The sequence below is a fragment of the Sphingobacterium sp. UBA5670 genome, assembly GCF_002420705.1.
Lineage (GTDB): Bacteria > Bacteroidota > Bacteroidia > Sphingobacteriales > Sphingobacteriaceae > Sphingobacterium.
In genome coordinates, this window is record NZ_DIIM01000033.1 from 62,276 (window position 1) to 111,208 (window position 48,933).

The window sequence follows — 48,933 nt, forward strand, 5'->3', positions numbered from 1 at the left end:
AATTACCCTGCTTTTCTATTTTAACCAGAGTGTTATCTTTATCTGTTTTCCAAATACCTAATACGTTATCTTGAGCAGATACATTTAGTGTAAATAGCACAAATATTATAATGATCAAATTTTTCATTCTAATAAAATTTTAATGTTATTGATATTTGAAAGGCTTGAATTTTATTTTTAATCCTTAAATATTGCACATTCAAATCCTTTCTCCTTTACTACTTTAATGATCTTGCGGGCATATATAACCTCGTTGTGGGATTCAATGCGAAGAATTCTATCACAATCTTCTATATCCACATTGACTATAAACTGCGGAAAAACTGTATTTAATGCATTTATAACAAACTCTACGTCCTTGACACATTCGATATTTGTTGCAAATATTCTTACCCTACGCATTTTGATTTTGGTTGATAATAGTACATGTTTATTTAGTTTTTGTCCACTCCACGGTTTTGCTTATAAATGCCAATGAAACAGCTATTTTCAGAGTCTTATCGGTAGCCTGAAAAGTACCGTTGAACCATTGATCCCTGCTGACTACATATATCTTGCCTTTCAATTTTCCCTTCTCTTCTTTTAGATCTTTTATGACCAATGTTCCTGGCTTCGATTCCTTGTCATCAGAGGAGATAACTTTACCGATGAATACATTCTGCTGTTTTTCGATTTTAACTAAGGTATTATCCTTGTCAGTCTTCCAGATGCCCGATAGATTGTCCTGAGCCGAAACACTTAGTGTTGTGATACTCAAGAATGCTATAAATAATATCTTTCTCATTATAAACTATTTAAAACTTATCTAATACAAATTTGGAGTTGATAAAACATATGAAAAAATTAAAGCGATGAACGTAAAGAAGTTTGCGATAAAGTAAGTTTCGGTGTTATACAAATCTATTTTAGTCCAAATCGTTTAATAATGTCATCCATGTATGTATTACCTATCGAAACCTCCCTGTCCGATAGGAATATGGTTTTATTGCGGATGTGTTCAATTCTATGTTGTGGGATAATGGCAGAACGGTTAACTCTTATAAAATCATTTTCAGGTAACTTCTCGGAAATCTCTTTCATCGTCATCCGTGCAACTACCGTTTTGCGACCTTTAATAAATATTTTTATATAATCAGCCATTCCCTCAATGAAAAGCACATCGGCTAATGGAATTTGTACCAGACTGAAATCGGCACGGATAAAAATATTTTTGTCTCCCTGTTCGTCGGTACGGTTTATGAAGTTTAAATATTCATTTGCTTTATTTACTGCCTGCTGAAAGCGTTTCAGGTTTATTGGCTTCAATAAATACTCTATGGCATTTAACTCGTAGCTTACTGCGGCATATTCGCTGAATGCCGTTGTAAAAATGACCATTGTATTTTGCTTCAGCGCTTTCACCAATGCTATTCCTGTCAGCCCGGGCATGTGGATATCGACAAACAGAAGGTCTGCTGGATATTTCCTAAGATGCTTTAATGCCTCATTGGGCTGAGTAAAGGTTTTTTGCAGGTCGATAAAATCAACCTTTTTGCAAAAGGATTCAATTACTGTCAAAGCAAGAGGCTCATCATCTATGGCAATGGCTTTTATCATAATAGATTCATATGTAATGAAACCAAAAAGTCCCTTTCAGTTTCGTTAATGGATAATAAGTGTCTCAACGGATATAGCAATTGTAATCGATGTTTTGTATTTTCGATGCCAAGACCACTATGCTCTGATGTTTCTTTTTGTAGTTCCACCTTGCGATTGCTTACAACAAGATGAAGTTCGCTTTCTTTCATTGACAGCTCAATGCGTATTTGGCTTCGCTGTTCTGCGTTTACACCATGTTTAAAAGCGTTTTCAATAAATGGTATTAACAGCATTGGTGCAATCTGGTATTCCGAAAAATCCCCTTTATATTCATATTCCAATTTCACCCTTTTATCAAGCCTCACTTTCTGCAATTCAATATAATTGTCTATGTAGTTAACTTCATCTTCCAACGAAACAAGGTCTTTTTGTGTATCTCTCATGGTGTAGCGCATCATTTCAGAAAGTTTGTCCACCATATCAGCAGTTTGGGGCGAAGTATTGATAGCGGTTGCATAGATATTGTTCAGCGTGTTAAACAAAAAATGTGGATTTATCTGTGATTTAAGTGAGGCTATTTGTGCCGAAAACTTTTCTTCTTCAGTTTCTTTCAAACGACTGTTGACTGCCAGTAATGTTGAAGTCACAATGGCTACTATAAGCATCAGCAAACCATTAACCTTTATGATGGGCTTAATTGATTCTATAATCGGATAGTCTTCAGCTATTTTATGTATGTTCAGATCGGTAACCTTAAATATCAGTCCGGACAAGAGAGAGTTACATCCTATCGCAACTGCCAAAAGAATAAAATAAAGCCCGTATTTTTTTGTAAACAGGTATTTGGGTATGAGAATAAAATAATTGATATAGAAAATGGAAATCAATATTGTACTTAGCACAAAAATAGGTACTAACGATATTATACTACTGGACGGAAGAACCGTCTGGTAAACCTGCTGAGTTGATAGGAACGGCGCAAGCATGAGTAAGCACCAACCTATAACGTGAATTGATATGGTAAAAAATCTGTTCTTCACTTTTTTAAAATTTACTTTACAAAACAAAGCAGACTTACAGGCATATTCAAATAATTGCGATGTAATCGCTGAATATGTCGAAATAATATCAGATCGTACTAATCTTCCCATTGCTATTCCAGTCCTTTTTTATCAGGGTTCCAAAACGGTTTTGTCTTTATCTGCTTTGAGTTCCAATTCAATTCATTTTTGAAATAACGGTTAAGTGTCACACAAACTCTACTATCCCCGCCAATATAAACCATCTTTTTCCCAGTCATTTTAGGCACTATCTTTTCAATAATCCCAATAATTTCATCGACAGGATTTTCGGGTAATTCGTAAAAATTTAAAGGCATCGATTCATTTATGTCTGCATACAGCTCATCTTTATGTGAACTGTAAACAATGCTTTCAATCTGCTTACTTTGGGGCAAGTTTCTTTGAATGATATACAGGTGTGAAAGTGCCGATAAATCTCCTACGAAAAGATAACTGTCCGCTGTATCATCTAATATAAAAGTGCCCTTTTTCCAGTTATATCGTACAATATCTCCCTCTTTGCATTCTGCTATCCATTTCGCACCCACGCCTTTACTATGAGTAGCAACGGCTAAATCCATTGTGCCGTCGATTTTATCAATATTCCATACCGAATAACTACGCACTGAGTTATGCAACGAAAGTTTGTCATCTTCAAAGCCCACACCAACACGCAAAAAATAACCTGGAATAAAATCCGTAGTCTTAATATTTTCTCCTTTAATTTTTATCCTGTATGCATTCTCTGAAATGCGTTGTTTAAGGATGATCGTATTTTCCTTAAAAAGATTTTTCAAAACATTTTTAATAAATCCCATTGTTTCTGATTTTTAGTTAGTTTTTCTATAATTCCAAATGGCAAGACCATTTAATACCACTGCAAACAGTGCGAGATATCCCAATTCATCCGCGACCTCTGATAATCCGCTTCCTTTTAAAACGATTAGCCTTACTACCTTAACAAAATGCGTAACTGGTGTAAAATTTGAAACTGCTTTTGCCCAATCAGCCATACTATCTACACTCGTAAACATACCACTCATCATCATGAAGATCATCATGAAGAAAAAGGTGATAAACATCGCTTGCACCTGTGTATCTGCAAACGTGGATATGAGCAGTCCCAAGCCCAGAACTGCGACTAAATACACCGCAGCGAATAAATAAAGAAGCAGAAAGCTACCTTGCGGGACTATGCCGTAAACAACAAACATCACTATTAGCCCTATAGTAAATACGGTAATTCCCAAAACCCAAAATGGTATGAGCTTACCAAGAATAAACTGCCATTTTTGAATAGGTGTAACATTTATCTGTTCGATAGTACCGATTTCTTTCTCCTTTACGATGTTCAATGCTGTCATATTACCGCCGATCATGGTGAGCAAAAGCACCAAAATACCCGGAACGATATAATATTTGTATTCTGCCCTCGGATTATACCAATTGGTACTCGCGACCGTAATTTTTGCTGCGGGTTCTAACGTCGTTCCATTGGGTAGTTTTATATTGACATCGAGATTATTATTGAAGTCGGTTAATACAGATTGTAGATAAGCGCCTCCTATGGAGGCTTTTGTACCGTTTATGGCATCGACAGAAAGGTTTATTTTCTGGCTGCCTTCACGTACAAGGTTCTTCTCAAATCCCGATGGTATTTCAAGTACCAGATCTGCCTTACCGTATTCTATCATTTTCAAGCCATCTTTATATGATTTGGGACTACCCACCATTTGAAAATAGCCAGAGGATAAAATCTTATGCTCTAATTGCTGTGAATATTGGCTATGGTCGTGGTCTATATAAGCGATATTGACGTTCTTTACCTCAAAGTTCGCTGCAAATGGCATAATGATAAGTTGCAGGGTCGGCATCATGAATATCATTCTGATGATAGTAGGGTCCCTGAATATTTGCCGAAACTCTTTTTGAAGTAAGAAGATTAATTTTTTCATTGTAACCTGATTTTAAAGTTTCTTAAAGCGAGGATTAGTAACCCTGATGTCATACCTAAAAGCACAAGGGTTTCTTTCCATACATAGCTAAAGCCAAGCCCTTTCAGCATAACCGCTTTAATAATGTCGTAGTAATACTTTGAGGGTACTATATTGGAAACCCATTGAAATATTTTTGGCATATTTTCCAATGGAAACATAAATCCTGTAAGTAGCATGGTTGGCAACATCATACTTATCATAGACAACAACATTGCCGATTGCTGTGTATTGGTAACATTAGAGATCAGCAGACCCAACGATAGGCAGGTGATGATAAACAAGATACTTTCTGCAAAAATCAGAAGCAGGCTTCCTCGTATTTCCACATCAAGTACAAATACTGCCAGTAACAGGATAATAATGAAATCAATAAGTGATAAAACGAGATAAGGAACCGCTTTTGCTATCAAAACCAAAATAGGTTTAAATGGAGATACCAATAGAATCTCCATTGTTCCTAATTCTTTTTCCTTAACAACTGCAACAGATGTAAGTGTGGTACTGACAATCATAAATACCAGTGCAATCACACCGGGAATAAAATTCAATGAACCATTTTGTTCTTCGTTATACAACTGTCTTACTTCAGGTATTATCTGATAGCGGAGGCTGGTCGTTGGATTAAGCTGCTTCTGATAATCGCCGATGATGGAATTGACATAATTGACTACAGTAGTAGCGGTATTCGGGTCTGCGGCATCGGCTATAACCTGTACTTTAGCTCCCTCATGCTTAAAGATATCGGAACCAAAACCTGCTGGAAATAAGATTGCGCATTTTATTTCCCCTGTTTTAAAACGTTTTTCTATCTCATTATAATTAAGTGCCGGATCTTTCACCATAAAGTAGGAACTGGAATTTATCTTTGCGATAATCTGCTCGGATTGTATATCATGTGCATTGTCCAATACAGCGACACTGATGTTTTTTACTTCACTATTCAGAGCAAAACCAAATAGGAGTACCTGCGTAATAGGCATCCCAAAAAGTATGAGTAGTGTACGCCTATCACGGAATACGTGGTAAAATTCTTTTCGTATGAAAGCTATTAACTGTTTCATTTCTTTATTTTTTGCGGTTTGCTAATTCATTTATTTTTTGTCTTTAATGGGCTTTTTATTTAATAAAACCGGAAGAAACTTGGTTTGAACATGAGACCAACCCTTAACATATTTGTACTCTCTCTGTAATCAATCAAACTCTCGGAATAGCCCTGATACCATTGGAGCGTCCAATATAAATTCCTTCTTGGGGATGGTCTGAAACTGATAGTTGTCATCAAGCTTCCTTTGGTGTTCCATTCAGCCGATTTTCTTCCTATAATATCTAAAACCAGTTTTTCTTTTTTGATATCCCATGTAAATTGCCATTCTGCAAGTCCATTATATTTTAAAAGGTCTGGATTATCTTTAAGCCCGAAAGGTATTACCAGTTTTAAAGACGCCCTGATACGTGAAGAAAAGTGGTGTGAGTAATTGATCCCGATGTAGTTCCAGCTTCTCGAATAGATACTGTCCCTGCCGTTAGATTCGTGTTCTATGCTCAACATCAGCATTGACCTAACTTTATCATCTTTATAAATTGGCTTCGCCAGCATAAGCCCAGGGTTGTAGTTTGTTTCTGTAAACGGGCTTGATGCCTGATAAACATCCCAAAATGATTTTTGGGTGTAAGTCAGATAGAGGTATGATCCTGCAAACACAGGTTTGTTTTGTAACCGCTGTTTGAAACTAAACTGGAATTTTATATCTGAATTATATTTTGATGGCTCTTCACCCAATGCCGTTCCGGTAATAAAATAATTGTCTTTATAAATCGAAAATGCAGGCGAGTTAGCTAAAATATATTCCGTACTGTCTCTGCTCATGCCAGATTGTGCATATAAGGAAGCAGGAAATAGTAAAATGCAGGAAATAACCAAGAAACACCATTTCAATTTTGATTGAATGGTAAAGTTTAAATGATTTTGCTTTATCTTATCCATGCTTTCCAAAGGTTCTGTTCTAATCAGATGTACGTTTTGCTCCTCTTGCCAACTGGTAAAAGACTTCATCCATTGTATCGGTATTGTATTGAGTTTTAAGATTGGTAGGTGTGTCCAATGCTTCAACACGACCATCTACCATTACGCTGATACGGTTACAGTATTCCGCTTCGTCCATATAGTGTGTGGTTACAAATACCGTAATACCATTTGCCGCAGCGGCGTAGATCATGTCCCAAAATTGTCTTCTGGTTAATGGATCAACTCCACCTGTCGGCTCATCCAAAAAGACGATTTGTGGACGGTGGAAAATTGCAACTGAAAATGCCAATTTTTGTTTCCAGCCCAAGGGCAGTTCGCCGACCAGTTTTTTTGCTTCTTTTTCCAGACCCAATGTGGTCACCAACTCATTGCTTCGTGTTTTTATTTCTGGTCTTGAAACGCCATAAATACCACCATAGAACTCAATATTTTCCAAAATGGTCAAATTATCGTACAGGGAGAATTTCTGGCTCATGTAGCCGATATTTTTTTTTATATTTTCCTGTTGCTTATATACATCAAAGCCTGCTACGGTAGCTTCTCCCGACGTTGGATAGGATAATCCGCACAGAATACGCATTGCTGTTGTTTTTCCTGCTCCGTTAGCTCCCAAAAAGCCAAAGATTTCCCCTCTTTCAACATCGAACGAAATACTGTCAACAGCCTTGAAATCACCAAATTGTTTGGTCAAGTCTTTACAAATAATTGCTTTATCTTCCATTGGTTTAATTTTTTACAGCTTCACTATCATTATGCTCATTCATCAACCTGATAAAGCTGTCTTCGATAGTGGGGGTAGTTAATTTTATTTCCAGTCCGCTCGGATTATATTTATCTGCAATATCCGCCACACTCCCAGTCTCTTTGTCATCCGATTTTAAGGTCAGGTGCAAGTATTCGCCAAAGGCATAACAGCTTTCAATTTCCCCGTCAGTACGCAGGTTTTCCAAGAGTTTATAAATATTTTTCGCTTTGGCAGCAAACAACGGTTTGGGAAACCTCTGTACTATATTGTCAGGTGTATCAATGGACATAATACTGCCGTTCTGTATCAATGCTATTCGGTCGCAAAGCGTCGCCTCATCCATATAGGGTGTGGATACGACAATGGTAATACCTTGCTGTTTCAGCTTGTTGAGCATTTCCCAAAATTCTTTCCGTGAAACTACATCGACACCTGTTGTTGGCTCGTCCAGAAACAAAACTTCCGGTTTGTGTATCAGTGCACAGCATAAAGCCAGCTTTTGTTTCATTCCACCAGACAGTTTTCCAGCCCTACGATTACTAAAAGGCTTGATCTGCTCGTAAATATCTTTAATCAGTTCATAATTCTTCTCGATGGTGGTATTGAATACCGTTGCGAAAAAAGACAGATTTTCGTGTACTGTCAAATCCTGATACAGGGAAAATCGACCAGGCATATAGCCTACTATGTCACGTATCTTTACATAATCTTTCACTACGTCAAAACCCTCAACGGTGGCTGATCCGCTATCAGCAAGCAGAAGTGTGGTAAGAATGCGGAACAAGGATGTTTTGCCTGCGCCATCAGGACCGATCAAACCAAACAGCTCACCCTTTTTAACATCAAAAGAAACATCGTTGACTGCCTTTATCTCTGAATAGGTTTTGACAATATTCTTAACGCTAACTGAACTCATAGTTTTAGTGTTTAGTCCAAAGAACTTCTCCGTACATACCTATTTTTATGTACCCATCATTTTTTACACGAACTTTCATTGCGTAAACGAGGTTAGCTCTTTCGTCTTTGGTTTGAATGGTTTTAGGTGAAAACTCGGATTTGTCAGAAATCCAGAATATTGTTCCGGCATATTCCTTATATCCCTCTTTGCCGTCGTCAATCCTGACCGTTACTTGCTGCCCAACCTTTATTTGTGGAAGCTGTGTGCCAGTTATGTAAGCTCTTAAGTCGAGGATGTCGGTATTGGCTATTTTATATAATGGTTTGCCTACTACCTGCATTTCTCCCTGCAAAGCATAGTTTGTAAGTACTGTACCCGAAATAGGGTTGATGATCTGACCTTTATTTATTTGCTCCTGAAGCTGTGCGGCCGCTTTCTCCATCGGAGCTTTTTCACTAAGAATACTGCGGTTTTGAGTATTGGTATTATAGGTGTTTAGCTTTATCTGCTGCTCTGTTACTGCAATTTGTTTTCTCAACTGGTCTATTGAAGAGTTGATGTCATCCAATTGTTTGCGTGTAGCAGCATCAGCTTTTACAAGATTTTCAGTACGGTTTCTTTCTCTTATCTGTTGTTCCAGTTGTGATTTTTGCACATCGAGTTGACGGCGCACCAATTCCGCCTGATCATTGGGTGCAACCGTTTTTTCGCTCAAAGCGGCTATACTGGCTTCCGTCTGCTGTTTTTGTAGTTCTGTTATCTTTACATCAATCTGTCCAACATTATCTCCGCTTTCTAATTTGTTGCCCTCTTTTACGCTGTAAGAGAGCAATACACCATTTTGCTGTGCTGATACGATTACTTCATCCGCTTCAAAGTTTCCAGAAGCATCGAAATCATTTTTTTGTGTACAAGCATTCAGAAGTAGTGCGCTCGAAAGAATTACGATAAATTTTTTCATTGTTTTTGTTTATTAAGATTAATTGCCTGTTATAAATTTTTGATTGTATTTAGCCTGTAAAAGCTGTACTTCGTGTAATATCTTGTTCTGTCGAGTAAGATGTTCGGCATTTAGCTTTTGAATATATTCGTGTGTGGTGATTACCCCGTTGTTCAACTGTGCTTCGGCAGATTTTGTAACAGACGTTCTTAGTACAATAGCTTCTTCGTCCTTACGGATTAGTTCGATATATTTTTTTACATTTTCGTCCTGCTGTGCTAAATCAAGCCTTGTATTAAACAGAAAGGTTTCCTTGTCTGCATCTACAGATTGTTGATTGAGTGCCAAAGTATTTTTTCTATTTGAAAGTGTATAAAGACTGCCCAATGACCAGTTTAATCTTATTCCGGTCATATACCAACCGCCAAATTCGTTTTCAATGATATTCAGTGTAGGTCTTCCATATCCTCCCTGGAAAAAGGCGCTTAACTGCGGAAGATAGCTTGACCTTAAATCTTTTTTCTGTACTTCAAAAACAGACTTTTGTAGTTCAAATGCTTTTAGCTCCGGTCTATTTATAGAAGTGTTCAGGAACTCCGTCCGCGGAATTTCCAACTGTGTCGCGTTTCCTATTTCCCTGCCGATAAACATAGACAGCATTTTCAAAAATGCGGTGCGGTTGGATTGATATTCTGTTCCAGCCATTTCTATATTTACTATCTCTGCTTTTAGTTCATCAACATTGCTTTTGAAAGCAACTCCGTTTTCAAATGCGGCTTCGGTTTTCTGTATTTGTGTTTGTAGGTTAGCTTTATTTATTTCATTCTGTTTTAGCTGTGCATCCATTAATAATACAGAGAAGAAAATGTTATTGATACGACTGTTGATAGCGTACAGGTTCGCTTCAAGATTTTGTTCCTGTAATTCTTTATTGGCTTTAATGAGTTCCTTTTGGCTGGCATTGCTGCCCCCATCGTATAGGAGCTGGTTAATTTCTCCCTGTATTTTGTACTGGTCTTTACTAAGTGAGGGAAGTTCAATACCGCCAGGCAAAGCACCTATTGCATCCCCAAAGCCGACTGTTTCGGATTGGTAAGTAGCCTGACCGGAAATATTTAATTGTGGCAGGAACTTTTTGTTTACGTTCTTTAAGTCGTAATCACTTGTTTCGGCAATAAGATCCATCTTTTTTATAGCTGGATAGTTAGCCTTCGCCATTTGATAGCATTCCTCTATTGTGAGTGACTGTGCATTTACCGAGCCTATGGCAAAAATCAAAAAAACGGTAATCAGAAATGTTTTATTAATCATCTTTTTTATTTTTATATTTTAATCATTTGATTAATTTATGGACAAAAAAAATTACTTCGCCTCCATCATAACTTTTAGCCAGATAGGTATAAGTTTTTTTCTTTCTTCCATTGCTTTATTAAATTCCGATGTGGGAACACCGCTCACTTCCAATAACATGGGTTTTGCAATGAACGGGAAAACGATTAATCCTATCAGGTTCATCATGAAATGAATTGGATGTCTCTCTACAATCTTTCCTTGTTTGTGAGCTTCCTGATATTGCTTAAAAAAAACGGAATTGATTATTGTTTGTCCCATAGGGAATTTTGCTTTCAATCCTGCGGGATTACTACGGATTTCAGTAACCAGAAAGGTAGGTATCTCTGACTCTTCAAGTAAAAGGTCTATATATCTGCTGGCAATTTTAACTAATTTTTCTTCTAATGTAGTATTCTCCTCATTAACCACTGTTTGGATACTATTCACGAATCTAGTGAGAGTTTCAATCATAATGATCTCAAACAATTTGGCTTTACTCCGAAAATAGTAATTAAGCAACGCTAAATTAATACCTGCCTCCTCCGCAATATCTCGGGTACGGGTAGCAGCAAAGCCCTTTTTGAAAAACACGACACGGGCAGCTTCCTTAATTTTTTCCTCGGTGGAGATATCCGTTCTCTTGGGTTCTTTACTTACAGTCATTTTATTTCTAAATATTTCTAATGCAAATATAGACACTATTCTGTGATTTAACCAAACAATTTAATCTTTTGATTAAATTGTTTGGTTAAAATAGCCTTTACAAGTTATGTTTGTTGAACCAAATGCTGCAAATTTGGGTCGTTCTTGATACGCTCCATTTCTTTTTCAACAATGTGAACGATGTCCGATTTTATCTGACGGTAATTGCCTTCAATTTCCTGCTTCATATTATCCACTCCGTTTTCATCTACAAAAGATAAGATTTGAGGGATTTTCTGGTAAACTTTGGTTTCGGCAGCGACCTTTTCATTATCTACTACGATTTCAGCGTGAAAGATTTTCTTTTCGATACGTTCATCAAAATTATCTGAAACAGATCCGACAAACATACCCTGCGTAAGTGTTGAAATTTTGGAAGCCGGAATTAGGCTATCTAACTGGGTAGAGATAGAAGTTGATTTATCATTACGGTTGATAGTCATACTTTGGCGTTTCTGCAACACTTTTCCGAAGCGTTCAGAAAGGGTTTTTGCCGTATCGCCAACTACCTGACCACTGAAAATATTACCAACGGTATTTTGGATAACCTTGCTTTCTTTATCGCCATAGTCACGGATTAACTGCGAAAAGTCCTGAAAGCCCAAGCAAACCGCCACCTTGTTACTTCTCGCAGTAGCAATAAGATTGTCTAATCCTCTGAAATATATCGTCGGCAGCTCATCTATGATAACCGAGCTTTTAAGCTGTCCTTTTTTATTTATTAATTTGACAATTCGAGAATTGTATAAACCCAATGCTGCCGAATAAATATTTTGTCTGTCAGGGTTATTACCAACACAAAGGATTTTAGGTTCTTTGGGGTTGTTGATGTCTAATGAAAAATCATCGCCCGTCATTACCCAATACAACTGTGGACTAATCATTCTTGACAATGGGATTTTAGCTGATGCAATCTGCCCTTGTAATTGGTCTTGTGCTCCGCCGAGCCAAGCATCCATAAACGGAGATAAATAGTTTTCCAAATCGGGATACGAAGTTAAAACAGTGAATACGTCTGCGTATTTCTTATTCAGTAATTCGATAGCGTGAGGAAAGGTACAGTACTTGCCATTGTCGTATATTTTCAGGTACCAGATTATGGCTGCCAATAATATAATTGGACTTTCCACAAAAAAATCCCCTTGCTTCTGTATCCAACTTCTATTAAGGTTTAGCATAATGGTATAGGCGGCTTCGTAAGCATCTGAAATATCCGTCATAAAGTCGGGATTGAGCGGATTGCAACGATGGCTCTTGCGTGGGTCATCAAAATTTATCACATAAAATTTTGGCTGTACTTTATATTTATCTCCGTTCTTCAGTAAATGGTTATAGGCAATTGTAGAAAGGTCATCAAACTTAAAATCGTAGATATACATTGAGAAACCTTTCTCAATCTGTTGTTTGATGTAATTGTTTACAATAGCATAGGATTTTCCCGAACCGGGAGTTCCCAATACAATCGTTGCCCGAAAAGGATTGACAATATTTATCCAGCCGTTATTCCATTTGTTCTTATAATAAAATTTGGTAGGCAGGTTAACAGAGTATTCATTCTCCATCAGCTTAGTTTCCTGCTGAAAGCTCTCGTTTTCGTTGTTGAAAACGTCATCCATTAGATTGTTGCGTAGCAAACGGCTCATCCAAACCCCTGCAACCATTAAAGCAATATAACCTAAACTTGTGGTAAGGATATAAAGAAATGTAGCTGTGTTCAGTGGTAGCTTTAATAGTGGAAAATTCAGAAAGAAAAGGACAAAGCCGATAGTTAAAGCTGCGTATATTTTACCCCAAGTAATCTTTTCATCCTTAACGCCTTTTGTTCCTAAACAGCTTAAAGCAAGTAAAACCAAAGCAAAAACCTTGGTATAAAGCGTATGTTCAAACAAGCCAGCCGTTCTGTTGAAATTCCCTAAAATTTTGTTGATGATTTCCAATGTCCAGCCACGATGTATAAAGAACCCGTAACAAAACCAATAGAGGTGCATCAATACTATAATGATGCTTACTGCCCGCATAAAAGCCATTATCTTGGCTAAACCTCTTAAATCGTCTTCTCCCTGCATTTTTATAAATTTTAAATGTTCGGGCGTTAATTTATGAGCTATATAGTATGACTATGAGATTGTGGCAGTCAAAGGCAGTGTTTGACAGTGTTTGGCTTAGCTTGATAAAAAATATTAGCTAATTACGGAAACCCGTAGAATGCGATTTAAAAAAAATGTAATTTTATATGAATTAAAATTATATAGCTATGCCTGAATTTGACGAGAATGATTTAGTTAATACAGACTACGAAAACACCACCACTTCTGGGGATGATCCAAAATACACAGCATCTAGGGACCGCATTCGCGTGAACAAAAGAGAGCGTTATGAAGTGATACACTTTTGTAATGAATTTATGAAAGAGCACAATTTAAAAAACAAATCAAGTTTTCAAAAAATCGAAAAAATTATTAGGTTACCAGAAGCAAGTGGCATTGTAATGCGTAATGAACTCAACAAGTTTGTTGTCGATAATTGGAAGAAAAACTAATGATTATTACCTTATAACTGGAGCTGTTCTTTAACAGTTACGAACAGCTCTGGATATAATTTTATTTTCTAATTTTTCTTTTCTTCTTCATTTTGTTGGCAAAATCCTGTTCCTCGTAATCCTCGCCTTGTGCTTCAGGAATAAGCAAACCTCCAAAGGCTTCAATCAAGCCGTCGTCTTTTTTATCGGTATTGCCAATGTCAAACATAGGGTGCGGCTTCTCGGCTGGTAAATCCTCCGCGTCCTTTGAACGGGAGATTTTCTCCTTTGCTTCATCAGGGATTTTGATGTCAGGCTTAATGTTGTTATTCCAGTAATCATTAAAGGTATTTGCAGAAAGTTCCTTTGCTAATCGAGAACCGTTCCAAACCGATTTGGAATTGTGGTCGATAAAGGTCATACCATAAATACGCCCTGCATCATTTCTCCGTACAACCACATTTATACCCTGTGCGGATAGCTGTTTTTTAAAACTCAATTCGTCTGCCGTAGTTTGCAGGGCGATGGTAACTGCTGCCTTCAAAGTCTGTTTGGTCGGATGGTCTTTTAAAACCTCTTTGCATTTCGCAAAATGCAATTCCAAAGCTGGTAGTCCCGCATTTTTTCCAAACAGAGAAGCCTTAAACGGATGCCCGGTTCTTTCGTCTTTCTCATTTAATGGAATGTACAGTAAACCCTGCCGCATTTTTCCCTGCAATTCGCCTTCTACTTTCTCGGTAGTGATATTGAAAAGAGAAAGCAAGGCATTATATTCTCCCAAAGACTGGTATTTATAGTAGCTGGGTAAGTGCCGAACTACGGAAGCAATCTGACTTTTTACGTCGCCTGCCCTATAATCCACAGGTTTAAAAACCTTATCGTTCTGTTGACGTTCTTTCTTCGTAGCTGGTATAAGATTGTACCGCTTTTCGAGTTCACGGCAAATATTCATCGACTGTATTTTCTCGAATTTATCCGAAATCTTTTTGCCGTTTTCATCCACACAAACCGATACAATATGAATATGAGAACGGTCGATGTCCGTATGTTTGAATACGACAAAAGGCTGTTCTCCGTAACCCATTTCACGCATATACTGCTGTACCATTTCCCTATATTTATCATCACTCACATTGTCCTTTGGGTCGGGATTGAGCGAAATATGCAACGTATGTTTCTCTGTATTGAGGTTCGCCAACAGGTATGGAGCAAAAGATTGTGTCAATTGTGCAACAGAATATTGCCCGCTTGCTGTTTCAATAATCTTATTGGTAAACAGGATTTGTCCGTTTTCTTTCTCCATCTTCAGGTTATTGTACGCCAATGCACCATATAGATTTGCACTTCTTCCAATTTTAGCTATCATTTTTCGCCCTGTTTTTTCAGATAGTTTTCTTCAAATTCTGCTGTTAGCTCAATGACTTTTTGGAACAATTGCACCATTTCCAATGTCTGTTTTTCCAATTTGAAAAGGAAAGCAGCAGCTTTTTTCTCCGAAAAATTCCTGTATAGCATCTTTACAATTTGGTTGTAATTCACACCTACGGAACGGAATTGGGTATGAAAAGAAGTCAGCCGCATATAATAATCAACCGTTCCTTTGTCAATCTGAACCGATTTCATTTCATTTCCGAATAGCTGTGAAATGATAAATTTTGCTTTATTGGGCATTCCTGATGCTTCAAAAAGCGATAATATTTTTGCATTTTCCTTGTCTGTAAGACGGAAAACGTGGCGGTGGGTGCTGGGATTAAGCTTTGGCTTGCGACCGCCCTTGTTTCGTTTGCTGTTACTGTTATCATTCATCACTGATCCATTTTTAATCCATACGAAAAGCCGACTTCGGAGGTCTTTTTCAGCCCCTGCAAGGGCAAGTTGTTTTGAGGCACTAAACTCGGTTTCGAGTGCCCCAAAACACAACTTGCCGTGTTCCGGTGAACACAAAAATCCGCCCTGCGGGACGGATTGAATGTAACAGGGAAAAACGGCTTGTTGCCGTTCCCGTTACCCCTTGATATGTCAAAAGTCTTTTGCATAAATCCGTTAATAAAAATCACAATACAAAGTAAGCCCTTCTTTCCGAAAGCATTGTGCAGTACCACAGTGCCAAATGCTGCCTCTGAACGCCAAACACTGCCATAGCTGTATAATCGAATGAAATTGATTGGTTCTTTGCCTTTGAATGATGGCAGGAAGACAGGCTGCCCGTACTTCAGGAAGAGCAGACAGCACGCATTCAAGATGGCAGGCTTGCCTGATTGCAAGAAAGCAAGACGGCAGGAATGCAAGAAAGCGTGACGCCTGCTATCCAACTATCCGGCTCGCCTGATGGATGGACTGATAAACGGAATGAAAGAATGACGGCAAGCTTGCTTGACAAGATACCTGAATGAATGCAGGGCTGCTGTACTGCAAGGGAGCAGGTAATCAGTATATCCCACAGGCAATCCTGATAGCTTTCGTGAATGAAAGCGTGAAATCAGAACGGCTTGCCGGAACGCCTGCAATACTGAAAACAAGATTATGTACACTTTAAATTTTTAAAATATGGACACAAAAAAGAAACCTCTGTTTATCGCCTTTTCTTCTCAAAAAGGCGGAGTTGGCAAAAGCACATTTACCACGCTTGTTGCAAGTACGATGCACTATCGTTTGGGCTACAACGTCGCCGTGTTTGATGCGGATTTTCCGCAGCATAGTTTAATGAAAATGAAAGCCCGTGATTTGGCAATGGTAATGGAAAATGAGGCTTTGAAAAAACTGGCTTACAAGCAATTTACCACCATCAACAAAAAAGCCTATTCGATAACACAGCATAAAGCAGATAGCGTATTGGATGCTGCACACGAATATGTAACGGCTTCTGCTGTTCTGGTCGATGTGGTATTCTTCGACCTGCCCGGAACTGTGAACACGCCCGGCATTCTGAAAGCGTTGGCAGGAATGCACCACATTTTTACGCCCATTACCGCAGACCGTGTAATAATGGAAAGTACACTCATTTTCACGCAGCTTTTGCAGGATGTGATTATGAAAAAAGGCGAAACGTCCATAGAAACCATTAACCTGTTTTGGAACCAGGTGGATGGTAGGGAAAGCACACCCTTATATGACGTGTATAATCAGCTTATAGCACAACTGGGGTTAAGCCTGATGCAAAGCCAAGTGAAGAATAGCACCCGCTTTCGTAAAGAAAGCGAAGCGGACAGCAAAACGGTTTTTCGTTCTACCGTAATGCCTCCTGATGAACGGCTGATGAAAGCCTGCCAGTTGGATTTGTTCATCAATGAGTTTTTAAAAATCATTCAATTATAGCCTTATGGAGAAAGATAATAAAAGAAAAGTCACGCCAGAAATTAACGAAGAATTGATGATGAACCTGATGGTTGACGGCATTAAAAAAGACGGCATACAGCTTCCTCCCGAACCGCCTGAAGAGCCGGAAAAGGAAGCTGCAAAAGAAGAGGCAAAGCAGGAAGATTTGTTGCCGGGCAAACCAGTACAAAGAGAACGGAGCCGTAGCAAGAAAAATATTGACGGCAGTTACGGGGAACATTTTTTGAGAACCCACTCTATGACAAAACGGGGGGATAAAAGCATTTATATCCGTCAGGAGTATCACGAACGGTTATCCCGTATTATTCAGGTCATTGGTAAAGATGAGATACCGCTGTATGCTTACCTCGACAATATACTGGAACATCATTTTGAAATGTTTGAGAAAGCAATCACAGATGATTTCAACGAAAAGTTTAAACCCATTTTTTAAAGCGTTTGATTATGGAAATAGTAATTGTGATTTGCCTGCTGATAGTCATTGCCCTGCTTGTGCAGGACAAGATTGTCATTCATAAAAGGTCGCAGCAGAATCCGATGCAGCAGGAAAAAGTGAACCCAAACCTGCCCGATATTATGGGGCAACCCAAGCCCGTAAAAAGCCATTCAGTGCTAAACACTGCCAATAAAAGCCAAATAACGGAACCGGAGATAAACCCTGATAATTTAGACATCGAATACGACGAGAACGAAAACGTCGGTATGCAAATTCCGCAGGAAGAACTGGACGAAGTTTTCAGCAGTATGCCTGATTGGGAAGAAGAGGAAGAGGAATGGAACAGGTACGGAATATCCGGTGGCGATGACAGTCTTGCCCAAGGGGTTACCTACGACGAACTAAGCTCCATAGGGGCATTGCTCCAAAAAGAAAATTTGGAACAGGCTCAAAAGGAAACAGCGGTAGCCATAGTTCAGAAATTACAGGGAACTGAATTATTCAGCCTACTGGAAAATTCCATAGAAGGTGCATCCCGAAAAATTGCCGAGCTTTTGGATAGCACACTTTCAACTGAAAGCGACGACAGTTCTTCCACCTTGCGGAAAAGTGATTTGAGTGATTTTGACATTGGGGAGTTTGTGTAAGCAAACTCCCTTTTTTTTTGGTTTAGGCTTCTTAAGTTCAATTGCCAGCGCTCAAGTGATGAAATCTGGGTATTGATATGGGAGCTTACTCAGTTTACGGCGGTGTGAAAGTAGGGTGGGAAAATGTATCTCAAATAAGTAGTAATGTTAATGTAGGATTCGATATACCTTACGCTTCTGGTATAAGAGGGCAACTTATACAAGTTGTGATAAAATTAGATAAGATTTCGAATAATAGAATCGATTTAGATATTTCTCCGATAGCTGGTGATGCAATACAAGGAGAAGATTTTACATTATCAGATTCTCACTTAGTTTTCGAGCCTGGGGAAAATTCTAAGACTTTAACTGTACATCTGAAAGGAATTTCAGAGTTTGATGAGCTAATCGCTTTTAAAATTGTAAATAGCTCTAATGCAAAAGTGGGGCCTCGTAATCTATTTGTAGTGAATATAGCTAATTAATGCATTCTTTGAAATGGTTTCTTTGATTTGTTCATATGTTTCACAAGTGCAGTTTCAATCAGATTTTTATCCATATTTAAGAAATGAGAAAGTGATTTGTAATCTTTCTGAAAATTTTAGTAATGAAGTGTGTAAAGTTGATGTTAAGGTTACAAGAAAAGGTAATTCATTAATTCTTCAGAATCTAATCTTATGAATAAAGAAGAATTGTTATGATTTCGTTTTCGGACAGATAATTGGTAACAGCGCAAAGCTAAAAAGGGACAAAGTACACTCTTATCAATCTTTATAGATTTATAGTCTAAAGGTTCATTATTTCGGATTAATGGAAAGTTTTACAAAATTATATATATCCATGTCAATATTTAAAATTATTTTTTTCGGTCTCGTGTTAATTTTACCGCTCTGTTTGAAAGCTGAGGACGGTAGTAAATTGTGGTTACGTTACAACCCAGTTTCTTCTGAAGATGTAAAATCAAGGAATATTAGATTAATATCTTCGGCAGACGAAATATCTAATGTGGCTAAAGAAGAGCTCGAAGCATATTGGGGAAAGCAGTCTATAGAGTTGAAGTTAGATAAAAGTCAGAAGCGTCTGAAAGATGGTTTCATTATTCAAGGCGATGCCAGTAAAATACAGCTTACAGCTTACAGTTCAGTGGGTTTATTATATGGGGCTTATAGATTGTTGGAGTTACAACATTTAAAGGAAAATTTACAAACCTTAAATATTGTTGAAATACCAAGTTTTGATATACGGACACTAAATCATTGGGATAATCTTGACGGTACGGTAGAGAGGGGGTATGCAGGACGGTCATTATGGCAATGGGAAGATTTGCCAGGCAAGTTATCACCTAAGTATGAACAATATGCGAGAGCAAATGCTTCTATTGGAATCAACGCTACGGTTCTAAATAATGTAAACGCTTCATCAAAAATATTAGCATCAGATTATATTTTAAAGGTTAAAGCTTTAGCTAAAATATTTCGAAAATATGGTATTAAAGTCTATTTAACGGCTAATTTCGCATCACCAAAGACTTTAGGAGGTTTGGTGGATTCCGATCCACTGAGAAAGGAAGTAAAAGAGTGGTGGAAATCAAAAGTTAAAGAAATATATACAGAGATTCCAGACTTTGGAGGTTTTTTGGTTAAAGCGAATTCGGAAGGTGAGCCTGGGCCCCAAGATTATGGTCGTTCACATGCGGATGGAGCTAATATGCTAGCTGATGTCTTAAAACCTTATGGAGGTGTAGTGATGTGGAGAGCATTTGTATATAATCCGAAGGCTGATGATAGAGCAAAGCAGGCATACGACGAGTTTTTACCTCTGGATGGTAAGTTTAGAGATAATGTAATAATTCAAATAAAGAATGGCCCAATTGATTTTCAACCCAGAGAGCCATTTAGTCCACTATTTGGAGCAATGAGGAATACCTCCCAAATGTTAGAGTTTCAAATTACTCAAGAATATTTAGGTCAGTCAAACCACTTAGTATTCTTAGCCCCACTTTTTAAGGAAACATTAGACAGTGATACATATGCCTATGGAGTCGGTACAACTGTAGCAAAGATTACGAGTGGAACTTTTCGAGATAACAAAAAAAGTGCTATCTCTGCTGTCGCTAATATCGGACTTGATCCTAATTGGACTGGTCACGATTTTGCCCAAGCGAATTGGTATGCGTTTGGTAAGTTAGCATGGAATCATCAATTATCTTCCAAACAAATAGCAGAGGAATGGTTAAAATTAACTTTTTCAAATGAGGTAGACTTTGTTAAACCAATCACTGACATGATGATAAGTTCTCGAGAAACTGTTGTTAATTATATGATGCCTCTTGGACTACATCATATTTTTGCTGAAATCCACCATTATGGACCTGCACCATGGTATGAAGTGCCTGAAAGAGTTGACTGGAGATCGACTTATTACCATCAAGCAGATTCTTTAGGGATCGGTTTTGATCGTACTATCAAAGGAACTAATGCTGTTTCTCAATATTTTCCGCCTTTGGACAGTATATATAATGATGTTAAATCCTGTCCTGAATCATATTTATTATGGTTTCATCACATCCCGTGGGATTTTAAAATGAGAAATGGTGAAAATTTTTGGAATTCGTTGTGTTATAAATATTATTCTGGCGTCAAGGAAGTTAGGGAATTTCAGAAAACATGGGATAAAATCGAAGCATATGTTGATCCTGAAAGGTTTCGATTTATTCAATCTAAACTTAAAGTCCAAGCCTTAGATGCAGTTTGGTGGAAAGACGCCTGTTTGCTATACTTCCAGACATTTTCTAAAATGCCTATACCTTATGAACTAGATCGACCTGTTCATAATCTGGAAGACCTTAAAAATATAAAATTAGATATGAAACACCATAATTAAGATGAATTTGAGTTAAAACTATTGTTGTTTATTCATATTTCCTGTTGGCAAAGCGCTTGAATCCATGAATCAAGCGCTTTTATTATTTTTCCTAAGCTATGATTTTAATCAAGTCCCGGTATAATGGGACGGTTTACTGGATAAGGAAGTGAACTAATGGATTCTAAAAAAGCAAGTATTGCATCACGCTCAGCGACACTGAGCTGTAAGGGCTTTAAATGGACTGATGTCTCTGGAAAGAGTGGATCGTCCTTTTGATGTTCTTTTCTTTTGGGATGTGGCATACCATTATTGTATGTATTTATAAGACCACTAAGGTCTTGAAACATGCCATTGTGTAGCCAGGGACCTGTTCTGGTGACATTCCGTAGGCTTGGGGTTTTAAATTTTCCGACATCCTCATTTCTTTTGCTGTAGTTGTATAATCCCATGTCTTCTTTTTGTTCACCATACAAGGTAAATCCGATATTGTGAAATTCCTGATCGGTAAAAAGTGGTCCGCTGTGACAGTTTATGCAGCGAGCTTTGGTTCGGAAAAGATGTAAGCCGTGTATTTGCTTGTCTGTAAGCGCCAAGCGATCTCCTAGCATGAATTTATCGAAAGCGGTACGAGAGGTTTTGATGGACCTTTCGAAGGTAGCGATAGCATGGACAAGCTGATCGAGATCCGGACTATGCGTACCAAAAGCAGCCATAAAATAGGTTTTGTATGCATCTATTTTATGCATCTTTTGTGGTAATGTAGCTAGATCGGTATTCATCTCTTTGGGGTTAGATAATGATCCTTTCGTCTGTTCCTCCAATGAGCCGGCCCGACCATCCCAAAATAGCCTTTTGTTCGCCCAAGAGAACGCTACGCTGGGTGTATTTCTAGCACCCTGACGATGATTATGCCCTATTGCACGAATACGCCTATCTGTCCAATGCATGTCTGGATCGTGGCAGCTCGAGCAAGAAATTTGCATAGATCCACTTAACCTTGGATCAAAAAAGAGCATCTTTCCGAGATTGATTAATGCGCGTGAACTTGGGTCATTAGTTTGTAAAGGAACTTGTGGTAATGGACCTAATTCCTGAAATTTAATACCACTGTCAATACTTGCTTTGGGCCATTTGTCGCTGGACTGCTGGTACAATCTACGGAGAGCAGCAAGATCTTCGTCTTGCTGCTGAATAAAACCGAGTAATATGGGGATTAGAAGGATAGAACATACCCTAACCCTAAAGCTATATTTCTTATAATTCACGATTTGAAATAATTTCAGTGTCAATTTCCCAATTGTCTTTTAGGTATTTTTTTACGAGTGCATATTTTTTGGCTATTAGGCCCGATGTATCAAAAGCTGTCGTCAGATAACTTGCTTTAAATTGAATTTCATTATACCGTAACGCATAATAGATAAAAGCCAGAAAATCCATGTCTACTGTATAGGAACGCTGATACTCCAAAAATCCCAATCCTTTATACGCTGTCGCCGAATTGCCAGTTGCGTTGAATAATGCTGTAAAGCTACTTGGAATACTGATCTTTTGACGGCTAAGTGCCTGCGTGAAAAAAGTACGGTGCAAATCCGCTTGTATATCTTTTTTCTTACTGCTGTTCAGTGTTTTTAAAGTGGAGTTTACGTAGCTAAAAGTGACGTGATTGATGCCGGAATAGAGACCGATATTGGTAGTCAATGTGTCATAACCCGTAGGTTTTGCCGTATTCACAGTGAGCTGATAGATACCCGCTGAAAGTAAGATCTTGTACGGCATTAGTTGCTGTAGCCGATCTTTGGAATAGTCTGAGAGAAATGCTTTTTGGATAAAAGTAAAAGCATCCATTACAGCAGCTGGTTCGCCTTCCTTAGCCATGTAAGGCAATCTGCTCGTTCCATTCCAACGAAAGTCATTTTCTGAAAAACGGTAGAGTATATAACTATTATAGTCTTTCTGAAATTGTACAAACAAGTCATCGTACGCGGCATTACCCTGAGGTAAGGTGTAAAATTCATTTGACGGCGACGCCACGGGAGTTTCCTCTTTTTTGCAGGCATTTAGGCTGACAATAAGCGTACAGAGTCCGATAAGATAGTAGTATGTTTTCATGTTTTTTAAGGATTAGATGCTGCTCCAACGCGAGGGCTTGCGAGTTGATTTTGGCGAATCGCCGGATTGTTTATCAGAACATTGTCCGGAATCGGTAATACATAAGCTGGATCTTTCGCTTCAAGCGTATAGATTGTTGCGGTGGGTTCGTACCAGATATGTTTTAGCTCCGGCATCCCATAACGGCGTAGATCAAACCAGCGCAGGTCTTCAAAACTCAGTTCACGACGCCGTTCTGCCCTGCAGAATTCCAGTGCTTCTACTGGATCGCTGAAGTTGACGTCCTTATAATTACTTTCCGAAAACCTATTCTTACGAATTGTATTTAAATCGTTGTTAGCTTGTGCTAAGCCATTGCCCTGTCCTGCCTGAGTTTGTAATATATAAGCCTCTGCACGGTTGAGGTAAGCTTCCGAAGTGCGCCATGATTTGCCTGGTGCGGATCGGCTGGCCCATTTCATGGCATTGTAAAGATATCGCCCTGTCGTCTTTTTAACATAGGTATTCCAGCGAAGATCTTTATCAGTGTACATATTTGCTAAAGATTCAGACATTGTAAACATGGTCGTATTGGTGGCTAGATCACCAGGTTGAACTTCGGTTGTGATACCCGATATCCAGAGTGTTTCAGGATTTTTTGTGCTAACAATGACATTGTTTGTTGTAGCTTCAACCGTAAAGCTGTTTAGATTGAGCAGTGTTGCATTTTTTTCCAGTACTGCGTTTGCATGACTGATCACAGCATCCCATCGATCCATGTGCAAGTTGACTCTCGAAGCCAAGAGATGGGCTGCCGGCAAACTTATGCGGAACAGGCCACCACCTATATCAGCTGTTTTCAACAGGCTAATCCCATTTTCTAAATCAAGTAATATTTGGTCATAAACCTGTTTTACAGTATGTCTTGCAATCCCTGCATCCTGTAGGTCTGGACTTAATATGAGCGGGACACCGAGCTCTGTTTCAGGTGATTTTGTCTTATCGTTATAAGGCCATCCGTATAGATTAACCAACTGGAAGTAATAGTAGGCACGCAATACGTAAGCCTGCGCTTTCAGGTATTCCTTGTCAGTTATTGATCCGGTTGAGACATCGGCATACTTTAAGGCAATATTGCAACCCAGGATTCTGTTGTAATACGAAGCCCAAGGGTTTGCCCCCGATGTATTGTCGCCATTGAGGTAAGCCGAATAGTAATCAGGTTGCCAGGTGAAGCTCCAGCGATAAGATAGTGTACGCGCCGAAGTTGAGGTACGAGGCGCAATACCATCCACATCATCGTCCATAAGCGTGGTCAGGGTATTAAGCGGAGGATCTCCGACACTTGCTCCCGAAAGTAAGGGGTAGCCACTGCCCATGAGCAGTTCGTTAAATTCTTTGGTTGTTGTTGGTACTAGCTCGTCCTGGGAAGTTTCTTCCAGAAATTTTTTGCAAGAGCCCATAAGCAGCAGGCAGCTTGCCAGTGTAAGTGTGATATAGCCTGTTTTCATATTTTTAACTATTTAAATGCCTACTTTGAGGATGAAATTGTAACTCGGTGTAATGGGTTGGGCGATACTGCCTGTATTGGCTTGTTCGGGATCCTGTGATTGCCATACTTTGCTTTTCAGGATAAAAGGATTGTATACCTGAAACCCAACTTGCAGTTGTTGTAGTTTCCACTTTTGTACAAGTTGAGGATTGAACAGGTAATTAAATCCGATATGTCTAACACGCCAAAAACTGGCATTGGCTACGCGTAGATCCGATTGATTATACATATCGTATAGACTGACGTAGGTCCCTGCTGCAGTGGGAAGTGGCACGCTACTGACCGCAAAGTCATTGACCTTGATAAATGCGGGTTTATCCGTTATTGTCTCATCACCCGGTTTTCGCCAACGCTCTGAAAGTTCATTGCTGAGGTTCTGATCTGGAGCAGGCACATATTGTGTACTTTTGTACAGGTTGTTCAACCGCTTGTGCTGTCCCAGATTAAATGCCGATGATCCTTCTATGCTCATGTTTTTATAACGGAAGCTCATGTTGAATCCACCCGTCACCATCGGATCTTTACGTCCTGAACGAACCAAAAATTCGAAAAGAAGGAGGTCATTTTCAACTTTATTTGTATTGATACGATCTATTAAAGGCAAGCCTTGCGTAGGATCCAGTCCAACAAATTTGTACGAATAGAAAGTTCCTGCCGATTCACCATCAACAAAGGTATTTCCAGTAAGATAATCTGCATAAGTATTTAGTGCGCCGGCATTGTAGACATGATTGCTATTGCGCGCGATGTTGGCCGAAATTGTCCAGGAGATATCTTTCTTTGCGATAGGGGTCGCATGTAATGCTATTTCGAAACCTTCATTTTTGAGTTTTGCTCCATTTTTGTAAGCATGGGCGACGCCATATTCCAGCGCTGTGGGTACCTGAAAGATGATATCTTTGCCTGTCTTATTATAATAATCCAATGATAGTCCAAAGCGATTTTTTACAAAAGAAAAGTCCAATCCGATATTGCTGCTTGCCGTTTTCTCCCATCGAAGATCAGGATAGGGCAGGCTGCTGATATTAAGGATATATTGACCCGATACAGGGTCGACAATTTTATCCCCATAAGCTGCTACGAGTTCGGGGCCAATTTGCTGTACCACATTTCCCTGATGGCCGTAAGAAGCACGTATACTGAGATCACTGAGCCAATCGATAGATTGAAAAAGGTTTTCTTCATGAATAGCCCATCGGCCTGCTACACTCCATACCGGTAGAAATCGATTGTTCGTATACTGTCCAAAGCGGTTAGACGCGTCGGTGCGTACGTTGGCATTGAGGATATATCTGCGGTCGTAGCTATAAGCAAATGTACCGAAAACTGATAAGTTGTTGGATAGGTTATCGCGAAGTGCGGCATCATGTTTAGTCAGTGAAGATCCATAGGTTGCACCTGCCAAACTTGTACTCGTCGAACTAGCATTGTATTCGTAAGAGATGCTTTTCCCTCTTTTTGGGAAGTAGCCCCACTCTTTAGCTGAAAAACCGTCATATTGATTGGATCTTACTTCCATACCGACCATCGCATTGATCAGATGTTTACCCGAATAACCCAGTTGTTTCTTGTATTGTAATGTATTCCGTAAAGTGTAATTAAAGTTGTTGAGATCATTATAGTAGAGCAGTCCGCCGTACGGGAGCTTTGAGGCTAACTCATTTGTGCTTCCCGGAGCCACCGATCCATAGTCATAGCCACGGATCAACGCAATGGAATAGCTTTCCTCGCCGGCATAACGCGCACTTTTAGTATTTGCGAATCCGATGGCCGCTAAAGCTGTATAACGGAGGGCCGGTGTAAAATCCCAGTTGAGCTCCAGTTGAGCATTGACCTGCTTGACATTGGCTTCATTACCGCTATTGCTCAGTTCATTTAAAATGTTGTAATTTAATAATGAAAGTCCTTGGTATTCACTCGCAGGAGAGTAGCGAGTAGGATAGTTCTCGTTAATGTCAAGTGTTCTACTTGTGTTCAGTGCATAATCAAATGGATTGACGCCATAATACCCGGTTGTTTTGCGGCTCGAAAAATTCATTCGGCTATGAAGCGTAATGTTTTTTCGGAGCTGATTTTTCAACCTTAAGCTTATAGCATATTTCTCGGCGTTATCGCCCTTTGCAGTGCCTTTATTTTTATCATAACCCAAGGATATGAAATAATTGTCTGTTTCATTGCCACCTGCTACACTTAAGTAGTGGTTTTGGTTAAATGCGGGCTCAAATAGTAGGTCAAACCAATCTGTGTTTTTTTGTTCGTACTGTGCTACTTTTTGTTGGAATGTCGTTGCATCTATCTTATGGTCGAACAAGTCGAACATGGCTCCTTCATAAGAGAAAGAGAAAGGCATATTTTGATAAAGCAAGCCATCTGCATAAGCCTGCTTGGAAAAATCTACCCGTTGTTTTGAGTTCATCATATTAAAATCACTGTAGGAGGGCCTACGGGCAATTCCCAAGGATGTGCTGTAAGAAATTCGTGCCGGTCCCTGTTTTCCCGATTTTGTACTGATGACGATGACGCCATTTGCCGCACGGGTGCCATAGATAGCTGTTGCAGAAGCATCTTTAAGTACGGTAATTGAAGCGATATCCTGTGGATTTAGTCCGGCGATGGCACCTCCAAGGATACTGAACTGTGATTCATTTCCTAATTGTTCGAGCCTATTAAGCTGTGTGGTGGCGACTAAGTTGTTGACTTCCTGGTTGCTGAGGTTGACTGGGTCTTCCCATATAACGCCATCCACAACCCAGAGCGGGGTGCCGTCTCCGACTAGCGTAGAGACGCCACGCAGTCTGATGCGTGGATTAGCAGTTGGACTTCCCGAGGTATTCATGACCATAAGTCCTGGGATTTGTCCTTGTAACATTTTATCGACCGATTGATAGCCTTCTAGCACGATGTCTTCTCCTTTTATCGTTGTTGTAGCGCTCGCAAGCATGCGTGCGTCTCGTTGTTGATAACCATCTACAACGACATCCATGAGCTTTTCATTTTGCGGTTCGAGAATAACTTGGGTTGTTTCTTTGCCTGTTAGCTGGATCGTAACCTTTTTGAAACCGATATGACTAATCTCACATAATACCGTTTCTTTAACCTCATCAGCAGGAATTGCAAGCGAAGCTACACCCTCATGTCCCGTACTTGTCCGCCTTTTGAATTCGGGTAGGTAAATAGAACTGCCCTGTAAAATCTGATGGTTTTGATCTTTGACCTGAATACGAAAAGTGCGCATTTTTTGTTGTTTCACTGCCGCTCTTCGTTTGATCAATATCTCTTTTGAGCCATCTATAATTTTCCACTCATACTGAGTAGAAAGTAGGCGATTAAGCAATTCGGTGAGGTCACCGCTTTTTATTTTAAGATCTATGACCTCCTGTAAATTGATTTCCTCGTGGTTGTAAAAGAATTTGAGACCTTCATGTTGTGATAGCTGTTGAAGAATATCACCCAGTTTTTGCCTGGAAGCATTCACCTCGTAAACATGTTGTTGTGCGTAGAGATTGGACTGAGGGCTGCTAAGAAAGATTGTACCAAGCGCAGATAGTAAAATTATGCGCATAGGGTATCCCTTCTTTGCACCTGTTTTGAACTGCAAAGTATTCATATGGTATGATTAAGAATAGATTAGTGTTTTTTTATTAAATACTCTTTGTTAATTTTTTTATAGCTTAGACCAGCGGTCCATGTGATTTTATCAAGATTCTCATCAAGTGATTGCTTTGGCGATATCTTTCCAGAAAAATGAAGATTGGCCAATTGAGTTTGATCTAGCGTAATTTTACAATTATACCATTCCTCTAACTGTCGCAGTAGTTTAGCTAAGGGAACATGATGATAATCAATAGCTTTTCTCAGCCAGAGATGATGCTCTTCAGGTCCTATTTCTTCGATGTTCCACTCATAACGACTAGGCTTATCAGTTCGTACAATCCGGTTCTTAGGCAATAAGGCATGACTATAAGCATTAAAACCAAATGCATTGAACATGACTTTTCCTTCCAGCAGTTCCACATAAAAATCAGAACGTCCTCCGGTTTTTTTTGTTCCAGTAAAAAAATGTGTTCCAGTTACCTCGATTATACCGTGTTGGGTAATCACCTGAAAAGGGTTATCGACTGAACTTTTTACTTCAAAGTAAGCCTCTCCTGTGATTTTTACCTGCCTTGTGTGTTGATCGGAAGGAATTAGGTAAGAAATGCGACTGTGTTTATTTAACCAAACTTTCGTGCTATCGGGCAAAAGAATCATGTCACTGCTCGAATTTGAACTTCTCCAGCTATGAGAGATGGGCTGCTCTCTAGTGAATTGATCGCGCTGATAATACTTGGAGCTATACCATAGGGCAAAGGTACTTATAAACAATACAGCAGCAGTAGTGGCCACATAACGGCTAATCTTACGGTATCGGGATATAGGCTGAGGGGTATAATCTAAGTTTGACTGTAAATTATCCCATGCCGTTGAACGCCGGTTCTCAAAATAAGACTTGCTGTGCTGCTTGGCAGAAATATAGTCTCTTAGCAAGGGAAGTACATGCAGCCAACGCGGGTCGCGCGCAATGAGCGTTTTAAGTAAGGCTTCCCGATCAGTGTAAGAAGCTATTAATTGCTCAAATTCCTGATTTTTTAGCTGCTTTAATAAGGTATGAAATAGTACTTCGTTGTCTTTCATGAATAATAAGCAAATTTCGTTCGCTACCCTTATAGACACCAAAAAATGAAAAGGTATTACAATTATTTTTAAATAATCTAGATAATATTAAATAATGGCTGGAGCGAATAAAATGACCAAGTAGGATAGGTGCTGTTTGCCAATCTTTAGGCGTATCGTTTTATAGGCACGTGATACTTGAACTTTTACTGTATTGACGGATATGCCAAGTTGCGCGGCGATAGCGGCATGTCGCATCTGTTGGTAATGCGCCATTTTAAAAATTTGTCGATTCTTTTCAGGTAGGCTTTCGATAATGCGATCTATTTCATCGAGAAGTTTGCTATGCTCTTCTTCCTTTTCCTCAATCCATTTCGCGTCTAGGGAAGGGGAGCTAATTTCCGGATGTTCGGATATATCTGTGTATTGCATTCCCCGGGACTGTTGGCGGAGCTGATTTAATGCCATCAAATAGACGGCTCTGCTACTATAAGTACGAAAGCTGTGGACTATAGCTATTTTATCTCGATGCTGCCAAAGCCGCATAAAGAAATTTTGTACGATATCCTCAGCTTTATCATGACTTTTAACGATAGGGTAGGCCGTGGCGCACAACTCTCCATAATGGGCGTGAAAGAGTTGTTTAAAATGTTCTTCGTCGGCAATGAGCATGGGTTTGCTTATTTATAATAATTCTAAATAATATGCAAGTATACACGTTAAAAATTAGAAAAGCAAACGTAAGTTATCAGATAGAAATAGCAACAACCACTTATTTTTTCAATATTTTTGAGTTCTGAGTATTCAAAAAACAAATTTTAAACCTTATTAAACGTTATTTCTGGTTTTAGAGGGCTGGGAACTCTTAAAAGTTTGTATATTAAAATCTTTGTTGAGATAGTGTATGTCAAGCTTTTAATACAGCATAAAAACGCTTGAATCTGGGAGATCCAAGCATTTTAACCAATTATAAACCTAAATTATGAATTTAAACTATTGCACTTTTTGTGCCAGTTTAATTAGTATGACAAAAATGCAGTATTGTTTCTCGAATTCGACTATTCTAATAAATATGTAGAGGCTCAAAAACAGTAGATAGCTGTCATCTGTTCCTTTTCTTAAAAAATATTATTTTTTTTTAATATAATAGCTTTGTATGCTGTAGGAGTGTATCCAACGTACTTTTTAAATGTACGATTAAAATGGGCTATAGTATCAAAACCACAATCTGTACTTATTTGAAGTATTTGAAAATCGCTTAGAGCTAGTAGTTTACATGCATGGGTAATCCTTATTTCAGAAATATATCTTTTAAAGGACTTCCCTGTTTTTATTTTGAAAAAGCGACAAAATGCGGCCGGATTCATATTAGATATGAATGCGATTTTATCTAGTGTAATATTTTTTGTGTAATTTTCGTCTATATATGAAAGAACCTTTTCAATACGGGATGCTGATCCTTTGTACTTATTATTTGTTTTTGATGTTTTAATAATTGGTTCTAATTCCAATTCTGTTAACTCCTTAAACAGCATAAGTATTGAAATGAGCTGTACTAAACCCTGTTGCTCTGGTATTGTATCTAAAAGATCAACAAGTTTTTTATTTGAGTTTTTTATATGGATGCCATAAGCAGAAATCTCAAATACATTCTTGATTTTAATTAAATGGGGGTAATTAGTAATAGAATAATGCATAAAATCCATTTCTAATTGAATTATAGTACCTTTAACTTCTAGTTTTTTTTCATCAAAATAATATTCACTGTCACTTTTTAAGTAATGAGGAAGGTTTGGGCCAAGTATAATTATATCTCCTTCTTCAAATCGTTTTATGCTCGTACCTACAAAAAGGGACCCTTTACCCTTTTTTATGTAGATAAACTCATATTGTGGATGAAAATGCCACGGGTAGGTAAAGTATTTATAGTTGAAAAGACGTGCTTTGACAGGGAAATCTTTTGAAATAGGGAGCGGTTCATTAATCATGGTATCTAGTTATAGTATTTAGATGACCATATAAAAATAAATAAAATTCAAATGTATATCTATAAATTTTGCTGTTTGTAATGCCCACTCGTAATTATTCTATTTTATTGAATATTGGAAATAGGCGGTCCTAATATTTGACCGCCTTTGTAAAATTATTAGTTATTAAAAACTAGAATTAAATGCCGCTAAATGAGCTAAATCCCCCGTCTATCGGAATAACTGAACCTGTCATAAAGCTTGCTGCTTCACTCAATAGAAAATGTATGCCACCGTTTAGTTCAGAAAGATCCCCAAATCTGTTCATTGGAGTTTTGGCAAGAACTTTTTTGCTTCTTTCTGTTAAGCTACCATCAGGATTGATTAATACATTCCTATTTTGATTACCTATGAAAAAGCCTGGGGCAATCGCATTAACCCTTATTTTGTCACTAAATTTTTGAGCCATTTCCATTGCCATCCATTGCGTGAAATTTGCAATCCCTGACTTGGCGACGGAATATCCTAATACGCGTGATATTGCAGAATAGGTTGCCATAGAGGTAATATTAATGATATTTCCTTTTTTTTGTTTGGCTATTACCTTTCCAAAAATTAGCGTGGGAAATACTGTGCCATTTAGATTCAGGTCAACAACATTATCCCAATCTTCAAAATTTAAATCAAAAATTGATTGGTCAGGCTTTATTGTCGCAGCGGGAATGTTTCCCCCAGCAACATTTATTAAAGCATCAATTTTGCCATATTTTTTTACTATCCTATCTTTAACATCATTTAAAGCAGAAGGACTTAATACGTCACACTGGAAAAAGTCTACCTTATTCCCCTTTTCTTTTATATCATTACTTATTAAAATGGATTTTTCTTCGTCTCTTCCTAGAATTATCGGTAAAGCCCCCTCAGAGGACAAATATTTAGTTATACTGCCACCTAATGTCCCATAACCACCAGTTATTAAAACGACCTGATTCTGGATATTAAAAATATTATTCATACTATTTTGTTAAATTATTTTTTGTGTATGTTTAATTGTTTCTATTACACCGTGTAAATGAGCAAATGCCAACATCCTTCCGTGAAATGAATATCCTGGATTATAATTTATATTTTCGTCTCCTAGTATAACTTTTCCATGATCAGGACGCATTGGCAAATTTGGATTCATGGATTGAAATATTTTTATCAAATCTATAACCTTTCCTCTACCTTTTAGGTGATCGGCCTCTATGAAATCTCCGTCATTAAGAATTTCGGTACTTCTCAAATGAAGAAACTTGGTTCTGTGTGCAAATTTTTTCGCTAAATGGATTACGTCATTGTTGACACTAGCACTTAATGAGCCACTACAGAAGGTCAGCCCATTATATTTATTATCTACAGCATCAAGAACCCAACTAATATCCTCTTCATTAGAAACTATCCTAGGTAATCCAAATAAGGAAAATGGAGGATCGTCAGGATGAATGCACATTGATATTTCATATTTCTCACATGTGGGAATTATTTTATTTAAAAAGTATTTTAGATTAGCTCTAAGCTGCTCTTTATCTATATTTTCATATTTTGATAGTAGGTCTTTAAATTTATTTAAAGGGGCCAAATCATTTGAAGAAATATTCCCATTAATAAAACCTTGGGTTTTTACAATTATCGTGTCGATAAGTTTTTCAATTTCATTATTACTTATTGAATTAGCTAAGTTTTCAACAGCTTTTAATTCCTTTATACTATAATCTAACTCTGCATTGCTTCTTTTGAGAATATGGATATCGAAGTATGCAAATTTAGCTTTGTCAAAGTATAGGGTATAACTTCCATCAAATAACTTAAATAGAAGATCGGTTCTAGCCCAGTCTAATACTGGCATAAAGTTGTAGCATACTGTCTTTATACCTGCTTCTCCTAAATTCTCGAGACTCTTAATATAATTTTCAATGATAAAATCTCTTTCTTTACTACCTAGTTTAATTTGTTCACTTACAGGTAGACTCTCAACAACAGACCACTTTAATCCCTTTGATTCAATGTATCTTTTGGTATCCAGGATTTGTTCTTTACTCCATATTTCTCCGTTTGGAATCTCATGTAAAGCTGTAACTATTCCTTCAACTCCTATTTGTTTTAGCATCTCTAACTTTATAAGATCGTTTTTACCAAACCATCTCCATGTCTTTTCCATATTTGAATTTGTTTGTCATCTTACAATATTATGATTTAGGTTTAAATATGTGTATGTCAATTTTTGCTATGTATTAACATTAATTTGCTATTTTCAAAAATTTAAGATTTATCCTCAATGGCTGATCGTTCCTTTTTTTTACGAAGCATTCCCCCAGTTAACGAGATTATTATTATGATTTACTTAATATCTTATCATTATCTTTTCTTTCTCCATAAAATTGAATATTAGCTTTATTTGAGTACTTTAGAGGTTTTTTGCTATATTAATTAGCAGATTAAATTGGTTATAGAATTAAGTTAAACGAATATTTTTAGTGAACCTTGCATATTATTTTAACAACATATATCTTTAATTAGATAAATAAACCTTAATGTTTTAGTATGGAAAAAAATATATCTTTAAAGATGCTTACTGCTGCTGCAGTTTTATGCTTTTTTTATTCTTGTTCTCAATCACGTGAAGATAAATATATAGGCTTTTGGATAGAAGATGGGAAAGAACATTCCGAGCTGCTTGAAATAAAAAAAGAAGGAGATAAATTATATCTCAATAGCAAGGATATTGAAGCACCCGCTACTTACAATAAAGAGGATAAAACACTTAAAACCCAAATTACAAATGGAGTAGCTTCTGTGGATATTTTGATGAATCTCTTGGATGATCCTGATAAAATGAAAATGAGTATCGGGAATAAGGGCGCAGACTTTTCGAGAGTTTCCAAAGAAAAAGCCGAAGAGTATAGGAAAGCTTATGACGCTTATTATGATCCCGCGTTTTTTGAAGGGGAATGGAAAAGTGAGGTTGAACTGGAAAAACCTCTAAAAATTATCAAAGACGGTGATGCTTATTTTTATATTGATGGTTTTCAGGCCAAACGGAAGTTAGTTTACGACAATAAGAAGCACTTACTGATCGGTAATATAGGCATAACTACAATCACAATCCAAAGAAGCGGTGAAGAAGAAATAACTGCGTATGGTAAAAAATACCAAAAAATATAATCATAAATATCAAATTGTTCCCCCATTTTATGGGGGAACAAAACTATTAGCAATATGTAATCATTCGTAGTTGCCAAATAACTTGCCTTTGTTTTTCCTAAATGAAAATAGAGTTTCTTACGCTTTGATGGCAGATCTTAGTTACTTAAATACATTTTAAAATACCGCGTATTAAGTGTGTTTCTCATTCTTAAGCCCCTCACTTCTTATATAACTTAAATAATTCTAAGGGGCATATCGCCCAGATCCTAATCACTTCAAATTGGAATAATAAGTATTAGTCCTTTTTTATTTCTGTTCCAAGGCAATTCCCATTTACTTCCACTAATGCCGTCAAGGTCCGATATGCTTTCTTTGATTCGTTTCAAGAACGAAGGTAAGTCGTGTTACGGATCCTAAAGGTCAAAGCGAGTTTTGAAAAAATAATCTCCAGCCCTTTGGGTAGTATTTTTTTTCCAAAAACCTTAAGACTCCTAAACACTAACCTTCTTCCGTTCGTGAAAACGAAGCAAAAGCATACTCCGGCTCTTTAGACGAATAAAAAAAATGTCAGCTATGAGAATTAAAACGCATTGGAAACAGAACAAAAAAGAAAACGAAAGCAAGCACCTCCTCTCATTGCCGAATAAATCTAAAAAAATCCATTCACGAACCATTAAAACATTAAAGACATGCTACATCAATTAAATATCTCAGAAGCTCGAGTTTATGTTGGAACTTTTCATAAGTATAATACAGGATCACTATATGGCAAATGGCTTGAATTGTCAGATTATTATGACATAGAGGAGTTTTACGAGGCATGTAAGGAACTTCACGCAGATGAAGAATATCCAGAATTCATGTATCAAGATTATGAGAACATCCCCGAAGACCTTATTAATGAATACGGTATTAGTGCAAATATTTTTGATGTTCTTGGCGCATTAGAGCGTATGGATCAAGATCAAAGAGAGCCATTCTTTATTTGGTGTGATAACCGTAGTAGGAACTTAGCAAAAGAAGAAATTTATGACCTAATATCTCGCTTTGAAGAAGACTATCAAGGTGAATACGATGATGAGGAGGATTTTGCAAGGGTGATAGTGGGAGAGCTATATGACCTCCCCTCAATTGCCAAACAATATTTTGACTACGAGGCATTTGCAAGGAATCTTTTCATGACTGACTACTGGTTTGATGATGGCTATGTCTTCCGTGAATCATAACTAAATTTTTCAATCAGGCGATCCGATCTTGGGCCGCCTAAAAAATTCAAAAAGATGAAAACACGAATAATAAAAGTAATATAGGCGTACTGACATTTAAAAAGTTCGATGAGAATGTTCTGTTGAATTCCAGTTTCGGTATTGAAGAGCTATTCAAAATAATCCTTCATGATAAAGACTTTGTCCGGTTCGAGATCTTCGACAAAAACAAAAACTTACTACTGACAACAAGTCAATGTGATGACGCATCGAATGTAGTGGTTATCCGCCTAGCGAAGGTATACCGAGATGAAGAGATTAAGTGGACAAATTTCAATGCATATCGTACGCACATGTATATCTATGGTAAAAAGATAAAATGGAAGGTAAACGATAGGGTATTCAAAACGAAGAAATCAGCCGTAGATTTTGCTGAATTTACGAATAGAAATATTGCAGCGATCATAGAAAGATTCGTTGATCGAGACTAACTGCAAAACATCCTAAAAACAAATTTATAAATCAGAAAATCATGAGTAAACAAAATTTTTCAATAGAAAGTGTCTTATTTGGTATAGAAAATATCAAAGGTCCAATAGAGTTGGTTCAATTTTCAAATCGCTTAGCATCACATGAAGGTATTATGTCTTTTAACAGAATGGCTATTGTAAAATTCTCAAACCCCCAAATAAATAAAGCCCTTCCAAACGGTGTGCCTACAGATGAGACTTTGTTAATAGCTAATGAGATAGGTCCCTACTTGGATATTTTATTAGAAGTGGAAAAAGTTGCTGCAGAATAGCAACAGCACATTTCCCTGATGGTGAATTTTATATACATGACGAGTATCGACATACTATACTTCTAAATAAACTTAGCGATAAGCAAATCAAAGATCTATTCAATGTCGTTCGTGAAGATCCTTCCATTATTCAACCAAAGGCAATTTTTACAGAATTATAGGCATTTAAAAAGGGAGAATTATATTATTTTATAATTCTCCCTTTTTAAATAAAAGAAAAGGCCCCTGCAATTTCGTACAGAGACCAGGTTCTCAAGTTTTTGTTTATTTTTTTATAAAATTCCTATATAAATCTGTAAAAATTTATGCTTCTTTAATGCTTCTCACATTTGAATTTTCACTGTCTTCATTCGAAGATGATTTAAGATTTAAAAGTTCAGCGCGAAGCTTAGCAATTTCGTCGTCTTTTGACGAGAGAATACCCTTAAAAACATTGACAATTTCTTCAACGGGATGAATATTATAGTTATTAACTTGATCATTCAGTATATTGTTGTTAATAATTGCATTTTCATCAAAACCTTTAATGGCTTCAACACTGGCTTGCAATACTTCAGAAACTTTCTTTAATTGTTCCTCACTTATTTCTTTTTTATTCTCCATTTTAGATACATTTTGTTGGGCAATTCCTAATTCCTTAGCAAAAGTTTCCTGTTTCATTCCTCTCAATAAACGAATTTTTCGGATATTTTGACCTATATGTTTTTTAGCAATATTGTACATAACAAAGGAAAAATTGTATTACGAATATACTAAAAATTTAAGATAAAATAATTCATTATTTTATCTTGTAAGGTGTATTTTACATCTTCTTTAACCCTACTAATTATTAACGCTTTAATTATCTTTGATCAATATTCCCAACGGAAAAATGGAATATTATAGAAAAATAGACTAAATTTAAGCACTTAATTATAAAATAATAGGTGCTTATACGAGCCTCGCACAACAAATCTGACAAATTTCCCAGCGAGTGTGAGTAGTGTTACCTGACCCTATATTTCAATAGGGTCGGTACCTGCTTATGTTCTAATGGGGAGCCCTTCCTTGAGAGGGTTGGCTTTGTCAGAGCCGGTTGCATTAGACTTTGTGGGACCGGCCCTATTGTTTTTTGTAGCAAGAATAATTTTGTTTGAGAGGCTCACTAAAATAGTGAGCAGATGAAAAAACAATTATTTAAGAATATTATTAGATCCCCTGAATAATCTGTCCGAATAGCCGGCAATGTTTGGCTTAAATAGCTATTGGGTGCAAATTACCAATAATAAACACCTTGTGAATTCCACTTCAACGCCCTCTAGCTTTCCAATCAATAAATTTTATTAAATGCAGGTTTGGCTTAAAAAATAACTGATTCATTCAGAATGGAATAGCTATGCCCCAAACTTGCGGTTAATTATCTGAATAATGATGCCTAATTATAACTTTTTGATCCAATTTGACTTGGAACTCTATGAGATTCATCGAACAGGATACGATCCTATTAGAAATGTTAAAGACTTTTGGGAGCGGTATACCTTAAGAGCAGTTCAAGAATACATTGCAGAAGCATTGCAACCTGACACTAGTAAAGAGGAAAAAGTGAGATGTAATCCCAAATTGGCTGCATTTTACATCCATCTATTCAGGGCACTTATAGCATATATCGTGATGCATACATCTGAAATTCATTTGGATAAAGTCTCAATTTCAGTGGCCCCGCAGCAAAAAGAGTTAGAGATAATTAAGAGAATCTCTGATTTCTTCCAACGTGTATCCCAACCTAATACAAAATCCTAGAATTATGAAAAAAATAAAATTACTATCAAACAGCAGCATACCGCTAGATATTCAAATTATTAAGATTACAACATTTTTAATCTTGTATACTTTAGTTTCTATGTTTAGTTTATCAGCTCAGACGCCCCGCAAGGACAGCGGGGCGGATGGGCTTCTAATTAAACCGTTGAAAGTGGGAGATACTATCCCTGAGTCACTTTGGATCCTTCCTACGGAGGTAGTCAATCATGCTACTGGTAAGACTACGAACTCCCTGCAAGAATATAGAACCAAGAAACTAATCATCCTTGATTTCTGGGCAACATGGTGCACGGCTTGTATCAAGGGCTTTCCAAAGATACAAGCGCTAAATGCTGAGTTTGCGAAGAACATCATTATACTGCCAGTGTCAGATGAAAACAAGCAGCTGACAGACAAATTTTTTCAAGGTGTAGGTCAAGAATACCAATCCCTCACCTCCGTTATCAATGACACTGTCCTCAACAGATTATTTCCTCATCGCGGTATTCCATATTATGTTTGGATCCGAGATAATAAAGTCATCGCTACCACAGATGGATTTGAAATTACCGCCGAAAATATAGAAAAAGCAATCTCTTCCACAGAAAATCAGATCGAGTCAACAAAGAAAATCGATCGAAAAATCCGTCCGCTTCTACAGTCGTCTCTGGTGGATTCGACCATGAATGTGCAGGCTTATTCCATTTTTATCAACGGGTATACCCGAGGTATGTCAGCAGGCTCATTTGCTCGATATACCCCACTGGGAAAGGTCTATGGTCGCCAGTTTGCAAACTTACCTCTGAAAGATTTGTATTTTGGTATTGCAACCCATCTTTTTAAAAAGAAAGATCTGCATTTCTATAGCAAACTCCTGTCCATCGAATGTGCTGATCCCAGCCTTCTTGATACTGATCCGACAGCGGCCTTAGCGCTATCTTCCCCTAAAACGTATAGCTACGAATTGAATGTACCATTCAATAAGACAGACTCGCTCTATGAATTTATGCTAGCAGATCTGAATCGCTACACAAACTTTGTGGCGATAATAGAGAAAAGAAATTTAAAATGCTGGGTACTCAAAAAGTATGCTGAAAGTGATAAACTGAAAAGCGGTGCTGGAACCAGTGAGTCATCCTTTAAAAATGGCGCAATACTGTTGCACAATGTGCCGCTCACTTATTTGCTTAATCACCTCAATGCGCTAAAGTCTTTTAAGGAATATTTTGTAGATGATTCTGGAATAGAATATCCAATAGATATTGATCTCCATGACAAATCTAGTATAGAAGCCTTGAATAATGGACTTCACCAATATGGTCTGATGCTGGTCAATGAGATTAGACCAGTAGAAGTTATGGTTATACGCGATAAACAAATGTCAATTAAACAATAATCTAGAAAAATGAAAAAACTATTCTTAATCATACCTATGCTCCTGATCCTTTCTGCGTTTGCATCGGCTCAGGACCGTATTACGGGCTATATCCTCGATAGACAGTCGAAACAGCCTTTAGTAGCGGTGAACGTAACAATAGAGAAAGGCAAATCCAGTACAACTGATCGTAATGGATTATTTGAGATCGTAGTTGAACATAAAGAAGCCCAGCTTTCATTTTCCCACATCGGATACAAATCTTACGTACTGAACATAGTTTTACCGATAAAGCAACCGCTTGAAATTATTTTGGAAGCGAACACCAATCAATTGGATGAGGTTGAAGTCACTACAGGGTATCAGCGTATGCCAAAAGAAAGGGCAACGGGCTCATTTGCCTATGTCGGGAAAAAGCAGCTCGATAAAATGGTGACGACAAATATTTTGGAAAGGTTGCCAATGATGGCCAATGGGGTGATGATGGAACAGGGGACTTCATCCGAGGGAAACTTGATGGTTCGCGGTCTCAGCACGATTAAAGGTCCCAAATCGCCACTGATCGTTGTCGATAATTTTCCCTACGAAGGAAGTATCAATAACATCAATCCAAATATTGTTGAAAGTATCACAGTGCTTAAAGATGCTGCCGCAGCTTCTATATGGGGAGCCCGTGCCGCCAATGGGGTTATCGTTATCACTACAAAAAATGCCCGAGCAAATCAGCCCACCCGCATTGATCTCAAATCTGCCCTGACAATAGGCAGGAAACCTGACTTGGATTATATTAAGCTTATTTCAAGCAGTGATTTTATTGATGTAGAGACCGAACTTTTTAAGCGTGGATTTTACGATGCTGATTATTCTTCTACCAATATGCCGGTATTGTCTCCAGTGGTAGAGCTATTTTTTAAAGAGAAAAATGGCGATATAGGTGCAGACGTAGTTTCTGCGGAGCTAAATCGTTTACGGGGGATAGATTCAAGACAGCATTATAGAACCTATATGTATAAGCCGCTGGTCAATCAGCAATATTTTCTGAATATATCGGGTGGATTGGATAAATATGCGTGGACCAGCGGTATAGGATACGATGCGAATAGTGGCAACCTGGATGAAAAATATAAGCGATTGAACCTTAGGTTTCAGCAGGTCTGGCAACCGATATCTGCTTTAAAGTGGCTATCATCGATCTACTTAACAAAGGGACACACACACTCGGGGAGACTTGGCTTAGGCGCTGTCTCTTTAAAAAATAATGGTGCTCCGCCTTATCTGGAATTTGCAGATCGTCAAGGGAATGTGCTACCGGTATATACGGGCTATAATCAGGATTTTAAAAGTTCTTTTGGCGATAAATTACAAGATTGGAACTACTATCCCTTAAACGATTGGCAGCATGACTATAGCACGTCTTCGCAGACTGAGATCATACTATCAACAGGTATACAATATGAACTTTTCAAGGGGGGCAATCTGGATATTAAATACCAATACCAGCAGGTGGACGGTATAGCCGATAATATGCACGATCAGGATAGCTATTATAGTCGTGATTATGTCAATCGATTTGCCCAGTTAAAATCGGATGGTAGCTACGATTATAAGATTCCGGTAGGTGCGATCTTGGATCGAACAAATAACCAAAATCGGACACATAATTTAAGAGGGCAGTTTAATTTTGACCGTTCTTGGGAGCAGCACCAATTGACCCTGCTGTTGGGAGGTGAATTCAGGAAATCTAAGTCGACCTACGAATCTAATCGCTATTATGGTTATAATAAAAATAACCTGACACTGGCCTTGATTGACTATGTGAATACTTATCCAAGTTTGATCAATGGGGCTGCTACCTACATACAGAACGGTACTTCGATGGATGAAAGGAATACCAATTTCGTTTCATTCTTTGCCAATGGGGCCTATACCTGGAAAGGGCGATATATACTTTCTGCGAGTGCGCGGCGTGATGCGAGTAATCTATTTGGCTTAAAGACCAACGATCAATGGAATCCTTTCTGGTCGGCTGGTATAGCTTGGATTCTTTCAAAAGAGCAGTTTTATCAGGTAGACTGGCTGCCATCCTTAAAGTTGCGTACAACCTATGGATTTAGTGGCAATATCGACCCATCTATGGTAGCTGTGACGACAATTGCTTTTGATGGTACAGCGTCACGTTATACAGGGGGGAGGACCGCGCGCTTTGATAATTACTACAATCCGAGTCTACGCTGGGAAACATCCAAGATGTTAAATCTTGCCGTTGACTTTAATACCAAAAATGATCGTCTATCGGGTTCCATCGAGTACTTTATTAAAAATGGAGAAAATCTATTTGGTACTTCTCCGATAGATTATACCAAAGGCATTTCTACATCCATGTTGTTCAATGTGGCCAGCATGAAAGGGGATGGGGTGGATGTTGATCTCAACGCCGTATGGCTAAATAAGAAACTGAAATGGAATACCAAATTGAATATGAATTACTACAGGGATAAAATCAAAGAGTATTACATGTCCAATCGGACAGGTAGCTATTATATCGGTGCTGGGTCGGTGCCGATCTCTGGGGCCGAAGGGAAGCCTGTTTATTCAATTTTTGCCTATAAATGGGCGGGTTTGGACCCAAATACAGGTGATCCGCAGGGCTGGTTTGATGGACAAAAAAGTAAAAATTATGCCAGCATGATGGGGGCTGCCACTACAGTAGATCAGTTACAGTATTTCGGTTCTGCTATTCCGACGATTTATGGCGCTATGACCAATTCATTTTCTTATAAGGGATTTGGTTTGGATATCGCCCTGATGTACAAGTTTGGCTATTGGTTCCGTCGGGAGTCGATAAACTATAATGATCTTTTTTACAACCTCAATGGGCATGCGGATTATGCCAAACGCTGGCAGAAGTCAGGGGATGAACGATCAACGGATGTGCCATCAAATATTTGGGCAACAAATTCGAGTAGAGATAGCTTTTATAAAGGATCGACTGTGCTCGTCGAAAAGGGCGATCACATTCGTCTGCAATACATTAATCTCAATTATACCCTCAACGGTTTTAAAATGGGGCGTCTTCCTTTCCAATCCATCCAGTTTTATGCAATTGCCAATAATCTCGGGCTCCTTTGGAAAGCAAATAAAAAAGGAATAGATCCCGATTTTAATATGGGTAAATATGGCCTTAAAACACCGTCGGTTTATACCATCGGGTTGAATGCAAACTTTTAAATCCAGAAAACATGAATAATTTAACTTTTCAATATAGAACCATCATCATTTTTTGCCTATTACTAATGTGCGGATGCAATAAGTTGTTGGATGAAAAATCCGATCTCAAATTGTCTACGCCGGAGTCGGTACAAGACTTTCAGGCTTTACTGGACCGTGTTACGGATGTCAATACCAATTATGCCGGAAGTGGAGAAGTCTGTTCGGACAATTACTACTTGACTGATGTAGGGTATGCCGGATTAAAAAACGAAGAGGACAAAAGATTATACACTTGGCAGCCGGATCACGTTGCCCTGAGTGGTACTTCTGGCAATGACTGGCGCTATTGCTACAGGACAATCTATAGTGCCAATTCGGTTATCTATGGTGTTGAGGATAAGCATCTAACCGGGGCAGATGATGTAAAAGGCCAGGCTCTGGCGATCCGGGCATCGCGCTACCTCGATGCCATGATTGTATGGGCACCGGTGTACAACAAAGCGACTGCAGATCGAGAACTAGGTGTACCGCTTCGATTGGATCCCGACATGAATCCTTCTTCAAAAAGGGCGAGTGTAAAGGCTTGTTTCGATCAGATAATTAAGGATCTCAATGAAGCGAAGGAACTGCTCCCCGCGAAGCCAATTTCGTTGACACGGGCTTCAAAGGGTTTCGCTTATGGCCTTTTGGCGCGGACCTATCTTTACATGGGAGATTATAAATTGGCCTTGATAAATGCATTGGAAGGGTTAAAGTACAATAATCTCCTGATCGATTACAATACGTTGAATGCAAATGATAAATTTCCGATCAAAGATATGAACGTGGAATTTGTCTTTTGGGGAACGATGCGCTTGGCCCCGCCGATAGGAGCTGCAATAGCATGTATACCAGCAGCACTCTTTGATCTTTATGAAGAAAATGATCTGAGAAAGCAAATGCTGTTTATTAAAAATGCAAACGGTACGATTGCCTTTCGAGGCGACTATACGGGGTCATCAAATGGTAAAATTATGGGTATAACTACTGCAGAAATATACTTGATTGCAGCGGAGAGTTATGCGCGAGAAGGGGATTTGATAAAAGCTGAAAAAATGATCGATAAGTTGCGGTCGAATCGTTGGAAAAAAGGGAGTTATGGCCCAGTGGACGATTTAGGGAAAGAGGAATTGATCACGTTGATTTTGCAGGAGCGTAGAAAGGAATTATTATTTAGGGGGCTGCGCTGGGGAGATCTTAAACGCCTCAACCGTGATGGAGCCAATATTACCTTAATTCGTAGTGTGGCAGGCACAAGTTATACACTTCCACCTAATGACAAACGATATGCTATTGCTATACCGGAGGATATTGTCGATTTATCGGGAATAAAGCAAAATGAAAGGTAAAAGAGAGGGACTACTGTCCCTCTCTTTTAATGTTAATTATTTTAAGGTTTACGATCAGTACTCATTTCAAGTACTTCTTCGTTTGATTTGTCAGCCAGTACCTGACCAATTGTTTGTCCTGTAGGAACGTCGATGTGGCATGGGCGATCTCCATTTGTCTGACACTCATTTGAAGAGTCTGTTGTGCTCCAATTGCTTGGATTTGCAAAATCTCCTTCATCTGTTTCTGTACTGTTGTAATAGTACGCTTGATTCTGAGTGTAATTTTGTTCCACTCCTGCTGAGGTCAATGTTGCCCCAGTTACTCCTGCAACGGCCAAAGCTGCTAAGGCCATTACATTAATTTTGAATTTTCTCATATGCATAGCATAGAATGTTTAGTGTTTAAAAATTGTATTAGTTTTTCTCTTTCTGACCCGTCATTAACACAGATCAAGGACGAGAAACCTTTGGTCTTTTGGCAGACGCGCCCTTCTGCCGAGCCAGCCTTGGGCTCAGCTTCCGATGTTGTAGCTGTTGCTAATTTTTTTATGAACCTAACCTCATCATCAATTTCCTCTGATGCGAAATCCTTATCTTTCTATCAAGCAGTAAGCCTACGATACATCCAATCGTGATCAGGCCATTGACCCAAAGATGTGCCTTCCAGCTGATCGGAAATTCTAGAATACAATCACAAGGTATACCGCCCCAGGTATCCCGCAAAGCAAGGATGACGTAGCCTGAAAAGACAAGCATCAACAAGAGTGTCAGCCAAAAACCGAATCTTTTTGTCCCTTCAAAAATAAAGAGGACACCTAAGGCTAATTCCACGGCTGGTAGGAGATATGACAGCATAACGCCATACTGATCTTCAAAGGGTTGTCTGATCATCGAAGCACGGAATTCGGTGTAGGTAAATACCTTCTTCGATCCAACATAGATCCACAGGCAAAGTAGGGCAAAAGTCAATAACTGCAAAACAAATTCCTGGGGATGCTTCTTGATGTATGAAGCCAAATAAATGAATTTACGTCTTAACCAACTAGGTGTCTTCATTATTTGAACTTCTTCTGAAATTGCAATTTCACTATTCTGAATATATTTTCCACTTCGTTCCATCATCTGTTTTTTTATCACTCATTAAGTTTGATAATGCTAAATTACAGTAATATGAACTAGACCGTTAGGTAGAAAGGGAAGTGCAAGGAGGTAGAAAAGTATATTTAATATCTCAGTCTATTTGATTAGAAATAAAACTTTAGTCATTGGTGGATTTTTTTTATTGTAACTGTTTAAAGTTTAAGGAAGTTAACCCCGTTTGCTTTTTAATAAAAGCATTCAATTCCGTTGTACTACTAAAACCACATTCTTCTGCAGTGGCCAACAGTTTGTCGTTACTGACAATTATAGACGCAATGTGGTCTAATAAAACTTGATGTCGGTAACTAATAAATTTACATCCGTAATGTTTTTTATGCTCGTCATTGAGATGATGCCTAGTTACTAAAAGTACCTCAGCAATATCAGATAATTTAACCTTAGCCCCCTGATGAAGAATCATAAGTTGTAATAAATTACGAGCTCGGTCTATCAGTATTTCATGCCCATCATCACGTAACTTAAATCGACTGAGTTGAATTAAAAAGATCATATGCTTTAAGATCAAATGCTCATTGTCTAGTATATTGGGGTTGATTCTGCTAAATAGCAATTTTAATTGACGTTTAGTGATTATACCTACACGAAAAGTGACACTAGTAATCGACCGTTTTGACTGCGCCTTTTTAGCGATTATCAAATCTTGCAAAAAGCTAAAGTGCCTATTGGCAGGTGGCCGAAATAGTCCTGCATCTAAAATAAAGCCGACCATAATATGATGCCCTTTAGGTATTTTTAACTTATACTCTCCCTTAGCGAGATAAAGATAAGCACCTCGTCCTTCCACAAAATCCATCACGAACTCTTGAGACCTATGGATTTGCCGTAGTGGTGAATTGCTCAATAAAGGATAGACAAGATGTAAATCACCCATAGAGGTGTACACGGGAATATTTTCTTCTTGATTCATCCAAAATTCGTAATAATAGAGATAGCCATACCGACCATCAAAAGTAAGCTCACTAATGCTATTGAATTGGGTTGTCCAATGCCTTTCATTCGCATTACGAATAGGATAGCTAACAGATTGTCTTGGCTGATCAACAGCTTGGTATGCTTGTGGCAAGGTGAAATAATAACTTCTTTCCATAAACTGATCTCTTTTAATTATTGAATAGGTTTAATGGTTTGGTTAACTGTTGTTTACTGATTAAACTGTCATTTTAATAAAATTTTAAAGAGTAGCCAAAAATAAATGTGTATAGGATTTGGGACCCTGTAAAAGGGTATTTAGATACTGTGAATTTTTAAGCATATGGGAATTTTTGATTCACAGGTCCACAGAAGCCATGTGTTCAAAAATGAATCTTTTGTCTTGTTTTTCTACCAAATTAGGCCTTGTGATCATACCGCTTTCATGGCCTGAAAGCAAAGTGACCAAACTGGGCAAGTTTGGTGCTGAGCGAAAACCAAAGATGATAAAGATAATGGAACAGCTTTTTAATGAAATGCAACAATTAGCTGATCAAGCACTTTATACATTTTCCAATTCGGAAACAATAAAGTTCATGATCGAATCTGCAGAAGAAAAATGTAGTCTATACTACTTATAAAATCTAATTGGTGATCCGGACACCTTATTTTTTAGCAATTTAAACAGATAAAACATGAATTTCTTTAATCAAAATATTAGTCAAAACTATGCGCCAACACATAACAAGCTATCTTTTAGTTCTGAAAGTTGGATTAGAGGGCTAAAATGCGCTTCTCTTTTTTATCAGTGGGAGCTTGTTAAAAACTACGAATCAGTTTTCAAATTATTAAAAATGTATCAGCATTGGTCTAGTCAGGAACGTCATCAGGTTAATGATTTGTTGTTAAAACGTCTTATTGATATTTGGCCATTTACTGATAGAACCATTCGAATATGGAGCTGTATGCATATCGGACCATATGGAATGATTGCTAGGGTCCTAATTGTGCTTGGATTCAAAGTAGCAGTGTTGCTTCGCTCAGATGTCTATGAAGAGCAAGTAGCTATATATAGAAAACAATTTAAACTTTCATTTGGAAAGGATGCTACAGAAAGTGAATTATTATTTATAAGATCAGACGTCGGAAATCCTCTATTACGTTTAAAGGACGCCATCTATAATGGGTTTCAAGTAGTTATATTTATCGACGGACAGCTTAGTAAAAATGAGCATGGAAAGGGATGGGGTAAAGTAAATCTTTATAATTCAGATTTAAATCTAAGAGAAGGTATTATGGGATTGAGTTATTGGACTCAAATTCCGATCACAAGTTTGTTTTTAACAATTGTCGGTAAAGAAATCAAATTTCGATATGTTCAAGATATCGCAGTGAAAGAGAAATTAGAATATCAAAGTGTTCTTGAAAATATTTTCGAACCTATCCATCGCCTCAAAATTGAAGAGCTTATTCAATGGGAATTTTTGCCAATTATATTTGATCATACTACTATAAAACAAGGATATGAAAATATCGGATCTAGTTTGTGGTTACCCTTGTATATGCAAAATAAAGAAATGCTTTTTGATATTACGACTGGTCGCTCAGTGTGGGTTGCTCAAAATGAATTTGAGATCATATCTGGTAAGTTTAGGGAGTTTTTTGAGTAATTAACTCTCTTTTATAAGAAACAAGTATTATTTTCTTTAAACTGTAAAATATTTTTTTTACTAATTTTATAGTTGTTGAAATTAATATTTGTTCTACATACCTAAACTTATAATGATAAAACAACGTCTTCTTAAACCATTATCAAGAGGTGTTCATTTCGCATTTTGGACAATTTATTTCATTTGGATCTCCGTAGTAAATATTTACAAATATGGTTGGGGACATACGTATGTTTTATTTGTTTTGTGTCCGATAATGTTATCAATCAGTTATTTAAACAGAGGATGGCTGCGTCAGCTACTGTTTAGAAAAATTGAAGTTCTACAAGTAAGTAAATTGCTAAGTTATTTTTTAGTCACTGCTTTTTGTGTTTATCTGGCATTATATGAGTTCCCAACAGAGCTCAGTAGAAAGGTTTTAAAAAATCCTCAATTTTTCAAGCTTGCAGATTTTGCTATAGATATCATAACGTTTTATTTAACCTTTGCGCTAAAGGGTGGATTAATATTGATCATGGAAATTTTATATAATGTTACGGTTAGCATATTCATTTATTTAGGGTTGGTTCGTTCAAACTTTAGGGAAGCCACAAAAGTAAAGGTCTTTCGTAATTGGATTACACATTTCATGGGTAATTTGACACAGAGTTTTGCGCGAGCGGTTAGAAAGAATCCGTCAAACTTTACACATGTAGACTCTTTGCTTAAAATCGAAGGTTATGCTTTGCGACAGTTGAATTTTCGTAATGACATCTTGGGAAATTTGCAAGATGAAATAAAATATCTAAGGTTGCTGATGGTTTTATATGATGAAAAAAATATTAAACTACAATTAGATATTGAGAATATTAACAGACGTATAATTCCGATGATGTTAATGAGCTTATATAAAAATATGGTAAAGCATGGAGATTTTAGCCATAGTTGTAAGTGTCCCAAAAACTCC

At 37.8% G+C, this 48,933-nt stretch carries 44 protein-coding genes; 16 read left to right on the forward strand and 28 right to left on the reverse strand.

All coding sequences use genetic code 11. The features are described from left to right. Positions 1–430: 430 nt before the first annotated feature. The 13 genes from B3C94_RS23235 to mobC form a co-directional block, all read right to left on the reverse strand. Entirely contained in the window at positions 431–784 is a 354-nt protein-coding gene (locus B3C94_RS23235; RefSeq protein WP_293908289.1) for a DUF2147 domain-containing protein, read from the reverse strand. A gap of 116 nt (positions 785–900) precedes the next feature. Continuing rightward, entirely contained in the window at positions 901–1,596 is a 696-nt protein-coding gene (locus B3C94_RS23240) for a LytR/AlgR family response regulator transcription factor (RefSeq protein WP_293908290.1), read from the reverse strand. Further along, positions 1,593–2,729 (reverse strand): sensor histidine kinase, encoded by a 1,137-nt coding sequence (locus tag B3C94_RS23245; RefSeq protein WP_293908291.1) that lies wholly within the window; start codon positions 2,727–2,729, stop codon positions 1,593–1,595. Before B3C94_RS23245 ends, B3C94_RS23240 begins: the two co-directional genes overlap by 4 nt. Positions 2,730–2,731: 2 nt before the next feature. Next, the gene (locus B3C94_RS23250; protein WP_293908293.1) at positions 2,732–3,457 is read right to left on the reverse strand and encodes an SIP domain-containing protein; all 726 of its coding nucleotides are present in this window, start codon (positions 3,455–3,457) and stop codon (positions 2,732–2,734) included. Between the two features lie 12 nt (positions 3,458–3,469). Continuing rightward, a complete protein-coding gene (locus tag B3C94_RS23255) occupies positions 3,470–4,594 on the reverse strand; it encodes an ABC transporter permease (protein ID WP_293908295.1) in 1,125 nt (374 codons plus the stop codon). Beyond that, entirely contained in the window at positions 4,591–5,697 is a 1,107-nt protein-coding gene (locus B3C94_RS23260; RefSeq protein WP_293908296.1) for an ABC transporter permease, read from the reverse strand. Before B3C94_RS23260 ends, B3C94_RS23255 begins: the two co-directional genes overlap by 4 nt. 59 nt (positions 5,698–5,756) lie before the next feature. Continuing rightward, complete coding sequence (locus B3C94_RS23265) at positions 5,757–6,620, reverse strand: phospholipase A (protein WP_293908297.1); 864 nt, start codon at positions 6,618–6,620, stop codon at positions 5,757–5,759. Between the two features lie 19 nt (positions 6,621–6,639). Then, entirely contained in the window at positions 6,640–7,383 is a 744-nt protein-coding gene (locus B3C94_RS23270) for an ABC transporter ATP-binding protein (RefSeq protein WP_293908298.1), read from the reverse strand. A gap of 4 nt (positions 7,384–7,387) precedes the next feature. Next, the gene (locus B3C94_RS23275; protein ID WP_293908299.1) at positions 7,388–8,323 is read right to left on the reverse strand and encodes an ABC transporter ATP-binding protein; all 936 of its coding nucleotides are present in this window, start codon (positions 8,321–8,323) and stop codon (positions 7,388–7,390) included. Positions 8,324–8,327: 4 nt separating this feature from the next. After that, on the reverse strand, positions 8,328–9,266 hold the full coding sequence (locus B3C94_RS23280; RefSeq protein ID WP_293908302.1) for an HlyD family secretion protein: 939 nt from the start codon (positions 9,264–9,266) through the stop codon (positions 8,328–8,330). Between the two features lie 18 nt (positions 9,267–9,284). Continuing rightward, entirely contained in the window at positions 9,285–10,556 is a 1,272-nt protein-coding gene (locus B3C94_RS23285) for a TolC family protein (RefSeq protein ID WP_293908303.1), read from the reverse strand. A 51-nt stretch (positions 10,557–10,607) separates the two neighbouring features. Further along, complete coding sequence (locus tag B3C94_RS23290; RefSeq protein ID WP_293908305.1) at positions 10,608–11,276, reverse strand: TetR/AcrR family transcriptional regulator; 669 nt, start codon at positions 11,274–11,276, stop codon at positions 10,608–10,610. A 68-nt stretch (positions 11,277–11,344) separates the two neighbouring features. After that, positions 11,345–13,345: a conjugal transfer protein MobC gene (mobC, locus tag B3C94_RS23295; RefSeq protein ID WP_293908306.1), complete on the reverse strand. Its 2,001-nt coding sequence runs from the start codon at positions 13,343–13,345 to the stop codon at positions 11,345–11,347. A 188-nt stretch (positions 13,346–13,533) separates the two neighbouring features. Between mobC and B3C94_RS23300 the strand changes: the two genes are divergently transcribed. Then, positions 13,534–13,818 (forward strand): hypothetical protein, encoded by a 285-nt coding sequence (locus B3C94_RS23300; protein ID WP_293908308.1) that lies wholly within the window; start codon positions 13,534–13,536, stop codon positions 13,816–13,818. 61 nt (positions 13,819–13,879) lie between these two features. Here B3C94_RS23300 and mobB read toward each other — a convergent pair whose 3' ends face one another. After that, positions 13,880–15,163 carry a conjugal transfer protein MobB gene (mobB, locus tag B3C94_RS23305; protein WP_293908309.1) on the reverse strand — a complete coding sequence of 428 codons (1,284 nt, stop codon included), beginning with the start codon at positions 15,161–15,163 and terminating at the stop codon, positions 13,880–13,882. Next, complete coding sequence (gene mobA / locus B3C94_RS23310; RefSeq protein WP_293908310.1) at positions 15,160–15,603, reverse strand: conjugal transfer protein MobA; 444 nt, start codon at positions 15,601–15,603, stop codon at positions 15,160–15,162. Before mobA ends, mobB begins: the two co-directional genes overlap by 4 nt. Before the next feature lie 741 nt (positions 15,604–16,344). Between mobA and B3C94_RS23315 the strand changes: the two genes are divergently transcribed. From B3C94_RS23315 to B3C94_RS23335, 5 genes are all read left to right on the forward strand, one after another. Continuing rightward, a complete protein-coding gene (locus B3C94_RS23315; protein WP_293908311.1) occupies positions 16,345–17,112 on the forward strand; it encodes a ParA family protein in 768 nt (255 codons plus the stop codon). A gap of 4 nt (positions 17,113–17,116) precedes the next feature. Then, positions 17,117–17,566: a DUF3408 domain-containing protein gene (locus B3C94_RS23320; protein ID WP_293908312.1), complete on the forward strand. Its 450-nt coding sequence runs from the start codon at positions 17,117–17,119 to the stop codon at positions 17,564–17,566. A gap of 11 nt (positions 17,567–17,577) precedes the next feature. Then, positions 17,578–18,216 (forward strand): conjugal transfer protein TraD, encoded by a 639-nt coding sequence (locus B3C94_RS23325; protein WP_293908313.1) that lies wholly within the window; start codon positions 17,578–17,580, stop codon positions 18,214–18,216. Positions 18,217–18,293: 77 nt separating this feature from the next. Continuing rightward, entirely contained in the window at positions 18,294–18,680 is a 387-nt protein-coding gene (locus B3C94_RS23330; RefSeq protein WP_293908314.1) for a hypothetical protein, read from the forward strand. A gap of 355 nt (positions 18,681–19,035) precedes the next feature. Then, positions 19,036–21,078 (forward strand): alpha-glucuronidase, encoded by a 2,043-nt coding sequence (locus B3C94_RS23335; protein WP_293908315.1) that lies wholly within the window; start codon positions 19,036–19,038, stop codon positions 21,076–21,078. A gap of 104 nt (positions 21,079–21,182) precedes the next feature. On the opposite strand, the gene B3C94_RS23340 is transcribed toward B3C94_RS23335, so the two are convergent. The 9 genes from B3C94_RS23340 to uxuA all read right to left on the reverse strand — a co-directional run bounded on the left by B3C94_RS23340 (position 21,183) and on the right by uxuA (position 33,520). After that, a complete protein-coding gene (locus B3C94_RS23340; protein WP_293908316.1) occupies positions 21,183–22,325 on the reverse strand; it encodes a cytochrome-c peroxidase in 1,143 nt (380 codons plus the stop codon). Beyond that, entirely contained in the window at positions 22,315–23,169 is an 855-nt protein-coding gene (locus B3C94_RS23345; protein ID WP_293908317.1) for a putative zinc-binding metallopeptidase, read from the reverse strand. The genes B3C94_RS23340 and B3C94_RS23345 overlap by 11 nt, the downstream gene beginning before the upstream one ends. Positions 23,170–23,174: 5 nt before the next feature. After that, positions 23,175–24,659, reverse strand: a complete 1,485-nt coding sequence (locus tag B3C94_RS23350) for a RagB/SusD family nutrient uptake outer membrane protein (protein WP_293908318.1) — start codon at positions 24,657–24,659, stop codon at positions 23,175–23,177. Positions 24,660–24,671: 12 nt separating this feature from the next. Then, positions 24,672–28,307, reverse strand: coding sequence for a SusC/RagA family TonB-linked outer membrane protein (locus tag B3C94_RS23355; protein ID WP_293908319.1), 3,636 nt, complete (start codon positions 28,305–28,307; stop codon positions 24,672–24,674). Between the two features lie 20 nt (positions 28,308–28,327). Then, entirely contained in the window at positions 28,328–29,374 is a 1,047-nt protein-coding gene (locus tag B3C94_RS23360; RefSeq protein ID WP_293908320.1) for a FecR family protein, read from the reverse strand. Between the two features lie 87 nt (positions 29,375–29,461). Further along, positions 29,462–30,025: an RNA polymerase sigma-70 factor gene (locus B3C94_RS23365; RefSeq protein WP_293908321.1), complete on the reverse strand. Its 564-nt coding sequence runs from the start codon at positions 30,023–30,025 to the stop codon at positions 29,462–29,464. A 446-nt stretch (positions 30,026–30,471) separates the two neighbouring features. Further along, on the reverse strand, positions 30,472–31,341 hold the full coding sequence (locus tag B3C94_RS23370; RefSeq protein ID WP_293908322.1) for an AraC family transcriptional regulator: 870 nt from the start codon (positions 31,339–31,341) through the stop codon (positions 30,472–30,474). 178 nt (positions 31,342–31,519) lie between these two features. Then, positions 31,520–32,335, reverse strand: a complete 816-nt coding sequence (locus tag B3C94_RS23375) for an SDR family oxidoreductase (RefSeq protein ID WP_293908323.1) — start codon at positions 32,333–32,335, stop codon at positions 31,520–31,522. 9 nt (positions 32,336–32,344) lie between these two features. Next, positions 32,345–33,520, reverse strand: coding sequence for a mannonate dehydratase (uxuA, locus tag B3C94_RS23380; RefSeq protein ID WP_293908324.1), 1,176 nt, complete (start codon positions 33,518–33,520; stop codon positions 32,345–32,347). A 383-nt stretch (positions 33,521–33,903) separates the two neighbouring features. Between uxuA and B3C94_RS23385 the strand changes: the two genes are divergently transcribed. From B3C94_RS23385 to B3C94_RS23400, 4 genes are all read left to right on the forward strand, one after another. After that, entirely contained in the window at positions 33,904–34,524 is a 621-nt protein-coding gene (locus B3C94_RS23385) for a hypothetical protein (protein ID WP_293908325.1), read from the forward strand. 671 nt (positions 34,525–35,195) lie between these two features. Then, the gene (locus tag B3C94_RS23390) at positions 35,196–35,732 is read left to right on the forward strand and encodes an antirestriction protein ArdA (protein WP_293908326.1); all 537 of its coding nucleotides are present in this window, start codon (positions 35,196–35,198) and stop codon (positions 35,730–35,732) included. Between the two features lie 122 nt (positions 35,733–35,854). Next, positions 35,855–36,202, forward strand: a complete 348-nt coding sequence (locus tag B3C94_RS23395) for a hypothetical protein (protein WP_293908327.1) — start codon at positions 35,855–35,857, stop codon at positions 36,200–36,202. Between the two features lie 41 nt (positions 36,203–36,243). Continuing rightward, positions 36,244–36,513 (forward strand): hypothetical protein, encoded by a 270-nt coding sequence (locus B3C94_RS23400; protein ID WP_293908328.1) that lies wholly within the window; start codon positions 36,244–36,246, stop codon positions 36,511–36,513. A 303-nt stretch (positions 36,514–36,816) separates the two neighbouring features. Here the strand turns inward: B3C94_RS23400 and B3C94_RS23405 are convergent, their stop codons facing one another. Next, positions 36,817–37,236 carry a helix-turn-helix domain-containing protein gene (locus B3C94_RS23405; protein ID WP_112375678.1) on the reverse strand — a complete coding sequence of 140 codons (420 nt, stop codon included), beginning with the start codon at positions 37,234–37,236 and terminating at the stop codon, positions 36,817–36,819. 684 nt (positions 37,237–37,920) lie between these two features. Between B3C94_RS23405 and B3C94_RS23410 the strand changes: the two genes are divergently transcribed. Genes B3C94_RS23410 through B3C94_RS23425 form a run of 4 tightly spaced genes read left to right on the forward strand, consistent with a single transcriptional unit; the run spans position 37,921 to position 44,265 of the window. Then, the gene (locus tag B3C94_RS23410; RefSeq protein WP_293908329.1) at positions 37,921–38,292 is read left to right on the forward strand and encodes a hypothetical protein; all 372 of its coding nucleotides are present in this window, start codon (positions 37,921–37,923) and stop codon (positions 38,290–38,292) included. Between the two features lie 4 nt (positions 38,293–38,296). Then, the gene (locus tag B3C94_RS23415; protein ID WP_293908330.1) at positions 38,297–39,688 is read left to right on the forward strand and encodes a TlpA family protein disulfide reductase; all 1,392 of its coding nucleotides are present in this window, start codon (positions 38,297–38,299) and stop codon (positions 39,686–39,688) included. Between the two features lie 9 nt (positions 39,689–39,697). Continuing rightward, positions 39,698–42,895, forward strand: coding sequence for a SusC/RagA family TonB-linked outer membrane protein (locus B3C94_RS23420; protein WP_293908331.1), 3,198 nt, complete (start codon positions 39,698–39,700; stop codon positions 42,893–42,895). An 11-nt stretch (positions 42,896–42,906) separates the two neighbouring features. Then, positions 42,907–44,265 carry a RagB/SusD family nutrient uptake outer membrane protein gene (locus tag B3C94_RS23425; RefSeq protein ID WP_293908332.1) on the forward strand — a complete coding sequence of 453 codons (1,359 nt, stop codon included), beginning with the start codon at positions 42,907–42,909 and terminating at the stop codon, positions 44,263–44,265. Between the two features lie 41 nt (positions 44,266–44,306). On the opposite strand, the gene B3C94_RS23430 is transcribed toward B3C94_RS23425, so the two are convergent. From B3C94_RS23430 to B3C94_RS23440, 3 genes are all read right to left on the reverse strand, one after another. Next, on the reverse strand, positions 44,307–44,624 hold the full coding sequence (locus tag B3C94_RS23430; RefSeq protein WP_293908333.1) for a hypothetical protein: 318 nt from the start codon (positions 44,622–44,624) through the stop codon (positions 44,307–44,309). 169 nt (positions 44,625–44,793) lie between these two features. Then, the gene (locus tag B3C94_RS23435) at positions 44,794–45,369 is read right to left on the reverse strand and encodes a MauE/DoxX family redox-associated membrane protein (protein ID WP_293908334.1); all 576 of its coding nucleotides are present in this window, start codon (positions 45,367–45,369) and stop codon (positions 44,794–44,796) included. A 157-nt stretch (positions 45,370–45,526) separates the two neighbouring features. Further along, on the reverse strand, positions 45,527–46,495 hold the full coding sequence (locus B3C94_RS23440) for a helix-turn-helix transcriptional regulator (RefSeq protein ID WP_293908335.1): 969 nt from the start codon (positions 46,493–46,495) through the stop codon (positions 45,527–45,529). A 517-nt stretch (positions 46,496–47,012) separates the two neighbouring features. On the opposite strand from B3C94_RS23440, the gene B3C94_RS23445 reads away from it, so the two are divergent. Continuing rightward, complete coding sequence (locus B3C94_RS23445) at positions 47,013–47,987, forward strand: hypothetical protein (RefSeq protein ID WP_293908336.1); 975 nt, start codon at positions 47,013–47,015, stop codon at positions 47,985–47,987. 112 nt (positions 47,988–48,099) lie between these two features. Then, the coding region (locus tag B3C94_RS23450; protein WP_293908337.1) for a hypothetical protein at positions 48,100–48,933 on the forward strand (834 nt) is incomplete at its 3' end.

Coding starts and splice junctions, on each gene's coding strand:
- B3C94_RS23235 (WP_293908289.1), bottom strand. CDS start 784: ATGAGAAAGATATTATTTATAGCATTCTTGAGTATCACAACACTAAGT.
- B3C94_RS23240 (WP_293908290.1), bottom strand. CDS start 1,596: ATGATAAAAGCCATTGCCATAGATGATGAGCCTCTTGCTTTGACAGTA.
- B3C94_RS23245 (WP_293908291.1), bottom strand. CDS start 2,729: ATGGGAAGATTAGTACGATCTGATATTATTTCGACATATTCAGCGATT.
- B3C94_RS23250 (WP_293908293.1), bottom strand. CDS start 3,457: ATGGGATTTATTAAAAATGTTTTGAAAAATCTTTTTAAGGAAAATACG.
- B3C94_RS23255 (WP_293908295.1), bottom strand. CDS start 4,594: ATGAAAAAATTAATCTTCTTACTTCAAAAAGAGTTTCGGCAAATATTC.
- B3C94_RS23260 (WP_293908296.1), bottom strand. CDS start 5,697: ATGAAACAGTTAATAGCTTTCATACGAAAAGAATTTTACCACGTATTC.
- B3C94_RS23265 (WP_293908297.1), bottom strand. CDS start 6,620: ATGGATAAGATAAAGCAAAATCATTTAAACTTTACCATTCAATCAAAA.
- B3C94_RS23270 (WP_293908298.1), bottom strand. CDS start 7,383: ATGGAAGATAAAGCAATTATTTGTAAAGACTTGACCAAACAATTTGGT.
- B3C94_RS23275 (WP_293908299.1), bottom strand. CDS start 8,323: ATGAGTTCAGTTAGCGTTAAGAATATTGTCAAAACCTATTCAGAGATA.
- B3C94_RS23280 (WP_293908302.1), bottom strand. CDS start 9,266: ATGAAAAAATTTATCGTAATTCTTTCGAGCGCACTACTTCTGAATGCT.
- B3C94_RS23285 (WP_293908303.1), bottom strand. CDS start 10,556: ATGATTAATAAAACATTTCTGATTACCGTTTTTTTGATTTTTGCCATA.
- mobC (WP_293908306.1), bottom strand. CDS start 13,345: ATGCAGGGAGAAGACGATTTAAGAGGTTTAGCCAAGATAATGGCTTTT.
- B3C94_RS23300 (WP_293908308.1), top strand. CDS start 13,534: ATGCCTGAATTTGACGAGAATGATTTAGTTAATACAGACTACGAAAAC.
- mobB (WP_293908309.1), bottom strand. CDS start 15,163: ATGATAGCTAAAATTGGAAGAAGTGCAAATCTATATGGTGCATTGGCG.
- mobA (WP_293908310.1), bottom strand. CDS start 15,603: ATGAATGATAACAGTAACAGCAAACGAAACAAGGGCGGTCGCAAGCCA.
- B3C94_RS23315 (WP_293908311.1), top strand. CDS start 16,345: ATGGACACAAAAAAGAAACCTCTGTTTATCGCCTTTTCTTCTCAAAAA.
- B3C94_RS23320 (WP_293908312.1), top strand. CDS start 17,117: ATGGAGAAAGATAATAAAAGAAAAGTCACGCCAGAAATTAACGAAGAA.
- B3C94_RS23325 (WP_293908313.1), top strand. CDS start 17,578: ATGGAAATAGTAATTGTGATTTGCCTGCTGATAGTCATTGCCCTGCTT.
- B3C94_RS23330 (WP_293908314.1), top strand. CDS start 18,294: ATGGGAGCTTACTCAGTTTACGGCGGTGTGAAAGTAGGGTGGGAAAAT.
- B3C94_RS23335 (WP_293908315.1), top strand. CDS start 19,036: ATGTCAATATTTAAAATTATTTTTTTCGGTCTCGTGTTAATTTTACCG.
- B3C94_RS23345 (WP_293908317.1), bottom strand. CDS start 23,169: ATGAAAACATACTACTATCTTATCGGACTCTGTACGCTTATTGTCAGC.
- B3C94_RS23350 (WP_293908318.1), bottom strand. CDS start 24,659: ATGAAAACAGGCTATATCACACTTACACTGGCAAGCTGCCTGCTGCTT.
- B3C94_RS23355 (WP_293908319.1), bottom strand. CDS start 28,307: ATGAATACTTTGCAGTTCAAAACAGGTGCAAAGAAGGGATACCCTATG.
- B3C94_RS23360 (WP_293908320.1), bottom strand. CDS start 29,374: ATGAAAGACAACGAAGTACTATTTCATACCTTATTAAAGCAGCTAAAA.
- B3C94_RS23365 (WP_293908321.1), bottom strand. CDS start 30,025: ATGCTCATTGCCGACGAAGAACATTTTAAACAACTCTTTCACGCCCAT.
- B3C94_RS23370 (WP_293908322.1), bottom strand. CDS start 31,341: ATGATTAATGAACCGCTCCCTATTTCAAAAGATTTCCCTGTCAAAGCA.
- B3C94_RS23375 (WP_293908323.1), bottom strand. CDS start 32,335: ATGAATAATATTTTTAATATCCAGAATCAGGTCGTTTTAATAACTGGT.
- uxuA (WP_293908324.1), bottom strand. CDS start 33,520: ATGGAAAAGACATGGAGATGGTTTGGTAAAAACGATCTTATAAAGTTA.
- B3C94_RS23385 (WP_293908325.1), top strand. CDS start 33,904: ATGGAAAAAAATATATCTTTAAAGATGCTTACTGCTGCTGCAGTTTTA.
- B3C94_RS23390 (WP_293908326.1), top strand. CDS start 35,196: ATGCTACATCAATTAAATATCTCAGAAGCTCGAGTTTATGTTGGAACT.
- B3C94_RS23400 (WP_293908328.1), top strand. CDS start 36,244: ATGAGTAAACAAAATTTTTCAATAGAAAGTGTCTTATTTGGTATAGAA.
- B3C94_RS23405 (WP_112375678.1), bottom strand. CDS start 37,236: ATGTACAATATTGCTAAAAAACATATAGGTCAAAATATCCGAAAAATT.
- B3C94_RS23410 (WP_293908329.1), top strand. CDS start 37,921: ATGATGCCTAATTATAACTTTTTGATCCAATTTGACTTGGAACTCTAT.
- B3C94_RS23415 (WP_293908330.1), top strand. CDS start 38,297: ATGAAAAAAATAAAATTACTATCAAACAGCAGCATACCGCTAGATATT.
- B3C94_RS23420 (WP_293908331.1), top strand. CDS start 39,698: ATGAAAAAACTATTCTTAATCATACCTATGCTCCTGATCCTTTCTGCG.
- B3C94_RS23425 (WP_293908332.1), top strand. CDS start 42,907: ATGAATAATTTAACTTTTCAATATAGAACCATCATCATTTTTTGCCTA.
- B3C94_RS23430 (WP_293908333.1), bottom strand. CDS start 44,624: ATGAGAAAATTCAAAATTAATGTAATGGCCTTAGCAGCTTTGGCCGTT.
- B3C94_RS23435 (WP_293908334.1), bottom strand. CDS start 45,369: ATGATGGAACGAAGTGGAAAATATATTCAGAATAGTGAAATTGCAATT.
- B3C94_RS23440 (WP_293908335.1), bottom strand. CDS start 46,495: ATGGAAAGAAGTTATTATTTCACCTTGCCACAAGCATACCAAGCTGTT.
- B3C94_RS23445 (WP_293908336.1), top strand. CDS start 47,013: ATGAATTTCTTTAATCAAAATATTAGTCAAAACTATGCGCCAACACAT.